Source organism: Microlunatus sp. GCM10028923 (genome assembly GCF_042666975.1).
GTDB lineage: Bacteria > Actinomycetota > Actinomycetes > Propionibacteriales > Propionibacteriaceae > Microlunatus.
Genome location: NZ_JBHTFF010000004.1, coordinates 339585 through 394431, shown reverse-complemented (window position 1 = coordinate 394431; position 54847 = coordinate 339585). Strand labels below are relative to the sequence as shown.

The 54847-nt window shown below is 70.6% G+C and carries 59 protein-coding genes and 1 pseudogene (2 of these 60 only partly in view); 29 read left to right on the top strand and 31 right to left on the bottom strand.

Features of this window, described 5'->3' with window-relative positions:
* On the top strand, positions 1-88 hold the final stretch of the coding sequence (locus tag ACFQU4_RS12095) for a hypothetical protein (protein ID WP_377491645.1). Its footprint begins 641 nt before the window's first position; only the last 88 of its 729 coding nucleotides appear in the window; its start codon lies off the left edge, out of view; it ends in the stop codon at positions 86-88.
* A gap of 97 nt (positions 89-185) precedes the next feature.
* Positions 186-794, top strand: coding sequence for a dihydrofolate reductase family protein (locus tag ACFQU4_RS12090; RefSeq protein ID WP_377491642.1), 609 nt, complete (start codon positions 186-188; stop codon positions 792-794).
* A gap of 15 nt (positions 795-809) precedes the next feature.
* Here ACFQU4_RS12090 and ACFQU4_RS12085 read toward each other — a convergent pair whose 3' ends face one another.
* On the bottom strand, positions 810-1520 hold the full coding sequence (locus tag ACFQU4_RS12085; protein ID WP_377491639.1) for a phosphotransferase: 711 nt from the start codon (positions 1518-1520) through the stop codon (positions 810-812).
* A 177-nt stretch (positions 1521-1697) separates the two neighbouring features.
* On the opposite strand from ACFQU4_RS12085, the gene ACFQU4_RS12080 reads away from it, so the two are divergent.
* Positions 1698-3194 carry a DUF222 domain-containing protein gene (locus ACFQU4_RS12080; RefSeq protein WP_377491636.1) on the top strand — a complete coding sequence of 499 codons (1497 nt, stop codon included), beginning with the start codon at positions 1698-1700 and terminating at the stop codon, positions 3192-3194.
* A gap of 21 nt (positions 3195-3215) precedes the next feature.
* Positions 3216-4100: a hypothetical protein gene (locus tag ACFQU4_RS12075; RefSeq protein ID WP_377491633.1), complete on the top strand. Its 885-nt coding sequence runs from the start codon at positions 3216-3218 to the stop codon at positions 4098-4100.
* On the opposite strand, the gene lhgO is transcribed toward ACFQU4_RS12075, so the two are convergent.
* The 3 genes from lhgO to ACFQU4_RS12060 are packed head-to-tail and all read right to left on the bottom strand — an operon-like array spanning position 4038 to position 6986.
* Complete coding sequence (lhgO, locus tag ACFQU4_RS12070; protein WP_377491630.1) at positions 4038-5231, bottom strand: L-2-hydroxyglutarate oxidase; 1194 nt, start codon at positions 5229-5231, stop codon at positions 4038-4040. The two genes, ACFQU4_RS12075 and lhgO, sit on opposite strands and share 63 nt — an antisense overlap.
* Positions 5232-5259: 28 nt before the next feature.
* Positions 5260-6066, bottom strand: coding sequence for an SDR family NAD(P)-dependent oxidoreductase (locus tag ACFQU4_RS12065; RefSeq protein ID WP_377491627.1), 807 nt, complete (start codon positions 6064-6066; stop codon positions 5260-5262).
* A gap of 2 nt (positions 6067-6068) precedes the next feature.
* Positions 6069-6986, bottom strand: coding sequence for an aldo/keto reductase (locus ACFQU4_RS12060; protein ID WP_377491624.1), 918 nt, complete (start codon positions 6984-6986; stop codon positions 6069-6071).
* Positions 6987-7104: 118 nt separating this feature from the next.
* Between ACFQU4_RS12060 and ACFQU4_RS12055 the strand changes: the two genes are divergently transcribed.
* Positions 7105-8046 carry a hypothetical protein gene (locus ACFQU4_RS12055; protein WP_377491621.1) on the top strand — a complete coding sequence of 314 codons (942 nt, stop codon included), beginning with the start codon at positions 7105-7107 and terminating at the stop codon, positions 8044-8046.
* Between the two features lie 6 nt (positions 8047-8052).
* On the opposite strand, the gene ACFQU4_RS12050 is transcribed toward ACFQU4_RS12055, so the two are convergent.
* The 6 genes from ACFQU4_RS12050 to ACFQU4_RS12025 form a co-directional block, all read right to left on the bottom strand.
* Positions 8053-9066 carry a sugar-binding transcriptional regulator gene (locus ACFQU4_RS12050; RefSeq protein WP_377491618.1) on the bottom strand — a complete coding sequence of 338 codons (1014 nt, stop codon included), beginning with the start codon at positions 9064-9066 and terminating at the stop codon, positions 8053-8055.
* Positions 9067-9106: 40 nt separating this feature from the next.
* Entirely contained in the window at positions 9107-9772 is a 666-nt protein-coding gene (locus ACFQU4_RS12045) for an aspartate/glutamate racemase family protein (protein ID WP_377491616.1), read from the bottom strand.
* 39 nt (positions 9773-9811) lie between these two features.
* The gene (locus ACFQU4_RS12040; protein ID WP_377491613.1) at positions 9812-11803 is read right to left on the bottom strand and encodes a glycoside hydrolase family 127 protein; all 1992 of its coding nucleotides are present in this window, start codon (positions 11801-11803) and stop codon (positions 9812-9814) included.
* Entirely contained in the window at positions 11797-13050 is a 1254-nt protein-coding gene (locus tag ACFQU4_RS12035) for a four-carbon acid sugar kinase family protein (RefSeq protein WP_377491610.1), read from the bottom strand. Before ACFQU4_RS12035 ends, ACFQU4_RS12040 begins: the two co-directional genes overlap by 7 nt.
* 22 nt (positions 13051-13072) lie before the next feature.
* Positions 13073-14320: a RuBisCO large subunit C-terminal-like domain-containing protein gene (locus ACFQU4_RS12030; protein ID WP_377491607.1), complete on the bottom strand. Its 1248-nt coding sequence runs from the start codon at positions 14318-14320 to the stop codon at positions 13073-13075.
* Between the two features lie 109 nt (positions 14321-14429).
* Positions 14430-15872 (bottom strand): M81 family metallopeptidase, encoded by a 1443-nt coding sequence (locus ACFQU4_RS12025; RefSeq protein ID WP_377491604.1) that lies wholly within the window; start codon positions 15870-15872, stop codon positions 14430-14432.
* 94 nt (positions 15873-15966) lie between these two features.
* Between ACFQU4_RS12025 and ACFQU4_RS12020 the strand changes: the two genes are divergently transcribed.
* Positions 15967-17247 carry an aspartate aminotransferase family protein gene (locus ACFQU4_RS12020; RefSeq protein ID WP_377491601.1) on the top strand — a complete coding sequence of 427 codons (1281 nt, stop codon included), beginning with the start codon at positions 15967-15969 and terminating at the stop codon, positions 17245-17247.
* 11 nt (positions 17248-17258) lie between these two features.
* Positions 17259-17996, top strand: coding sequence for a glycerophosphodiester phosphodiesterase (locus ACFQU4_RS12015; protein ID WP_377491598.1), 738 nt, complete (start codon positions 17259-17261; stop codon positions 17994-17996).
* Here ACFQU4_RS12015 and ACFQU4_RS12010 read toward each other — a convergent pair.
* From ACFQU4_RS12010 to ACFQU4_RS11995, 4 genes are read right to left on the bottom strand one after another with little or no spacing between them, the layout of a single operon-like run.
* Complete coding sequence (locus tag ACFQU4_RS12010; protein WP_377491595.1) at positions 17981-18736, bottom strand: class I SAM-dependent methyltransferase; 756 nt, start codon at positions 18734-18736, stop codon at positions 17981-17983. The genes ACFQU4_RS12015 and ACFQU4_RS12010 overlap by 16 nt on opposite strands.
* A 46-nt stretch (positions 18737-18782) precedes the next feature.
* Positions 18783-19544, bottom strand: coding sequence for an SDR family NAD(P)-dependent oxidoreductase (locus ACFQU4_RS12005; RefSeq protein WP_377491592.1), 762 nt, complete (start codon positions 19542-19544; stop codon positions 18783-18785).
* Positions 19541-20452: an SMP-30/gluconolactonase/LRE family protein gene (locus ACFQU4_RS12000; protein WP_377491588.1), complete on the bottom strand. Its 912-nt coding sequence runs from the start codon at positions 20450-20452 to the stop codon at positions 19541-19543. Before ACFQU4_RS12000 ends, ACFQU4_RS12005 begins: the two co-directional genes overlap by 4 nt.
* A gap of 2 nt (positions 20453-20454) precedes the next feature.
* Complete coding sequence (locus tag ACFQU4_RS11995; protein ID WP_377491585.1) at positions 20455-21228, bottom strand: 6-phosphogluconolactonase; 774 nt, start codon at positions 21226-21228, stop codon at positions 20455-20457.
* Between the two features lie 178 nt (positions 21229-21406).
* On the opposite strand from ACFQU4_RS11995, the gene ACFQU4_RS11990 reads away from it, so the two are divergent.
* The 3 genes from ACFQU4_RS11990 to ACFQU4_RS11980 all read left to right on the top strand — a co-directional run bounded on the left by ACFQU4_RS11990 (position 21407) and on the right by ACFQU4_RS11980 (position 24557).
* On the top strand, positions 21407-22651 hold the full coding sequence (locus ACFQU4_RS11990) for an AGE family epimerase/isomerase (RefSeq protein ID WP_377491582.1): 1245 nt from the start codon (positions 21407-21409) through the stop codon (positions 22649-22651).
* A gap of 122 nt (positions 22652-22773) precedes the next feature.
* Complete coding sequence (locus ACFQU4_RS11985) at positions 22774-23769, top strand: hypothetical protein (protein ID WP_377491579.1); 996 nt, start codon at positions 22774-22776, stop codon at positions 23767-23769.
* A 2-nt stretch (positions 23770-23771) separates the two neighbouring features.
* Positions 23772-24557 (top strand): hypothetical protein, encoded by a 786-nt coding sequence (locus ACFQU4_RS11980; protein WP_377491576.1) that lies wholly within the window; start codon positions 23772-23774, stop codon positions 24555-24557.
* Positions 24558-24575: 18 nt separating this feature from the next.
* Here ACFQU4_RS11980 and ACFQU4_RS11975 read toward each other — a convergent pair whose 3' ends face one another.
* Complete coding sequence (locus tag ACFQU4_RS11975) at positions 24576-25676, bottom strand: N-acetylmuramoyl-L-alanine amidase (protein ID WP_377491573.1); 1101 nt, start codon at positions 25674-25676, stop codon at positions 24576-24578.
* Between the two features lie 72 nt (positions 25677-25748).
* Here ACFQU4_RS11975 and ACFQU4_RS11970 point away from each other — a divergent pair, with 72 nt between their 5' ends.
* On the top strand, positions 25749-26600 hold the full coding sequence (locus ACFQU4_RS11970; protein ID WP_377491570.1) for an ABC transporter permease: 852 nt from the start codon (positions 25749-25751) through the stop codon (positions 26598-26600).
* A 22-nt stretch (positions 26601-26622) separates the two neighbouring features.
* Here ACFQU4_RS11970 and ACFQU4_RS11965 read toward each other — a convergent pair whose 3' ends face one another.
* From ACFQU4_RS11965 to ACFQU4_RS11935, 7 genes and pseudogenes are all read right to left on the bottom strand, one after another.
* A complete protein-coding gene (locus tag ACFQU4_RS11965) occupies positions 26623-27045 on the bottom strand; it encodes a hypothetical protein (protein WP_377491567.1) in 423 nt (140 codons plus the stop codon).
* A 7-nt stretch (positions 27046-27052) separates the two neighbouring features.
* Complete coding sequence (locus ACFQU4_RS11960; protein ID WP_377491564.1) at positions 27053-27862, bottom strand: DNA/RNA non-specific endonuclease; 810 nt, start codon at positions 27860-27862, stop codon at positions 27053-27055.
* 48 nt (positions 27863-27910) lie between these two features.
* Positions 27911-28828, bottom strand: a complete 918-nt coding sequence (locus ACFQU4_RS11955; RefSeq protein ID WP_377492254.1) for an aminoglycoside phosphotransferase family protein — start codon at positions 28826-28828, stop codon at positions 27911-27913.
* Positions 28829-28897: 69 nt separating this feature from the next.
* A pseudogene (locus tag ACFQU4_RS11950) lies at positions 28898-29050 on the bottom strand (septal ring lytic transglycosylase RlpA family protein); the annotation flags it as partial.
* A gap of 111 nt (positions 29051-29161) precedes the next feature.
* The gene (locus ACFQU4_RS11945) at positions 29162-29524 is read right to left on the bottom strand and encodes a DUF5615 family PIN-like protein (RefSeq protein ID WP_377491561.1); all 363 of its coding nucleotides are present in this window, start codon (positions 29522-29524) and stop codon (positions 29162-29164) included.
* A 29-nt stretch (positions 29525-29553) separates the two neighbouring features.
* Positions 29554-29793 carry a DUF433 domain-containing protein gene (locus ACFQU4_RS11940; RefSeq protein ID WP_377491558.1) on the bottom strand — a complete coding sequence of 80 codons (240 nt, stop codon included), beginning with the start codon at positions 29791-29793 and terminating at the stop codon, positions 29554-29556.
* 46 nt (positions 29794-29839) lie between these two features.
* Positions 29840-31030 (bottom strand): septal ring lytic transglycosylase RlpA family protein, encoded by a 1191-nt coding sequence (locus ACFQU4_RS11935; protein ID WP_377491555.1) that lies wholly within the window; start codon positions 31028-31030, stop codon positions 29840-29842.
* Positions 31031-31313: 283 nt separating this feature from the next.
* Here ACFQU4_RS11935 and ACFQU4_RS11930 point away from each other — a divergent pair, with 283 nt between their 5' ends.
* Entirely contained in the window at positions 31314-32564 is a 1251-nt protein-coding gene (locus ACFQU4_RS11930) for a S1 family peptidase (protein ID WP_377491552.1), read from the top strand.
* Here ACFQU4_RS11930 and ACFQU4_RS11925 read toward each other — a convergent pair.
* A complete protein-coding gene (locus ACFQU4_RS11925; protein ID WP_377491549.1) occupies positions 32561-32932 on the bottom strand; it encodes a GatB/YqeY domain-containing protein in 372 nt (123 codons plus the stop codon). The genes ACFQU4_RS11930 and ACFQU4_RS11925 overlap by 4 nt on opposite strands.
* Before the next feature lie 184 nt (positions 32933-33116).
* On the opposite strand from ACFQU4_RS11925, the gene rpsP reads away from it, so the two are divergent.
* Genes rpsP through hemW form a run of 6 tightly spaced genes read left to right on the top strand, consistent with a single transcriptional unit; the run spans position 33117 to position 37643 of the window.
* A complete protein-coding gene (gene rpsP, locus ACFQU4_RS11920; RefSeq protein WP_377491546.1) occupies positions 33117-33566 on the top strand; it encodes a 30S ribosomal protein S16 in 450 nt (149 codons plus the stop codon).
* Between the two features lie 2 nt (positions 33567-33568).
* The gene (locus ACFQU4_RS11915) at positions 33569-33844 is read left to right on the top strand and encodes an RNA-binding protein (RefSeq protein ID WP_377491543.1); all 276 of its coding nucleotides are present in this window, start codon (positions 33569-33571) and stop codon (positions 33842-33844) included.
* Positions 33845-33861: 17 nt separating this feature from the next.
* Positions 33862-34383, top strand: coding sequence for a ribosome maturation factor RimM (gene rimM, locus ACFQU4_RS11910; protein WP_377491540.1), 522 nt, complete (start codon positions 33862-33864; stop codon positions 34381-34383).
* Positions 34383-35555 (top strand): tRNA (guanosine(37)-N1)-methyltransferase TrmD, encoded by a 1173-nt coding sequence (gene trmD / locus ACFQU4_RS11905; protein ID WP_377491537.1) that lies wholly within the window; start codon positions 34383-34385, stop codon positions 35553-35555. Before rimM ends, trmD begins: the two co-directional genes overlap by 1 nt.
* 30 nt (positions 35556-35585) lie before the next feature.
* Positions 35586-36410 (top strand): S-methyl-5'-thioadenosine phosphorylase, encoded by an 825-nt coding sequence (locus ACFQU4_RS11900; protein ID WP_377491534.1) that lies wholly within the window; start codon positions 35586-35588, stop codon positions 36408-36410.
* Between the two features lie 15 nt (positions 36411-36425).
* A complete protein-coding gene (gene hemW, locus ACFQU4_RS11895) occupies positions 36426-37643 on the top strand; it encodes a radical SAM family heme chaperone HemW (protein ID WP_377491531.1) in 1218 nt (405 codons plus the stop codon).
* 17 nt (positions 37644-37660) lie between these two features.
* Here the strand turns inward: hemW and ACFQU4_RS11890 are convergent, their stop codons facing one another.
* Positions 37661-39079 carry an MFS transporter gene (locus ACFQU4_RS11890; protein ID WP_377491528.1) on the bottom strand — a complete coding sequence of 473 codons (1419 nt, stop codon included), beginning with the start codon at positions 39077-39079 and terminating at the stop codon, positions 37661-37663.
* Positions 39080-39208: 129 nt separating this feature from the next.
* Between ACFQU4_RS11890 and ACFQU4_RS11885 the strand changes: the two genes are divergently transcribed.
* Positions 39209-40351: a mandelate racemase/muconate lactonizing enzyme family protein gene (locus ACFQU4_RS11885; RefSeq protein ID WP_377491525.1), complete on the top strand. Its 1143-nt coding sequence runs from the start codon at positions 39209-39211 to the stop codon at positions 40349-40351.
* Positions 40352-40372: 21 nt separating this feature from the next.
* Here ACFQU4_RS11885 and ACFQU4_RS11880 read toward each other — a convergent pair whose 3' ends face one another.
* Complete coding sequence (locus ACFQU4_RS11880; protein WP_377491522.1) at positions 40373-40978, bottom strand: dihydrofolate reductase family protein; 606 nt, start codon at positions 40976-40978, stop codon at positions 40373-40375.
* Between the two features lie 128 nt (positions 40979-41106).
* On the opposite strand from ACFQU4_RS11880, the gene ACFQU4_RS11875 reads away from it, so the two are divergent.
* Positions 41107-42024: a LysR family transcriptional regulator gene (locus tag ACFQU4_RS11875; protein WP_377491520.1), complete on the top strand. Its 918-nt coding sequence runs from the start codon at positions 41107-41109 to the stop codon at positions 42022-42024.
* 4 nt (positions 42025-42028) lie between these two features.
* On the opposite strand, the gene ACFQU4_RS11870 is transcribed toward ACFQU4_RS11875, so the two are convergent.
* Together ACFQU4_RS11870 and ACFQU4_RS11865 are read right to left on the bottom strand one after the other, a co-directional pair.
* The gene (locus tag ACFQU4_RS11870; protein ID WP_377491517.1) at positions 42029-42886 is read right to left on the bottom strand and encodes a DUF3097 domain-containing protein; all 858 of its coding nucleotides are present in this window, start codon (positions 42884-42886) and stop codon (positions 42029-42031) included.
* 81 nt (positions 42887-42967) lie between these two features.
* Entirely contained in the window at positions 42968-43321 is a 354-nt protein-coding gene (locus ACFQU4_RS11865; protein WP_179756937.1) for an SHOCT domain-containing protein, read from the bottom strand.
* Positions 43322-43499: 178 nt separating this feature from the next.
* On the opposite strand from ACFQU4_RS11865, the gene ACFQU4_RS11860 reads away from it, so the two are divergent.
* The 3 genes from ACFQU4_RS11860 (at position 43500) to ACFQU4_RS11850 (ending at position 46000) form a co-directional block, all read left to right on the top strand.
* Positions 43500-44750: a sensor histidine kinase gene (locus ACFQU4_RS11860; protein ID WP_377491514.1), complete on the top strand. Its 1251-nt coding sequence runs from the start codon at positions 43500-43502 to the stop codon at positions 44748-44750.
* 18 nt (positions 44751-44768) lie between these two features.
* Complete coding sequence (locus tag ACFQU4_RS11855; protein WP_377491511.1) at positions 44769-45425, top strand: response regulator; 657 nt, start codon at positions 44769-44771, stop codon at positions 45423-45425.
* A gap of 89 nt (positions 45426-45514) precedes the next feature.
* Entirely contained in the window at positions 45515-46000 is a 486-nt protein-coding gene (locus tag ACFQU4_RS11850; RefSeq protein ID WP_377491508.1) for a universal stress protein, read from the top strand.
* Between the two features lie 2 nt (positions 46001-46002).
* Here ACFQU4_RS11850 and ACFQU4_RS11845 read toward each other — a convergent pair whose 3' ends face one another.
* Positions 46003-46695 (bottom strand): response regulator, encoded by a 693-nt coding sequence (locus tag ACFQU4_RS11845; RefSeq protein ID WP_377491505.1) that lies wholly within the window; start codon positions 46693-46695, stop codon positions 46003-46005.
* A complete protein-coding gene (locus ACFQU4_RS11840; protein ID WP_377491502.1) occupies positions 46682-47914 on the bottom strand; it encodes a sensor histidine kinase in 1233 nt (410 codons plus the stop codon). The genes ACFQU4_RS11845 and ACFQU4_RS11840 overlap by 14 nt, the downstream gene beginning before the upstream one ends.
* Before the next feature lie 114 nt (positions 47915-48028).
* Here ACFQU4_RS11840 and ACFQU4_RS11835 point away from each other — a divergent pair, with 114 nt between their 5' ends.
* Both ACFQU4_RS11835 and ACFQU4_RS11830 read left to right on the top strand, forming a co-directional pair.
* Entirely contained in the window at positions 48029-48787 is a 759-nt protein-coding gene (locus ACFQU4_RS11835; RefSeq protein WP_377491499.1) for a GAP family protein, read from the top strand.
* A 73-nt stretch (positions 48788-48860) separates the two neighbouring features.
* Positions 48861-49421: a Uma2 family endonuclease gene (locus ACFQU4_RS11830; RefSeq protein WP_377491496.1), complete on the top strand. Its 561-nt coding sequence runs from the start codon at positions 48861-48863 to the stop codon at positions 49419-49421.
* A 1-nt stretch (position 49422) separates the two neighbouring features.
* Here ACFQU4_RS11830 and ACFQU4_RS11825 read toward each other — a convergent pair whose 3' ends face one another.
* Positions 49423-50253 (bottom strand): MBL fold metallo-hydrolase, encoded by an 831-nt coding sequence (locus ACFQU4_RS11825; protein WP_377491493.1) that lies wholly within the window; start codon positions 50251-50253, stop codon positions 49423-49425.
* 60 nt (positions 50254-50313) lie between these two features.
* On the opposite strand from ACFQU4_RS11825, the gene hrcA reads away from it, so the two are divergent.
* From hrcA to tgt, 4 genes are read left to right on the top strand one after another with little or no spacing between them, the layout of a single operon-like run.
* Positions 50314-51330 (top strand): heat-inducible transcriptional repressor HrcA, encoded by a 1017-nt coding sequence (hrcA, locus tag ACFQU4_RS11820; RefSeq protein ID WP_377491490.1) that lies wholly within the window; start codon positions 50314-50316, stop codon positions 51328-51330.
* A gap of 49 nt (positions 51331-51379) precedes the next feature.
* On the top strand, positions 51380-52555 hold the full coding sequence (dnaJ, locus tag ACFQU4_RS11815; RefSeq protein WP_377491487.1) for a molecular chaperone DnaJ: 1176 nt from the start codon (positions 51380-51382) through the stop codon (positions 52553-52555).
* Positions 52552-53286, top strand: a complete 735-nt coding sequence (locus ACFQU4_RS11810; protein WP_377491484.1) for a 16S rRNA (uracil(1498)-N(3))-methyltransferase — start codon at positions 52552-52554, stop codon at positions 53284-53286. Before dnaJ ends, ACFQU4_RS11810 begins: the two co-directional genes overlap by 4 nt.
* Positions 53283-54521 carry a tRNA guanosine(34) transglycosylase Tgt gene (gene tgt / locus ACFQU4_RS11805; protein WP_377491481.1) on the top strand — a complete coding sequence of 413 codons (1239 nt, stop codon included), beginning with the start codon at positions 53283-53285 and terminating at the stop codon, positions 54519-54521. Before ACFQU4_RS11810 ends, tgt begins: the two co-directional genes overlap by 4 nt.
* Here the strand turns inward: tgt and ACFQU4_RS11800 are convergent, their stop codons facing one another.
* Positions 54522-54847, bottom strand: partial view of an ABC transporter substrate-binding protein gene (locus tag ACFQU4_RS11800; RefSeq protein WP_377491478.1) — the 3' end only. The gene runs 700 nt beyond the window's last position; only the last 326 of its 1026 coding nucleotides appear in the window; its start codon lies off the right edge, out of view; it ends in the stop codon at positions 54522-54524.

The window sequence follows — 54847 nt, the reverse complement described above, 5'->3', positions numbered from 1 at the left end:
GATCAGGATCGCGGTGACCGCCGGCGGCGCGGCCACGATCGCGACCACCGCGGACGACGGGACCGTCAGCTCCCTGATCCCGGGCTAACCGGCGAAGGCCGACCTGTCAGATCCGCAGGATGAGGGCGATGAGTTTTGGGCTCCCGGCCGGTCCAAGCTCATAGACCCTGGGAAAGGACACCGTCATGTCGGAACTCCTCGTCGACTTCATCACCTCGCTGGACGGCTACGCCTCCGGAGAGGGCTGGCCCGGCTTCTGGGGCCTCGAGGGTCCGGAGTACCTCGCCTGGCTCGGTGAGCAGCCGACGGCCACCTATCTGATGGGGGCGACCACGTACCGCCTGATGTCCGGCTTCGCCGCCGGCAACCTTCCGGGAGGCGTGGACGAGTTCCGGCCCGAGGAAGAGGAATCCGTCGACGAGCTCACCCAGGCGACCAAGGTGGTGTTCTCCTCCACGCTCGAGGCGCCACTGACCTGGGCCAACTCCACCCTCGTCCGCGACGACGCCGTCGAGGCCGTCCGCGCCATGAAGGCGAACGGCACCGGGCTGCTCAGCACGATCGGCAGCCTCAGCCTGTGCCGGTCCCTGCTGCGAGCCGGACTCGTCGACCGCTTCCGGGTCGGGATGTTCCCGGTGATCACCGGCGCCACCGGCGAAGAACGCATCTACGACGGCTACCCGGACGTCGCCCTGGAGATGATCGATCACCGCACCTTCGACGGCGGCATCCAGCTGGTCGAGTACAAGCCCCGCGTCCTCGAGCACCCGCCGCTCGCCGCGCCCCAGACCTGACACTGGCAGGGTGGGCTAGCCCGGTCGGGCGAGGCGGGCAGCGATGGCCGGGGCCATCTCGCGCAGCCAGGAGCCGGCGCGCGTCAGTACGTCACGACCGCCCTGTTCCCAGTCCTTGCGCAACCTGGGATCCAGCTCGGCGGAGGCGCGGGAATCCTCGTGATAGCGGCGCGCGAGGTCGACGGCCAGGGGCGTCAGTTCCGCTCGCTGCCGCGCCGTCATGCCGTAGGCGTCGGCGAACACCTCGATCCGGTGCACGAGGTCGGCATTCGCCAGTGCTGGTGGCCGGTCCCGGGGATGGGCCCACTTGAGGGGTGCCCAGAACCACAGCGCGTTCGCGAGGTCGTAGAGGCGGGTGGTCGGCCTGGCCAGGTCGAAGTCGATCAACGCCGTGGGCAGACCGTCGCGGAAGATCACGTTGCCGGTGGCATAGTCGCGATGGCTGACCAACTCGGAATGCCCGGCGATCGGTCCCTGACTGGCAGCCGACCCGCCCCACACCGCGCCGGCGGGCGGTACCCACCCGGCCGACGCCTCGTGCAGGGCACGGATCAGCCGAGCCAGCGCGACGAGGACATCGTCCCCCGCCACCTCCGCCGGCAGCGGGTGCCGATGCACCACACCGGGGACGTACGACAGCATCTCGCGACCCTGCTCATCGATGCCGAGCGGGAGTGGCGCGCCGGTGAATCCGGCATCGCGCAGGTGACCCAGGTAGGCCTGCACGGTCAGACTGAACGGCCGCAGGGGTCGCCGCACCGTGTCCCCGATCCGAACGATCCCTTGCGTGGCGCTCCCTCCGGTCAGAGGCTCACCTTCGCTCATACCGCAGCAACCTAGCGTCGCCGGGCCGTGGTGATCGACCGACCCGGAGTGTCAGTGGCGCGGCATAGAATCGAACACATGTTCGGGTCGGAGACTATCGAGGACGGTGCGGCAGCCGGCATCCTGAAGGGTGCCGAGGCGGCGTACCGTGCCCGGATCGCGGCCGAGAACGAGCTGCTCTGCTGGGCCGTCGCGTGGGCCGATGCCTGGCCGGCGGAGTCGATCCATGGGGATCAGCTGCGGCTGGACGGCGGGGCGCGGGGTGTGCGTCCGGGAGGCGACGGGACGCCCGAGGTCAACGATCTTGCGGTGGCCACGTTCGGGGCCAAGATCGACAAGGGCTACGTCGCGACGCTCGGCTTCTTCGGGGACGCGCTCGATCTGCGGGATCGGCTGCCTGGGCTCTGGGCCAAGATCATCAGCGGCCACCTGATCGGTTGGCAGGGCTGCAAGGTGGCGCGGATGACCCGCACGCTGACCTTCGAACAAGCCCGGGTCGTCGATGCCGAGGTTGTCGATCATGCGGGGCTGGTGCCGTGGCCGAAGCTCGAGCGGCTGGTGCAGGCGGTGATCATCCGGGTCGACGGCGAGCGGATCGAGCGGGAAGCGGCCGAGGCCCGGCGGAAGCGCGGCGTCTGGCTGTCGCAAACCGATGAGTACGGGCTGAAGGGGATCCACGGTCGGCTGACGCCGCCGGAGGCGATCAGGGTCTACGCCCGGATCCAGGAGATCGCCTCCTGCCTTCCGGTGGATACGGCGACGGCCGACGAGCGCCGCGCCGATGCGATGGCGATGCTTGCCGGCGAGTTGCAGGCCACCGAACTCGTCGCCCGGACCCGGCAGCCCGACCTGTTCGACCTCGACCTGGAGTCGGCCGTGCGGCCGGTGGCCGGCGAGGATCCCGACCGTGTCGTGGAGGAGTCCGAGATCCATCCGTCGCTCCGAGATCGGCCGGCCGGCCCCGGCCCGGAGTCTGCGATCTTCAGGGCCGCCGTCGAGCGGTTGGTCCGCAAGCTCAAGCCGGCCGACCTGCTGGCCAAGGCGACGCTGTTCGTGTACGTCGACGCCGACTCATTGGAACGAGGGACCGGCGTCTGCCGGGTGCCCGGCATCGGGCCGACCGCCCTCGGCGTGGTCAAGGACTGGCTCGGCCACTGCTGCGTGACGGTCCGGCCGGTGATCGATCTCAACGATCCGCCCCCGCCGGTCGACCGCTACGAGATCCCGCGCCGGCACCGACGGCACCTGGCACTCCGGCAACCGGCGAGCAGCTTTCCGTGGTCCACGGCCATGGCCGGGCTCGATCTTGATCATGTCCTTCCCTACCTGTCGATGAAGCGCGGTGGGCCGCCCGGTCAGACCGGCCTCGACAGGTTGACGCCGAACTCCCGCACCGAGCACCGGCTGGTGACCCACGGTGGCTGGGGGCGACGACAACCCGAGCCGGGGACGATGGTCTATCGCTCCCCGTACGGTGACGTCTACGTCACCAATCACGCCGGCACCCACAACCTCGGGTCCGGAGACTTCGCCCGGCTCATCTGGGCGGCGGGTACGGGGAGCGCCGCAGCCTGAACCGGCACTAGAGTCGGCGGCATGGCGGACGCACGCGACCTGGTTGATCATCACGTCGAACTGCTGTCGGCCCTGCCGGGCGTGCGCGCCGTCCTGCTGGGCGGCAGCCTCGCCCGGGATGCGGCCGACCGCTGGAGCGATCTCGATCTCATGATCGTCGCCGCCGACGGCGTCGCTCCGGCCGACCTCGCCGATGCCGCGCTGGCTGCCGTCACCGGGGCCGACGAACCGCTGCTGGTGATCCGCCGGGAGAGTGATCACCACTGCCTGCTCAACCTGGTGCTGCCACCGTGGACCAGGGTCGACCTCAGTGTCACCGACGATCAGCGCCCGGGCGGACCGCGAATGCCGCTCCGCCAGGTGTACGGGGAGCCGCTCGACCTCACGCCGCCACCCGGAGACACGGCCGTTGATCTTGACGGCGCAGCGGCGGTGATCACCCAGTTTGTCCGCGTCTACGGCCTGCTCCCGGTGGTGCTGGGTCGGGACGACCTGGTCACCTCGGTGCAGGGCTGCCACCTGATCTGGGGCGAGCTGGTCAAGCTGTGTCTCCTCATCGACCCCGAAACCGGCCGGATGGGCGCCTTGTCGAAGGCTCAGCGGATCCTGCCGGAACACCGCGACCTGCTCCTGGCGCTGCCGGCCATCGCACCCGACCGGCGGACGATCCTCGCCTTCCACGAGGCCGCCTGGTCCGCCCTGCTGGCGATCACGGCCTCGGGCCCGTTGGCTGAGGCGGACTGGCCGCCGGAGCGTACGCTGCAGCAACTCCGGTCCTGGCTCCAGCAGACCGTCGGCCTCACCCTCGCGCTCCCGGGCACCACCTCGGGTTCGGGCGACGCCTCAGCCGAGGGCGGTGTCGACGATCTCCCGGGCGATGGCGAGGCTGGCGGTCGCGGCCGGTGAAGGAGCGTTGCGTACGCAGACGACCCGGCCGGCCCGGCTGATCCGGAAGTCGTCGACCAGCGAGCCGTCGGCATCCATCGCCTGGGCGCGGATCCCGGGCGGCGCCGGTTCAAGATCACGCACCCGGAGTTCGGGCAGATAGCGGCGGGCGGCCCGGGCGAACAGGCGCCGGCTGGACGACCCGGCCAGTTCGCGGATCCCGGTGGCCCAGTTCCGGCGCGCGAACCGGCGGAAGCCGGGCCAGCGGACCAGGGACAGAAGTTGATCACCGGCCACGTCGCGACGCCGGTAGCCCTCCCGGGCCAGCGCCAGGACGGCGTTCGGGCCGACCAGCACCCGGCCGTCGACCCGGCGGGTCAGATGCACGCCCAGGAAGGGATAACGCGGATCGGGCACCGGGTAGATCAGGCCGTTGACCAGGTCCGCACGGTCCGCCCGCAGCACGGCGAACTCGCCGCGGAACGGCACGATCACCGGATACTCCTGATCACCGGCGAGCCGGGCCAGCCGGTCGGCCTGCAGCCCGGCGCAGTTGATCACCCGGTGGTAGCCGCCGAGCTCCTCGCCGCCGAAGACCCGGACCTCGTCGCCCACCTCGGTGAAACCGGTCACGGCGATACCGGTCCGCAGCTCGCCGCCGGCGTCGATCACCTCGCCGAGCAGGGCGCGGGTGATCGCGCCGTAGTCGGTGATCGCGGTGGTGGGGGAGTGCAGCCCGGCGATCCCGGCGGCGTGCGGTTCCAGCTCCCGCAGCCCGTCCGCGTCGACCAGCCGTACCCCGGGCACGCCGTTCGCCCGAGCCCGTTCGAAGATCGCCGACATCCGTTCCCGATCTTGGTCGGTCAGGGCGACCAGGACCTTCCCGACCTCCTGGTACGGCAGCCCATGATCATCACAGAACGTCTGCAGCAGGGCGATCCCCGACCGGACCAGCCGCGCCTTCGCCGAGCCGGGCGTGTAGTAGAGCCCGGCATGCACGACGCCGCTGTTGCGCCCGGTCTGGTGCAGGGCCGGCTCGGCCTCCTTCTCGATCACCGTCACCCGGGTCGCCGGATCGCGCAGCAGCAGTTCCCGCGCCACGGCTGCGCCGATGATGCCGGCGCCGATCACGGCCACCCGATTGCCCACCATGCCACCCAGTCTGGCGTACGGACGCGGGCTACCAGGCGGTCCAGCCGCCATCGACCACCAGGTGGGTCCCGGTGACGAAGCTCGCCGATGGCGAGGCGAGGAAGACCACCGCTCCCGCGATCTCGGCAGCCCGGCCGACCCGGCCGAGGGCGGTGCGCCGGCTCAGCCGGTCCAGGAACTCCCCGTGCGCGCCCTGGCCGGCCGGGTTGGGGAACGGGCCCGGGACCACCGCGTTCACGGTGATCCCGTCGGGGCCGAACCGGACCGCCTGGAACCGGACCAGCTGGGCGATCCCGGCCTTGGCCATGCCGTAGTCGACCGGGTTGATCGGCAGCCCGTCCGGGTAGTTCGCCGGGTCCGGGCTGACCATGCCGTACATCGAGCCGAAGAGGATGATCCGCCCGCCGCGCCCCGGGCCGCGTTCCTTCATCACCCGGGCCGCGGCCCGGCTCAGCGCGAGGGATCCGGTCAGGCTGACCCGGTACCCGGCCGCCAGGTCGTCGGCGCCGATCTCGTCATAGCTCTTGCCGCTGTGGAAGGCGGCCAGGTTGACCACGATGTCGAGTCGATCATGGTCCCGGCCGATCTCGGCGGCCTGCGCGTCCACGGCGTCCACGTCGCCGATGTCGAGGCCACGTCCGGAGGCACGAAGCCCTTCGCCGGTCAGGGTCGAGGCCAGGGCCTCCGCCCGGTCCGGCGCGGCGTCGGCGATGATCACCTCGGCGCCGTGTTCGGCCAGCGCCCGGGACACCTCGCTGCCGAGGAGCCCGGCACCGCCGACCACCCAGGCCACCTGCCCGGACAGGTCGAACCGGTGCTGTCGCGGATCGGTCATGATCATCCTTTCCAACGGGACGGATCGACGAGGTCCAGCGGCCCGGCCGGGATGGCCGAGCGGAGCCAGTCGAGCTGGACCGGAGTGAGTGGCGGGCGGGCGGCCAGCCGGGCGGTGTCGGCGACCTGCTCGGCCGAGCGGGCCCCGACCACCACGGCGCCCACCCAGGGATGCCCGAGCACGTACCCGAGGGCAAGATCACGAAGGCTCTCCCGGCCCAGCTCGCGACTGGCGGCACCCAACCGATCGGCCAGGTCGATGGCGTCCCGCCGGCTCGGCCCGGGCCAGTCCCTGGCCAGCGGATCGACCAGGATTCCCTGCAGGTACGTGGATCTGGCCGCGATCATCACCTCCGGCCGGGCGCGGATCGCCGCGACGACGTCCGGCTCGCACCAACGCCGGTCCAGCAGGTTGTACGGCAGCTGGACGTGGCCGAGCCCGTACCCGTCCAGGGCGTCCAGGAGCTCGTCCGGCGCACCGACCGAGACACCCCAGTCGATGATCACGCCGTCGCGACGCAGTGCCTCCAGCACGGCGGCGGCCCGCCCCGACCCGGCCCGCAGATCCCGGGCCCGGTGCAGCAGCACCGTGTCGATCGCGTCGGCTCGCAGCGCCGCGAAGGAGGCCGCCAGGCTCTCCCGGACCGCACGCTCCACGGCAGCCGGGTCGGATCCCTCGTCGAACTCCGCCAAGGGCCTGATCTTGGTGATCACCGCGGGGCCCGGCCGTCCGGTCCGAACGCGCCCGATCACCGCCTCGCTGTCGCCGTAGGCCCGCGCGGTGTCGATCCCGCGGGCACCGGCGGCGACCACGGCCTCGTACCAGGCCTCGGCCTCCGGTGGCGACGGCGGCTCCCGGCGCACCCCGCGTCCGTACGCCTGGCCCAGCTGGGCGGCGCCGATGATCAACCGATCCGACACCCGATGAACGTAGGGAGCGCATCTTTCCATGTCAACGACTGGTCAAGCGGCTTTGCACATTGATACCGTAGTTGCGTTCTGTGAAACTACCGCCCGTTCTGGGCGAAGGAGTTCTGAGATGCCCGAACCACTGATCTGGGCCAATCTGCTGCACCTCAGTTACAACATGTGGCTGGACACTCCGGGGGATTCACCGGTGTCGTACTCGCCGGACCTGCGCTGCGACGACGAGCTCTGGGCCGAACTGACCCAGCGGATGGCGGACGCTGGCTTCACCATGATCGTCATCGATCTCGGCGACGGCATCCAGTACGCGTCGCACCCGGAGATCGCGATCAAGGGGGCCTGGAGCCTCGGTCGGCTGGACGAGGAACTGGGCCGGCTGCGCGGGCTCGGGCTGGAGCCGATCCCGAAGCTCAACTTCAGCGCCTGCCACGACGCCTGGCTCGGCGAGTACTCGAAGATGGTGTCGACCAAGCTCTACTACGAGGTGTGCGCCGACCTGATCGACGAGGTGGCGCAGCTGTTCGACCGGCCGCGGTACTTCCACATCGGCATGGACGAGGAGGCCGCGAGCTACCAGCGGAACATGGAGCTGGCGATCATGCGCCAGCACGACCTCTGGTGGCGAGACCTGCTCCGCTTCGCCGACGCGGTGGACCGGAACGGCTGCCGGCCCTGGATCTGGTCCGATCACGCCTGGCGGCACCCGGAGCCGTACTACGAGAAGATGCCGAAGTCGATCGTGCAGAGCAACTGGTACTACAGCGCTCCGTTCGACTCCGACGAGTCCGGCCGGCCCCGTGAGGTCGAGGGGGATGATCGCTATCTGACCTATCTCGATCTCGATGATCATGGTTACGACCAGATCCCGACCGGCAGCAACTGGACCGTGCCGGAGAACTTCGGGCGGACCGTCGAGTTCTGCACCGAGCGGCTGGATCCCTCACGCCTGCTGGGATTCCTGCAGACGCCGTGGCACCCCACCCTGCCCGAGTTCCGTGATCATCAGCTGGAGGCGATCGACGTCGCCGCGAAGGCGATCAAGAGCGTCTCCTGACCGGAGCTAGGCGTCGACCAGGCGGCGCGCGGTGAAGTGGTCGGTGACCAGGACGTTGATCCAGCCGCCGGCCGCGGCCGCCCGGATCGCGTCCACCTTGCCCGGGCCGCCGGCGACGCCGATCCGGCGCGGTACCGCGCGCAGCTCGTCGGGCCCGATGCCGAGCACCCGGTCGGTGAGCCGGGCGTCGACCAGGTCGCCGGCGGCGTCGAAGAAGTTCAGGCAGACGTCGCCGACGGCGCCGAGCTTGATCAACCGATCAAGATCACGTTGCGGCAGCGCGGTGCCCCAGGCCTCCCGCAGCGGCGACGGCTTGGCCGAGCCGATGCCAACCAGCACCATGGTCAGGCCGCTCCAGGCGGCCACCGCCTCGGCGATGTACGGATCGAGCAGCAGCCCATCCCGGACCGCCTTGCTGGCCACGACTCCCGGCGCGGGCAGATAGACCGGCTCGCCGCCGGTGAGCTGGGACAGCCGGTCGGTCAACCGGGTCGCCCGGACCTGCATCGCCGGGTTGCCGACCGCGCCGAGCGTCTGCACGACGACCTCGGCGCCGCCGGTGGTCACCGGTCCGAGCGCGTCGACCATCGCGAACAGGGACGCCGACCGGGAGGTGATGCCGATCCGCTCGCCGCTGCGCAGGGTGCCCTCGAGATAGCTCGCGGCGGCCGCGCCGAGCGACGACAGCACGCCGGCCTCGCTGTCCGAGGCGGCCTCGGCGACCACGACGTCACGCAGGTCGAAGGTGGTCCGCAGCGCCTGCTCCAGTTCCGGGTAGAGCCCGGGCGGGGAGGCCACCACGGTCCGTACGATGCCGAGCCGGGCCGCCTCCTTGAGCATCCGGGACACCCGCGACTGGGTCATGTTGAGCCGCTCGGCGATCTCCGGCTGCAGCAGGCCCTCTTCGTGATACATCCGGGCGGTCTTGACCACCAGCGACAACCGGCCGACCGCGACCGGCGGCGCCGCGGCCGCCGACGAACTCATCGTCGGCCCTTCGTCCGCTGAGTTCCCGCGCATGCCGGTACGGTAACAGCGCCGGACCTGGCCTTTCGGGAGATCATGGCGTCGCCCGGTCGAGAGTTCCGACGGCCTCCGCCGCCCGCCGGACGCCCAGCTCGGGACTGGTCAGCACGTCGACCTCGACCTGGACGGCAGCGGCCGCACCGGCCATCGACGCCTGGGCCAGCACGATCACGTCGTGCCCCTCGGCCAGCTCGGTGATCGCCGCCCCGACCAGCCGGTCGTGCTCGGCCTGATCGCCCGAACTCACCGCCTGGAACGCCCCGTCGACGACCCGCTCGGTCAGGTCCACCGGCCGCCCGGCCAGCTCGGCGCGCTCCCGCAGCAGGGCGGCGGTCGGGCGGAGCGTGGTCGGCAGGGTGGCGATCACGGCGATCCGGCTCCCGCCGGCCACCGCCCGGTCGGCCATGGCCTCGTCGATCCGCAGCACCGGGACGCCGAGCCGTTGCTGCAGCTCGGCGGCGAAGCCGGAGATCGACGAGCAGGAGAAGACCACCGCGCTGGAGCCGGCGTCGACCGCGGCCCGGCCCAGCGCCTGCAGCCGGTCCGCCACGTGCGTCGCGGCCGCGTCCCGGCCGAGGTCGGCGACGATCTTGTCGTCCAGCAGGTGCTGTACCTCGACGTCCGGCAGGTGGGTCCGGGCCAGCGCGGCGAACGTCGGGATGACGACGGCGCCGGTGTGGATGAAGGCGATGCGGGTCATGATCAACTCCAGGGTCGGTGCTTGACTGCGGAGGGCGGACTACCAGGACAGGGCGTTCCAGACCGACATCTCGCCCGGGCCCCGGTTGCCCCAGAGCCCGTACGGGACCAGTCGGACCGGCAGTGGTTCCGGATCGGCCGGCACCAGCTCCCCGTACAGGGAACCGGGCTGCACCTGGTCGGGCCGGCGCAACGCCGTCGCGGCGAGCAGGACGTGCCCGGCGAAGATCCCGGTCCCGGCCTCCTCGGACCAGGCGACGGTACGGGGCAGCAGCACCGACTCGATCCCGACCGAGGGCGGCAGGTCGGCGCCCTCCAGGCAGTAGACGACCGGCCCGCGGACCACCGCGACCTGGCCGGCCGCCTCCTCGACGAAGTGGTGCGCGGTGATCATCCGGGGCCGCAGCGGGATCCGTACCGTGATCGTCGCGGCGTCCCAGACACGATCGATCACCAGATAGCCGTCGCGCGCCGGGTCCGTGACCGGAGTGCCGTCCACTTCGGCCGTCGTTCCCGGAGCCCAGCCGGGGACCCGGAGCCGGATCGCGCCGCGCACCGGACGCTCGGCCGCGACGGTGATCGTCACCGTGCCGTCGGCCGGATAGGCGGTCTGCTGGTGCAGCGTCACCGGCACCCCGTCGAGGGTCGCCGCTGCGTGGCCGGTCAGGTACTGGTGCACCCAGATCTCGTTGTCTGCTTGCGAATACGCGTAGTAGGGCAGCTCGGCGATGAACCGGGCGATGTTCGGAGGGCAGCAGAAGCAGTGGTTCATGTACTCCTGCCGGGCCCGCCGGTCGGACGGCGGGACCACGGTGCCGCCGGGGTCGCCGGCCCTCCGCAGCGGGTACGGCAGCCCGCGCACCTGGCGCAGCGGATTGGTGTAGAAGTAGCTCTTCCCGTCGGCGCCGATCATGGCCGGCAGGGCGTTGTAGATCACCCGCTCGATCTCGTCGGCGAACCGGCCCTCGCCGGTCAGCAGCAGCATCCGCCAGGCCAGCATCAGGTAGCCGAGCGAGGCGCAGGACTCGTTGTAGGCCGTCGTCTGCGGCAGTTGGTACGGACGCCCGTAGGCCTGGTGCGTCTTGGTGATCATCGGGTAGTCCTGGCCGGCGTCCGGCGAGGCCCCGTCGTAGAGCGCGCCGCAACCGCCGGTCAGGTACAGCTTGCTGGCGACCAGGTCGTCCCAGATCGCGTGCAGCGCGGTGATCAACTCCGGGTCGCCGGTCTCCAGGGCGACATCGGCCATCCCGGCGTAGAGGTAGTTGGCGCGGACCGCGTGGCCGACGGCCTTGCGCTGCTCCCGTACCGGAAGGACGTCCTGGTTGTCGTCGCCACCGTCGCGGCCCTTGCCGCCGTGCAGGTCGAGCAGCCGCTCGGCCAGCGCCAGATACTGCTCGTCCCCGGTGGTCCGGTAGAGCTCGATCACGCCCATGTAGTGCGACGGGCAGGTGTTGCAGCGGGCGATCGCGGCGGGGTCCTCGTCGCAGGTCTTCTGCAGGTAGCCGGCGACCTTGATCGCCAACCGCAGGTAGTCGTCCCGGCCGGTGACCCGGTGGTGGATGCAGGCGAGGTTGATCAGGTGGCCGGCGTTGTAGGTTTCGAAGTCCATCGTCTCGGCCAGCGGCCGCACGGCCGGGTCGGACTGTTGCGCGACCGTGGTCTTGGTCTGCAGGTAGCCGTCGGGCTGTTGCGCGGCGGCGATCGCGGCGGCGCCCAGGTCCAGCCACTTCTCCAGCCGAGGGTCGCCGGTCTCGGCCAGGATCGCGGTGGCCGCCTCCAGCCACTTGTAGAAGTCGCCGTCCATGAACGGCGGGCCCTGCCGGTCGCCGTCCGCGGTGCCGGCGGCGATCAGGAAGTTCTGGTACGCATGGGAGACCGCCGGGTCGAACATGATCGAACCCATGGTCGGGATGGTGATCTCGACCGCGCGCTCGCGCAGCCGGGCCAGCGGCGCCTCGCCCTGGAGGGAGCAGGCCGCCGGCGGCAGCGAGGTCATCAGCGCGTGCCGGCTGGTGCGGGTGTCGGTCAGCATGAGGCGTGCGGCCTTCCCTGTCGTACGTCTTCGAACACGTCGGCGGTGCCCATCTGGCCGCCCTTCAAGATCACCTCGAACGACCCGGTGCCGAGCGAGGCGCGGCAGAACGCGAGGTTGCCCCAGGGCTCCGCCTCGATGATCAACTCCCGGACGCCGAGCCGGCGCAACAGGCTGCCGGAGGTGTCGCCGCCGCAACTCAGTAGCCGGGTCTCCGGCACCGCGTCGAGGCAGGCCGCAGCCACTTCCGCCAGCCGGTCGGGGACCCGGTCCGACGCCTCGACACCGTCCCGGGACAGGGTGTGCACGACCACCGGAACGCCGGACCGGTGCAGGTCGACGGCCCGCTCGGAAACCCCGTCCTGGAACAGATCCAGCTCCCGCCAGCCGGCCGCCACCGCGACCCGGAGCTGGTCCCTGGTGCGCGGCGACGCACTCCCGCTGAGCGCGAGCGTGCGGTCGGTCGCGGGGGACACCTGGCTGGGCTTCGACTGGCTCAGCCCGCGTGCCTCCGATCCCACGGCCCGCCCGATGCCCAGGCTCAGCCCGCCGGAACCGATCATGAACCGCGGCTGCGCGGGGTCGGCCAGGACGGCGCGCGCCACCAGTTCCAGGTGATCATCGGTGAGCGCGTCGCAGATCACGGCCGCGTCGGCGCCGGAGTTGATCAAGGTGGACAGCCGGTCCGGGTCGGCGTACTCGGTCCAGGGCACCGACCCGACCGAGAGCCAGGTCTGCCGGCCGATCAGCCGGGCCAGGTCCGCCTCGGCGATCGGAGTGACCGGGTGCCGGGCCATGATCGGGTGCCGGTCCAGCCGGTGCACCCGCTCGCCGTCGGAGGCGAAGTGCTGCCCGAAGACCGTGTACCGGCCGAAGTCCGGCTGGGCGAAGATCATCGGCACCGGCCGCGGCGGGAACAACTGCCGGGCGATCTCCAGCACCCGGCCCAGGCTGCCGATCTCCGGTGAGGAGTCCGCCGTCGAACAGGCCTTGTACTGCACCACCCGCGGCCCGAGGTCCCGCAACCGGACCAACGCGGGTGCCACCTCCGTGGCGAGGTCGTCGGCGGGCAGCGAGCGGGAGATCCCGGCGATGCCGATCACGTCCCGGCCGGCCAGCCCGGCGCCGTCCGACGGGTCGCCGTCCGGGCCGGTCAGCAGGACCCCGTCCAACCCGGCCCGCCGGTACTGCAGCAGCGCGTCGACCGACCCGGTGAAGTCGTCCCCGTAGAACCCCACCTGGGTCATGGGCGCAACCTCGCGGCCGGCATCAGCGGCGTCCGAACGTCTCGAGGGCGGTGGCCAGGTCGGCGTCCCGGCCGGCCCGTTGATCAAGGTCCTCGCCGGTCAGTGCGGCGTCCCAGGCCGAGCGCATCGCCCGGACGCCGGCCCCCGGCCCGGCCGGGTGACCGTGGATGCCGCCGCCGGCGAGCACCAGCAGGTCGGCGGTCCCGACCATCCCGTACGTCGCGGGCGCCAGGCCGGGCGACTGGCCGGAGGACAGCACCGGCAGGGTCTGGTAACCGCCGAACAGCGGCGCCCGGACCGCCGCGATCGAGGTCACGACCTGATCATCGGTCTCGTAGAACTTGTTGGAGATCCCGTTGGTGTGCAGGTGATCCGCGCCGGCGAGCCGGGCCAGCTTCTGGAACGCGACGAAGTCGAGCCCGAGCTGCGGCGAGCGGGACAGCGCGCCGAACATCGCCCGGTGGCCGTGGATCGGCAACTCGCAGCGTTCCCGGAGATACTGCAGTCCGGCCAGCCCGACGGTGGTCACGCAGATCATCACGCAGCGGCCCCCGGCGTCCCGGACAAGATCATGGTTCGAGGCTAGCCGGGAGATGTCGTCGGTGATGTTGAAGGCATACATCGGCAGCCGCCCGGTCCGGTCGGCCACCCGCTGCAGCGCGTCGGTGACCACGGCGACCCGTTCGGCCAGCGGCAGGTGCGGCGGGTTGCCCTGCAGCTCGTCGTCCTTGATGAAGTCGATCCCGGCCTCGGCAAGCTCGGTCACCAGCGCGGCGAGCTCGTCGGCGCCGAGCCCGACGCTGGGCTTGACGATGGTGCCGATCATCGGCCCGTCCGGGCGGTCCATCAGCTTGCGGGTGCCGTCCACCCCGAACGCGGGGCCGGGGTAGGCCTCGGCGAAGGCGCCCGGGAGGTCGAGGTCGACCAGCCGGAGCGCGCCGACCTCGCGCAGCTCGAACAGGTTGCCGGCCACCGCCGCGAGCAGGTTGGGCAGCGACGGGCCGAAGTTCCGCAGCGGGAAGTCGATCATGACCCGGCCGCGGCGGGCCCGGGACCAGTCACCGGCCGCACCGGGCAGCGGCGGCCGGCCGCTCGGCGGCAGTTCCTCGATCGCGGCGACCGTCGCGCGGTGCCGGAGCTTCAGCTCCGCGGTCTCCCGGGCGACCGCGACGAACGTCCCGCTCGACTGCTCGCCGGCCATCACCTCGGCCGCCTGCTCGAGCGGCAGCGCCGTTTCGATCTCGTAGATCGCCCGCACCAGCTCTGTCACCTGAGTTCGACCTCCGCCGACTGTACATGCACACTCGCATTTTCATGCATAACGCTAGCAGGAAGCAAGTACCCGGACCGGAACACCGGTCCGAGCGTGACTCCAGGGCTCAGTGGCTGAGCGGGAGCCGGGAGAGGTCGGCGTCGCACGGGCCCGGCGTGGCGGCGTCGACGAAGCGAGTGGCCAAGGGTGACCAGCCGGCCCGGATCGCGGCCGCGCCCTTCAGCAGCGCGATCCGGTACGCGCTCGGGTCGAGACCCATCGAGCGGAACAGCTCCGGGTCGTTCGGCTGGATCGGGGTGGACTGCAGGACGACATCGATCGAGCCGATCCTGATCACCGCCGCGTCGCCCATCCCGACCCGGGCGCCGGTGGCCATCGGCCCGGTGTTCACGAACCGGCCGTCGGTGAGGGCGTGCACGGTCGCGGCCGTCCGGACCGGAGCCCCCGAACTCGGGCCGGCCCGGCCGCCGAGCTCCAGTTGGAGGGTTGCGCCGACGCCGGCCCGGTGCGCGGCGGCGGCCGCTTCGGGATCCCACAGGGTGCCGATCATGGGGACGTCGGGATGATCAAGGGCGATCCGGAGCAGCCAGGTGCCGTCGCCGGGCGAGCCGCCGTTGATGTTGTCGCCGGTGTCGGCGATCGCCACCAGCCCTTGGCCGGTCAGGGCGTCGGCGAAGGCCTCGGCCGGTGCCGGCAGTTTCCGGGCGAACTCGGTGATCAGCGGCTCGGCGTACGCGGCGAGGTCGGTGACCGCCGCCTCGGCCAGCTCCCGGGACCGTACGTCGGCCGTCGCGGAGAAGCCCATCCCGAGCCGGGGCACGTCCGCGTACGCGTAGCCGGCATGCACGGTGACGTCGAGCAGGCCGTACTCCGACTCCAGGGCCCGGGCCCGGTTCATGATCAGCCGCAGCGGCCGGTCGGCCGTTGCCTGGCTGGACGGGATGGCTCGGCAGGGGAGTCCGCGATGGGCCCTGGTCAGGGTGATGCCCTCGCGCAGCACCCGGCCCATGATCAACGCGGCGTCCCGGCCGCGGTCGAACGTGTCGACGTGCGGGTTGGTTCGGTAGCCGATCAGCGCGTCCAGCTCGGCCAGCCGGCCGGTCCGGACGTTGGCGTGCAGGTCGGTGACCGCGATGATCGGGCGGTCGCCGAGGCGGTTCCGGAGCAGGGTGACGATCGTCTGCTCGGCATCGGAGTAGCGGTCGGCGACCAGGGCTCCGTGGAGTTCGAGCAGCACGCCGTCGATCGCGCCGGCCCGATCGAGCTCGGTCCGGATGCCGTCGATGATCACGTCCATGGCCTCGGCGGTGACCGGGCCGGACGGCGTGGCGTACGCGCCGAAGACGCCGACCACGTCCAGTCCCGCCTCGGTGGCCCCGGCCAGGAATCCGCCGCCGACGGTACGGGTGCCGGCGAACTCCTCGACCCAGGCCGAGCCCCGCAGCAGCCCCCGGCGGCGGAACGCGGCCAGGTCGGTGGGCAGCGGCGAATAGGTGTTGGTCTCGTGGAAGACGCCGATCGCGGCGATCCGTGGGCGAGGCTGGTTCACGGTCCGTCCTTTGTTCCAGGTGCTGGTAGGGTAACACCGCCAACAGAAACCCTAATCCCACTGAATGAAATCAGTCGGCTGGACATCGAGGCGGATGATCATGAACTCGCGGAGCGAAACCAGGAGCCGGGAGCTGCGCGCCCGGGCGGTCGGCCTGACCCCCGGCGGCGTGCACTCGAACGTCCGGATGACCAGCCCCTCGATCTTCTTCGACCGCGGCAAGGGCGCCTGGCTGTGGGACGCGGACGGCAACGATTATGTCGACTACCTGCTGGGTCAGGGGCCGAACTTCCTCGGCCACGCGCACGACGAGGTGATCACCGCGGTCGAGTCGGCGATGCGTCGCGGCGGGGTGTTCGGCTCCCAGCACGTGCTCGAGAACGAGGCCGGCGAGATCTTCCTGGACAGCATCGGCTGGGCCGAGCGGGTCCGCTTCGGCGTCTCCGGTACGGAAGCCGACCAGGCCGCGCTGCGGCTGGCCCGGGCCGCGACCGGGCGGACCCGGTTCGTCCGGTTCGAGGGGCACTACCACGGCTGGCTGGACAACGTGTTGATCAAGACCGTCGACGGCGTCACCGGCCCGGCCAGCGACGGTCAGCTGGCGCACCACCTGGACGACTCGATCGTGCTCGGCTTCAACGACCCGGCCGCGCTGGCCGAGGCGTTCGACCGGCACGGCGACGAGATCGCCGCCGTGATCCTGGAACCGATGATGTGCAACAGCGGCGCGATCCCGCCCGAGGCGGGTTACCTGCAGCGGGTGCGCGAACTGTGCACCGAGCACGGCGCCGTGTTGATCTTCGACGAGGTGATCACCGGGTTCCGGTTGGCGCTCGGCGGCGCCGCGGAGCGGTTCGGGGTGACGCCGGACCTCGCCGTTTACGGCAAGGCGATGGCCGGCGGCTGGCCGGTGTCGGCGCTGGCGGGGCGGGCCGACCTGATGGACCGGTTCGCCGCCGGGGTGAACCACTCCGGCACCTTCAACTCCTCGGTGCCGGCCTGTGCCGCCGTCACCGCGGCGCTGACCGTGCTGCGCCGGGAGTCGCCGTACTCACAGATCGAGGAGCACGGCGCCCGGCTGATCGACGGCATTCGCAAGCTCGGTGTCGATCATGAGCTTCCGTTGCGGGTGCAGGGACTGCCGATGGCGTTCCATGTCGGGTTCGGCGACCCGGAGCCGGTCCGGGACGCCGCGGGCCTGGCCCGGCTGGACCTGCAGCGTTACGCGGACCTGGTGCCGGTGCTCGTCGATCATGGAATCTGGGTCGCGCCGCGCGGCATCTGGTACGTGTCGGCGGCACACGGGGACTCGGAGCTGGGTGCCGTCCTGGAACGCCTCGACGCCGCCCTCGGCGCAGCCGGAGGTGCCCGGTAGACTCGTCGACCATGATCATCGCGGGCCATCGCGGGGCGATGGCGCATCATCCCGAGAACAGCCTGGAATCCTTTGCCGCGGCCGAAGCCGCCGGGGCCGACGAGATCGAACTGGACGTCCGGCGGACCCGGGACGGCGTACTGATCGTGCTGCACGACGCGACGCTGGACCGGGTCGCGCTGGACTCGAGCGGGCACGGAATGCCGCCGGTGGCCGAGCTGACGTACGACGAGGTCAGCGCGATCATGCTCGACTCCGGGAGGCCGGTGCTCACCCTCGAGGAGGCGTACCGGGCGACCAAGATCACGCTGCAGGTGGAGCTCAAGGACCCGGGCTGTGTCGAGGCCCTGGCGGCGTTCTTCGATGATCATCCGGATCGTGCGGCGCGGACGATCTTCACCAGCTTCCACGCCGACGCGCTGGAACGGGCCAAGGAGCTGATCCCCGGGATCCCGCGCGGCATCATCGTCTTCGGCCACCCGAGCGCCGAGGAGTATCCGGAGGGGATCCCGGCGCTGCTCCGGCGCACCGGCTCCGACATCTTCCACTGCGGTTGGCCCGGGCTGACCCGCGAGGTCGTCGACGCGATGCACGCCGACGGCCACCCGGTCCGCGGCTGGCCGATGCGCGACCGGGAGGACCTGGAACGCGCGATCGCCCTCGGCATCGACGGCACCACCAGCGACGATCCGGCCCTGGCCCGCTCCTGGTACGAAGAGCTGACCGGCGTCGGTCACGGACGGCGGTAGACGCTGACGTGCAGGGTGCTGTCGGCGACGAACGGATCCCGGTTCCAGCCGGCCCAGCGCTCGCTCAGCCGTAGCCCGGCGAGCCGCGCCATCAGGTCCAGTTCGCTCGGCCAGGCCAGTCGGTAGACCCCGGTGCCCGAGGTGATCCCGGTGCCCGAGATCCGGACCAGGTTCTCCAGGAAGACCTGGGTGGACGGGTCGTAGCGGCAGACGTTGAGACCGACTCCCTCGTGCCCGATCCAGCGCGGCCGGACGTACTCGTGCTCGTCGGTCCAGGTGCTCGGGACGGTGGTCTCGATGACGAACGCGCCATCGTCGGTGAGGTGCCGGGCGGCGTTCTCGAAGCAGCGGATCTGGTCGTCCTGCGTCCGCAGGTTGAAGATCGTGTTGTAGACGACGTACACGAGCGAGTACGTGCCCGTCATCCGCACCGAGGTCATGTCCCCGAGCGCGACGTCCAGCTCTGCGCCGCCCGGCTCGGTCCGCAACCGGTCGATCGCTCCCTCGTGCAGATCGACGCCCGCAACCTCGATCCCGCGCCCGGCCAGCGGCAGGGCGATCCGGCCGTCGCCGATCCCGAACTCCAGTGCGCGGCCGCTGCCGGCCAGGTCGGCCAGGAAGTCGCAGGCGGCGTCCTCGTCGCCGCGCAGCCAGGCGTATCCGCTGTCTTCGCCTCTGATCGCCGTGTCGGCGTCGGACCGGTCGGAGCGGGGCCGGAACGTCCTCGGGTCGGATCCCATACCCGCCAAGATCCCCGCCGGCAAAGGTGAGGTCAACCGATTTGTGTCAGCGGAGGACCCAGCCGCCGTCGACGGTGATGATCTGTCCGGTGACGAAGGCACTGTCGTCGCCGGCCAGGAACAGGAAGGCGCCGGCAAGATCATCGGAGTAGCCGCGCCGCTGCAGGGCCTGGTGCGGCAGGATCCGTTCGGCGGCGACGGACTCGTCCGGCGTCCACCGGACCTCGTTCTCGGTACGGATCGCGCCGGGCATGATCGCGTTCACCCGGATCCCGTCCGGGCCGATCTCGCGGGCCAGGGTGCGGACCAGCCCGATGATCGCGGCCTTGCTGGTGGTGTAGTCCATCGCGCCGACCATGCCGAGGTCGACCATGATCGACGTCAGGGCGATGAACGAGCCGTGGCCGGAGTCGCGCAGGTACGGGTGGGCGTGCTTGGCCAGCAGGAAGGTGCCGCGGACGTTGACCGCCTGGGTGAGGTCCCACTGCTCGACGGTGATCTCCTGCCACGGCCGGTGCGTCTCGTACGCGGCGTTGGCGACGACGACGTCCAGTCCGCCCCAGCGGGCCGCCGACTCCTCGACGAGCCGCTCGACGGCGGCCGGGTCGGCAAGATCGGCAGGCAACGCAACGGCGGCGTCGCCGAGCTCGGCGGCGACGGCCTCCGCCTCGGCGGTCCGGTCCGGGTGCGGCTGGTGCGCGATGATCACCTTGGCGCCCTCGGCCGCGAAGCGCCGGGCGGTCGCCGCACCGATGCCCCGGGACGCCCCGGTGATCAGTGCGACCCGGTCGGCGAGCTTCCCGCTCATGCGCCGGATCCGGTCGCTGCGGGCAGCGTGATCATGGGACGCAGCCGGCCCGGGTACGGCGAGCGGGCGGTGAACAGGCGCCCGGCCAGCGGGTCCGCCGCCGAGTCGGCCTCGGAGAATCCCTCCCGGGCACTGGTGATCAACACGTCGCGGCCGTCCGGCCCGCCGAGCTCGACGCTGGTGGTCTGTGGAGTCGGGATCGTGATCACGACGTCGACGGTACCGTCCGGCGTGTAGCGGCGCACCTGCCCGGCCCCGTAGAGCGCGACCCAGAGCCCGCCGGCCTGGTCCGCCGCCAGCCCGTCCGGCAGCCCGTCCGCGGCCGGAATCTCGAACGCGACGGCGGACTCGCTGACCGAGCCCGATGTCGGGTCGACCCGGTGCCGCAGGATCGCGTGGCCGAACGTGTCGGCGTGGAACAGTTCGGTCCCGTCGGCCGACCACACCATGCCGTTGGACAGGGTGATCCCGCCGGCCTGCCGGCTGCTGACCCCGTCCAGGTCGACCTTGATCAACGCGCCGGCACCGGCGGTCCGGGCCGGCTCGATGCTGCCGATCCACAGGCGGCCCGCGGCGTCCGCGGTACCGTCGTTGACCAGCCACCCGTCGGGCACGTCGACCGCGCCGTACCGGTCCAGCCGCCAGCCGCGGTCATGATCACGACGGGCCGCGAACAGCGACGTGCCCTGCACCACCAGGGCTGCTCCCGCGCCGTCCGGCTGGACCAGCGAGGTGCGGCCGCCGTCCATGATCACGGGCTCGGCGGCGCCGCCCGGGCGTCGGGTCCAGACGTGCCCGGGGTCGGCGTCGACCCACCACCAGGTCGCACCGTCCCAGCGGGCGCTCTCGCCGAGCACCGTACGCGGTCCGGCCGACTCGTCCACCGGCTCGGCGGTGATCGTGGTCATGATCAGCTTCGGTCCGGCGTCAGTCTCGACGCCGCGCCCGCGTCGAGGTAGAGCGACGCCTGCCGGTGGGTGCGCAGCACGCTGGCCGGGCAGTCGGTGGTCAGCGGGCCCTCCAGCGCTGCCCGTACCGCTTCGGCCTTGTGCGCACCGATCACCGTCGCGACCATGGCCGCGGCGCCGGTCAGTGCGGGCACGGTCAGCGTGAGCGCGAACTCCGGGACGTCCTCGATGGTCTCGAAGAGTTCGTCGTCGACCTGCTGCTTGCGGGACACGTCGTCCAGCCGGATCCGCCGGACCAGCCGGGTGTCGGCGAAGTCGGTGTCGCCGGGCTCGTTGAACGCGATGTGGCCGTTCACGCCAATGCCGAGGCAGGTGACGTCGATCGGCGCCTCGGCCAGCAGGCCCGTGTAGCGGGCGATCTCGGCGTCCGGGTCGGCGGTGGCGTCGATCCGCTGCAGCCCGGGCCGTGCAGCCTCCGGCAGCCGATCGGACAGCCACTGGCCGAATCCCTGCGGGTGATCCGGGGCCAGCCCGAGGTAGTCGTCCATGTGGAACGAACGGACCGTGGTCCAGCCGATCCGGGCGTCGGCACTCAGGTGCGCCAGCATCGCCTCCTGGGACGGGGCGCTGGCGAAGATCACCCGCGCCGCGCCGGACCGCTGCTGGGCCGCGACGATCAGGTCGGCGGCCGCCGCGGCAGCCCGCCGCCCGGCCTCGTCCTCGGTCGGCTCGATCACAACGGCCCCGGCCAGCGGGCGAGAATCGGCGAGGTCCATCAGGCAGTCCCCTTTCAAAGAGAAACGCTCCTGTCCGTTCACGGAGCGGAGCGGGGCTTCAAAGGGGATCGACCCCTTGCCCAATCTATTGCAATCGGTTGCAGTAGACAGTAGCGTGTGGCCCGTTCCGGGTCAACGACGGTCCCGTCTTGTGGGGCACCAGGGGAGGGCGGAGTGGATGGCTGACGGAGCCGACGACCGGGTCGTGGAGATCAAGATCACGGCGCGGCAGCAGCTGGAACAGGTGATCCTGCCCTTCTGGCTGGACCGCGGGATCGACCACGAGTACGGCGGCTTCCACACCTGCTTCGACAACCGCGGCCGGAACCGGACCGGGACGGACAAGTTCACCTGGTCCCAGGGCCGGTTCGTCTGGCTGCTCGCGCACGCCGCCGAACGGGTCGACGCGGGGGAGCTGACCGGGTCAGTGGAGGACCTGCTCGACTGGGCCCGGCGGGGCGCCCGGTTCGTCGCCGAGCAGGCGATCCGGCCGGACGGGACCTGCTGGTACGCCACCACGCGGGACGGCCGGCCGCTCGCCGAGAGCCGCGGCGGCGGCCAGCCTGACCGCAGCGTCTACGCCGACTGCTTCGCCGTGCTCGGCCTGGCCGAGCTGGCCCGGGTGGAGCGGGACCGGTCCTGGCTCGACCTGGCCGACCCGGTGCTGCGCCGGGCCCGGGCCGACATCCTGGCCGGTACGGCACCGACGCCGCCGTACCCGATTCCGGCCGGGCACACCGCCTACGGCCCGAAGATGATCTTGGTCAACGTCCTGCTCGCCGCGGCCCAGGCCGACCTGGCCCTCGGCGGCGACGGTCCGTACCGGGGCTGGCTGGCCGAGGCGCTGGAGTTGATGATCACGCACCGGCTGCCGGACGGTACGTTCGCCGAGCTGCTGCCGGCCTCGGGCGACACGCTGCTGGGCCGGCATCGGGTGCCCGGCCACGCCATCGAGGGGACCTGGATGGCGCTGGCCGCGATGGACCTGCTCGATGATCATCGGCACCGGGATTCCTTGCTGGAAGGGATTCCGGCGCTCTGTGCGTCCGCCTGGGACCCGGAGCACGGCGGCCTGCTCCGCTATGTCGACGCGGAGGCGCCGGACCGGCCTCAGGGGACCGACGGTGGCAGCCCGTACGAGCAGGGACTGGTGAACACCTGGGACACCAAGCTCTGGTGGGTGCATTCCGAGACCGCGGCGACGACCATGATCGCCACCCGCGGGTACGGTCACGCCGAGTCCCGGGACTGGCTGCTCCGGGTCTGGGACTACCTGATCGCGACGTTCCCCGGCGGCGACGACGGCGAGGAGTGGATCCAGATCCGCGACCGGGCCGGCCGGCCGCTGGACCAGGTGGTCGCGCTGCCGGTCAAGGATCCGTTCCACGTCACCCGCAACCTGATGCAGCTGCTGACCGCCTGATTTCGGTCCCAATTAAGGGCCATCCTCTATCGGGATTCTGGACGTCCGGAGCTCTTGTGGCGGAGGTCACTGCCGCCTTACGATCACTGCATCCCAAGCCGGAATCGTGCTGGAGGTGCCGAATGATCATGCGTCCGAGCCACTACCTCCGCCGGATCGGCCGGACCTGCGGGGCACTGTTGTTGCTGGTCGTGCTCGTGGTCGCCGGCGGTCCGACGCCAGCCCAGGCCGACACCGGGCTGACCCGCCTCACCTGGTCGGCCAACCTCGGCCGGATCGCCAACGTCGGGCCCTGGGTCCGCAACGTGAACTACTCGATGACCCCGAGCACGCCGACCAGCGGCCGGGTCGCCGGGACCTTCGCCCAGTACGACCCGACCGTCGCGGGCGTGAAGACCGTGATCGGTTACGCCGGCCCGTGCAACGGGGTCGAGCGCTGCCCGATCTTCACCGCGACCGCATCCCGGTCGGGCACTTGGCAGGGCAACTACGCCTTCACCGGGACCGACAACACCGGGCGGTTGGTGATCACCTGGGACAGCGGCATGACCGAGACCTGGGACCTGACCCAGCTGCGCAGCGGGACGCTCGGCCAGATGTCCCTGGTCTCCGCGGCCTGGGACGGCAGCGACCCGAACGGCGGCATCGGCTACGGATCGAAGCAGCCGTTCAGCTACTACAAGACGATGGGCATGGTCGACTCGGTCGCCGACCTCTACTACGGCACCACCGACTACGTCGTCGAAGGCTCGACGGCCCAGTACGGCCAGGCGTGGAACCTCAACGTCGGCGCTATGAACGGGAGCACGACGTACCCCAAGGGCCTTTATCTGCTGCAGAGCCCGAACACCAGCTACCCGGCCTGCCGGGATGATCTTGAGTACATCAAGGGCACCATCTACATGATGTGGGTGACCAACGCCGGGCGCCTGATGCCGCAGAACAACTGGCGCCGTTGTCTGGTCCAGGCCGAGACCGGCGCCTACACCCAGGACCTGCACGTGGCGATGCTGAACCAGGTGATCGACGACAGCAAGAACCTGGTCGGTGTGGTCGGCGTCGAGTCGTCGGCGTCCGGCGGCTGGACCCTCGCCCGGGTGCGTGCACTAAAGTCGTGATCATGGACCCGGAAGTACGGATCGCCACCCTGCCAGCATTTCCGGACCAGCCCAACGAGGACCTCGCACTCGCGCGGGACGGCGTCGTCGTGCTGCTCGACGGCGCCGGGATCGCGAAACACCTCAGCACGGGCTGCCGGCACGGCGTCTACTGGTACGTCAGCCGGCTCGGCCCGGCCCTGCTCGACCGGGCGTCCGATCCGGCGACGCCGCTCGCGGAGGCGCTCCGGCTGGCGATCTTGGACGTCCGGCCGCAGCACGGCGGCGACTGCGATCTCGATCACCCGAACTCGCCGTCCGCGACGGTGATCGTCACCCGGCTCACCGACCGGCTGGAGTCGCTGGTGCTGGCCGACTCGACCTTGATCGTCAACACCCCGGACGGCCTGACCGCGTTCACTGACGACCGGCTGGACAAGCTGGTCACCCGGCTCTACGGCGAGGGTCACATCCCGGTGCCGGGCTGGATGAACCCCTACCGGAACCGGCCCGGCGGCTTCTGGGTCGCCGGCGCCGATCCGGCCGCCGCGGCGGAGGCGCTGGTCCGGACCTGGCCACGGGACCAGGTCAGCGCCTTCGCGCTGCTCTCCGACGGCGCGGCCCGCGGCGTCGACCTGTTCCATGATCAGGAATGGCCGGCGGTGCTCGCCACGCTCGCCGGCGAAGGGCCGGAGGCCGTGCTGAACCAGGTCCGGGAGCTCGAGGCCGCCGACGCGGACGGGTCACGCCGGCCCCGGCGGAAGGTCAACGACGACGCGACGATCGCCTACGTCGAGCTGAGCTCCTAGGCCGGCGGCACGCTCGGATCAGCGGAACGACTCCCGGACGATCCCGCCGACCAGCGCGCACCAGGTCGACGGCGACATCACGCCGTCGGCCGGCAGCCGGTGCAGCCGCTGCAGCTTGCGTACCGCGACCTCGGTGACGCTGTCGAAGGTCCCGGTCACCGTCGTCCCGAATCCCTTGGTGGCAAGCATGGTCTGGATCGCCGAGACGGCCGGGCCGGCGTCGCCGAGCCGTACCGGCACCGGCTCGGTCAGCGACCGCCAGGTGGGCGGCGTCAGTGTCGCGTCGATGTCGACCGGGAGCTGGTTGCGGGCCTGCCAGTCCTGCACCGCCGCGACCGTCTCCGGGCCGAACGCCCCGTCCGGCTTCAACGGATAGCCCTGCACGTTGAGCAGGTACTGCACGGTGATCACCGACGGGCTGTTGACGAACCGCCACAGATCCGGCCAGCGTCGCTCCTCGTCCATCGTCGACTCGCCCAGTTCGCGGGCGATCTTGCGGCGGAGCTTCGGGAAGATCCCGTAGAAGGCGATGCCGGGGCACTGCGTGTGCCGGAAGTCCCAATGACCGAAGATGTCCCAGGCGTGCAGCCCGTACTGCTCGCAGACGGCGACGCAGAGCCGGACCAGCGACTCCTGCAGCGCGTCCGGCGGCAGCTCGGTGATGTAGGTGCCTTCGTTCTCGATCCCGATCGCCCGGCCGTTCTCGCCCGGGCAGTGGGCCGAGATCACCTGGTTGCCGCCGGTGTCGAGCTGGGCGAGGCTGCCGTGCCGGCCCTCGAGCACGTACCCGCCACGGCTGATCGTGAAGTGCTGACCGGTGTCCGACCAGCCGTTGCCGTCCATGTGCAGGTTCTGGCAGTCCTTGGCCAGCTTGACCGCCTGCTCCCGCGAGTAGTCCGTGACGTTCGGGAAGGCCATGTGGTGCAGGATGATCTTGTTCGTCGCGATGGCGCTCAGCGGTAGCGCGCCGGACGGCGGCCGGGCACCCCAGCCGTCGCAGTCGATGATCCAGGGGAAGGTGGGACTGGGCGCGGCGTGGGCCGTTGCCGCGGATCCTCCGATGACGGCGGTGGCGGCGATCCCGAGTCCACCCTTCAGCACGGCACGACGAGTCCGCATGGTGCTCCCTCCGTTGGGCTGCGCCGATCGTACGACGAGCGACCGCGCTTTGTCGCCGGTTACGCTGATCATGTGGTGGCACCCAACGAGACCCGACCGGAGATCGGCGCGGCGACGGCGGCGTTGCCGCTGCGCGCCGAGTTGCGCCGGCAACTGGGTCGGCGGCGCACCATCGGCATCCTGGCCGTGCTGCTCGCGCTGCCGCTGGTGCTGATCGGCGCCTTCGCGCTCGGCGGTCCGTCCGACGGGACGGCGCCGACCTTCGTCGACCTGGCCCAGTACAGCGGCCCGAACCTGACCGTCTTCGCCCTGTACGCCGCGACCGGCTTCCTGTTGATCATCGTGGTGGCGCTGTTCTTCGGCGACGCGGTGCCCTCCGAGGCGGCCTGGGGGACGCTCCGCTACCTGCTCATCGCCCCGGTGCCGCGGGCCCGGCTGCTCGGCAGCAAGCTGATCATCGCCGGGCTGTCGGCCGTCGCGGCCATGATCATCCTGCCGGTCTGGACCCTGCTGGTCGGCGGCTTCGCGTACGGCTGGGACGCCTATCTCTCGCCGACCGGTGATCAACTCGGGCTCGGCGAGTTCCTGCTCCGGCTGCCGCTCGTCATCATCTATCTGATCCTCAACCTCGCCGTGGTCGGCGCGCTGGCGTTCGCGTTCGGGGTGCTCACCGACGCCCCGCTGGCCGCGGTCGGCGGTGCGGTCATGGTCATGATCGTCTCGGCGATCCTCGACTCGATCCCGGCCCTGGGCCCGATCGCCGACGGCCTGCCCGGCCACTTCGCGTTCGCCTGGGCCACCGCGCTCGCCCCGACCATCGACTTCTCCCGGATGGCCACCGGCGCGCTCTGGTCGATCGGCTACGCGATCATCGGCTTCGGCTTCGCCTTCTGGTGGTTCCTCCGCAAGGACATCACCAGCTGAGCCTGCCCGCGGGACGGTTTCGTCAGGCCTGCTTCGCCGGATGCCAGTCGGGAAGGTGTTCAGGGTCGCGCGGATACCGCTTCTGATCACGCATCAGGAGATCGATGATCGGCTCCGTCCCTTCGTCCTCCGGGTCGTACGGCTTGCCGTCGTAGTCGAAGTCGGAGTTGATCTGCCCGTCCGGGGTGATGGTCAGCGTCGCGCGGTACCAGGTGCCGGTGTGCTCGGCGTACATCATCGTCCGAAGGTTCTCGGCCGAGTCGACGGCGTCCCCGTCGATGCTCAGGTACCGCGGAACACCGCCGACGGTCGCCGCGCCGCTGACACTGGTCATCGGGCCGAGCCCGGTCATGGTGACCGTGATCGACTCCCAGCCCGCCGGCGGATCGGCGATGGCCGAGCGTCCGATCGCGGTCAGCAACGGCCCGATGTCATTGAGCGCCATGATCTCTTCAGACCTCCTCGTTCCTGATCTTGATGTTCGCGCCGCCGATGACAGTGCCCGCGGCGTCCCGAATCTCGTAGTGCACCCTGATGATGTCAGGTCGGTGACTGTCACCGGCATAGTCGAACCGCACCTCGACCTCGGCGCTGCCGTTGGCAGCGATGGTCCTGGACCACAGGTTCTCCAAGACCTTGTAGGCCGAGAGATTGACCTTACTGCCGTGCATCGGGATGAGATTGATGAGGTCGCCTGGACCTTTGAAGATCCGGGCGAAGATGTGTCCTGCATGGTCCCCGGGTAGCCGGCCCGGTACGTCCTTCTGGGCACCGCTGTCACGCGGATGCCCGGGGTCGCGTTCGTCGAGGGTGGCCGTGGCCTTGACGACGCGCCGGTGCTCATCGGTCTCGTACCGAAATCTTCCGTCCACGAGAAGCGTCGAGCTCGGCGGCGGGGACGCCAGCCTGTCCTTGTCCGACGGACTCCGCGTCGAGAGGTTGATCACCGGGGAGGTGGTCGGCGGCCGTGACGTTGCGGGCCCGGGCGGCGCCGAAGCTGACCCGCCGCCAGCGGCTCCGTCTGCCCAGGCGTCGCTCGCGCGTGCGACCTCGTGGAGTGCCTCCACCACCAGCGCACAGCAGCGAAGGGCCTCGTGGAAGTGTGCGGCGAGCTGAGCCTGATGGCCGCCCAGGTGGTGTTCGAGTTCGGCGACCTGACGTTCCGTCCGAACGATCCACTCCCGGAGTTGATCACTGGTCATGCGCGACATCGAAGCCACGGCTCGCATGCCGTCAGCGATCTGCTCCAGGTCTGATGCCATTCGCTCCCACTTCGTGGCCGGGCTCGAAGGTTTGTCGCGACTATTCGATCATGACTGGCGGTGGTCGGCCAGGACGTTCTCGATCACCTGGTACGGATCGTGCCGCCAGCCGGCCCGACGGGCGTCGCCGTACTCGTCGCCGCCGTTCACCCGGGCCCGGCGGATGGTGATCAGCGCCTTCCAGAGCGCCCAGCCGCGGCCGCGGGCCCAGGTCGCCTCGTCCAGCGCCAGCCTGTCCCGGAACAGCCGGGCGCTGTCGCCCTCGAAGAACGTCCAGGTGATCGCCAGGTCGCAGGACGGGTCGCCGACGGCTGAGCAGCCGAAGTCGATCACCGCGCTGAGCCTGCCGTCGACAGCCAGCAGGTTGGAACCGACGACGTCGCCGTGCAGCCAGACCGGCGCTCGGTCCCACTCCGTCGCCAGCGCGGTCTGCCACACTTCGGCCACGGCGCCGACGTCGATGCGGCCGGCGATCATGCCGGTCGCCTCCGGGATCTCCTCGTCGTCATAGGTCGAGAGCGGCCCGCCCCGGTGCCCGTAGCCCGGTTCCGGCGGCGGCCCGCCGGTGGCGTCGAGCCCGTACAACGTGCCGAGGAAATCGGCCAGGTCGAGTGCGAACGCGTTGAGGTCGGTGATCGTGGCGAGCCCCGCCGGTGTCCCCGGCAGCCAGCGGTTGACCGACCAGGGCCAGGGATAGCCACAGCCCGGCCGGCCCAGAGCGACGGGCTCCGGGACCGGCTTCGGCAACTGCGGAGCCAGGATGGGCAGCCAGCGCTGCTCCTTCGCCACCGCGGGCGCATACCCGGCGCCGCTGGGCAGCCGGATCGACAGGTCGTCGCCCAGCCGGAAGGTGGTGTTGTCCCAGCCGTTCAGGTCGACCGGCCGGACCGGAAGCCGTTCCCACTGGGGGAACTGCTCCGCGACCAGTCGACTCGCCAGTTCCGCGGTGATCTCATTCCGGTCCACGAGCCCGATTGTTCCGGCCGGGCCCCGTCGCTGACCAAGGATTATTGAGACGTCGGGCGCTCGGAGCACCGGGCCGCGGTCGTTGATCCGGACGGTGGTGCTCTTGCCGTTGTTGAGGTTGGTCACCCTGACCCGGCTGTTGAACGGCAGCGACTTGTGCGCGGCGGTGAAGTCGTTCGTGTTGAACTGCTCGCCGTTGGCGGTCATCTGGCCCTGCCAGTAGTAGGACGCCTTGCAGCTGCCCGACTCGCCGGAAGCGTCGTCGTTCTTCGGCTCGTCGTCGTTGCCCGAGTCGCCGGAGTCGTCGTTGCTCGAGTCGGAGGGCCGAGTCGCTCAGCTCGGGTCGTGGATGAAGACACCATCACGATGAAGTTCGACGTATTGGTACTCAACGATTGCCGTTGCCAGGTCGGTGTAGTAGCGATCGAACAGCGCCAGCAAGTCCGGTGTCGTGATGTTGCCGCAGGTGACGATCAGGACGCGGGCCGGCTGCTGCCTGGTCAGATGCAACACCCGAAAGTCGTCGTCCTTAGTCACAACGATTCTGTTCTCGTGATCTGCGATCGCTGCGATCTCGATGTCGCGGAGTGTGGTTCCGCCAGGGTATTGCTTGACATGGCGAGCGTCGTGACCGAGGCCCACCAGGTGCACCGCGAGCCGTGACGGCAACTGTTGGTCGATGAGGAAGGCCGACACAGCGAAAGTTGGGTGGGTAGGCCCGGCGGTCAGGCGACGAACCGCTGGATGCGAGCAGCAGAGTCAAGCGCTGCGAACTCCAGCACGGCGAGAATGTCTTCGCGCTCGAGTTCGTCGTAGTCGGCGAGGACTTCGTCGTAGGTCATCCCAGACGCGAGCAGTTCGAGCACATCCTGCACGCGAATCCGCATGCCGCGGATCGTCGGCTTCCCGTGGGAGACCTCCGGATTCACAGTGATCCGATCAAGTCGGCTCGGCATAGCGACCATGTGCACCATCATCCCACCCAGACGGCCGTCTCGGACCCGATCGAGCTCAGAGCACCTTGTACTTGACCGGGACGACGCCCGCGCCGGTGCCGCCGATGGCCTCCATCGCGGCTCGGGACAGGTCGAGGCAGCGGCCGGAGATGTACGGGCCGCGGTCGTTGATCCGGACGGTGGTGCTCTTGCCGTTGTTGAGGTTGGTCACCCTGACCCGGCTGTTGAACGGCAGCGACTTGTGCGCGGCGGTGAAGTCGTTCGTGTTGAACTGCTCGCCGTTGGCGGTCATCTGGCCCTGCCAGTAGTAGGACGCCTTGCAGCTGCCCGACTCGCCGGAAGCGTCGTCGTTCTTCGGCTCGTCGTCGTTGCCCGAGTCGCCGGAGTCATCGTTGCTGTCCGAGTCGTCGTTCTTGCTGTCGTCACTGTCGTCGGACTTCTTCGGCTCCTTGGTGCCGACCAGAACGATCTTGTCCCGCTTCTTCTTGATCACCTTCGACGAGAGCAGCTTCTTCTCGGTCTGCTTGCCGTCGACGTAGACGTACTGCCAGATCTCTTCGGTGATCCCGGTGATGCCGCTGGTGTCGGTCTTCGTCTCGCCCTTCTCGAGCGAGTCGGTCTTCTTCTCGATCGTCTTGTACTCGTGCTCGAGCTTCTTGGTCGCCTTCTTGACCTCGATGATCTTGACGACGATCTTGGCCTTGTCGACCAGCGCGGCGGACGGCTTCGGCGAGACCTGATCATCCTTGTCGTAGGCGACCTTGGCCTTCTTGAGCGCGTCGGCGATGGTCCGCCCGGTCGTGGTGATCTTGAAGGTCTTGCCACCGGCGACGACCGTCGCGGACTTGGAGGTGTCCACCTTGATGTGGATGCCGTCCCTGCTGATCTTGGCGCCACGCGAGGTGGACAGCTTGGCCGAGGCCGGGATGTTCATCTCCTGCAGGGCCTCGTCGACGCTGCGCGCCGTGGTCCAGTAGCTGTCCTTCTTGCCGTCGACCGTGATCGTCAACTGCCGGGCGAAGTTCACGGTGATCGTGGTCGGGCCGGCGACCTCCGAGGTCAGCGAGGGCTGCACGTCGTCCCGGTCGTTCACCGCGATGCCCTGGTCACGCAGCACGTCGGCCACGGTCCCGGCATGGGTGGTGAAGCGGGTCGGCTGCCCGTCGACCGAGAGGTTGACGTCGTCGGCGGCCGCGACATAGCCGCCGTAGCCGAGGCCACCAGCGGCGAGAAGGCCAGCGATCACGACTGCAGGAACAACTTTGCGCACGATTCTCCAGCGGGTCTGCGGGTGGGTGAGCACAGGTGACACACCCCTTGCGGATAACAGAATAGTAACGACAGGCTCACGGAACGCAACTCGGTGGAGGAGACCTACCGATTCGCCGGGGCGATGGTGAGCCCTTGACCTCCCCGTAGGTCGTTCGTTAGCGTCAACGACGATTTACTCAAGCGATTTTGCTCAGGGGGAGCTGGCTCTCGGTCAGGTCGGGGGTGTGCCCATCGGGGAAATCGATCGAGAGGAAGTCATGTTTGATCGGGGAACGACCCGTGCGCTCAGGCCGTTACTCGCCGTGCTGGCCGGCCTGGTGCTGATGTTCGGTACGGCCACAGCGGCGACCGCTCAACCCGACAAGGGAATCCCGGATTCCCAGCTGGAAGCGCTGGCCCGCGCACTCGGGCTGTCGACGGACGATGCCGAGAACCTGCTGTCACTGCAGGCCAGGCTGTCGGTGCTGGCCGTCGACCTCGAGGCCAAGCTGGGCCCGGACGTCAGTGCCGGGTCCTGGATCGACGCGGGCTCCGGGAAGCTCGTCGTCGCGGTGACCAGTTCCGAGGCGGCGGCCGTGGTCCGCGCGTCCGGCGCCGAGGCTCGCCAGGTCAAGCACTCGCTGTCCGAGCTGGCCGAGCAGCGCAAGGCGCTGGACGAGTTCGCGCGGTCCGCCGGGGCCGGTGACGTGCAGTCCTGGCGCGCCGACGTGCGGTCCAACAGCCTGCTGGTCCGGACCGTCGAGGGCGCCGAGGACAAGGCGACCGAGGCGTTCCTGGCCAAGGCCCGGAAGCTGGGCGTCGACGTGACCGTCGAGCAGGTGGAGGGTGCGGTGCGGCCCACCGCCGACCTGTACGGCGGGCAGCAGATCGAGATGTCCAACGGCTACGTCTGTTCGGCCGGCTTCAACGCGAAGACCACCTCGGGCGAGGCGATCCTGCTCACCGCGGGCCACTGCGGTGACGGCGAGCCGACGTTCTCCAAGGACGGTGTGGAGATCGGTGCCACCCGTTCGTTCAGCTTCCCGGAGAACGACTACGCGGCCGTGGACGTCTCCAGCGCCTGGACCCAGCAGGGTGCGGTGGACACCTACGACGGCTCGTACCAGGAAGTCACCGAGGCCGGCCTCGGCGCGGTCGGCAGTGCGGTCTGCAAGAGCGGCCGGACCACCGACTGGACCTGTGGCGAGATCGAGTCGCACGACGAGACCGTCAACTACGGCAACGGCGACATCGTCTCCGGGATGACCCAGCACACGGCCTGCGTCGAGCAGGGCGATTCCGGCGGCGCCAACGTCAGCGGAACCGTGGCCCAGGGTCTGACCAGTGGCGGCATGCTCTACCAGCAGGGCCAGGACCTGGTCTGTGGTGAGAAGGTCGGCCAGCCCAACGTCGGCTACTTCCAGCCGGTCGAGGAGGCCCTCGCGGCCTACGACGCGGAACTCGTGACGGGTTCCTCGTCCTCGAGCGGCAACGGCAACAACGGCAACGGCTGGGGCCGGGACCGCTAAGCGGGACCGCTCAGGATCCGGTCGAGCACGTCGGCCTCCCGGTGGAGTTCACCGGCGTGCTCGGACCGGCCCGACTGTTCGTACATCGTGGCGGCCCGGCGCCGCTCGGTGATCTCACGACCGACGATCGCAGCCAGGTCGTCGGCGCTCAGTTCGCGACGGGCCACCTCGGCGGCGCCGACACCCTTGACGGTGCCGGCGACCGCCGGGTCCGTCGCCGGCCCGGCCTTCGGTGCCGAGCCCGGATCGACCGCCTCGGCGTTCGCGATCGCCGCCAGCGCGGTGCGGATCGCGCGGGCCCCGACCCGGTCCCGCTCCTTCAGCGCGGAGCGCAGCGCCCGCTGCAGCCGGTCACGCAGTTCATCCATGGCCGCGAGGCTAGCGTCGTGAGTTCGCGTTGGGGGGCGTGACTCTGGCAAACTATGCGCTGGTCCTGTTCGGGCACGCCCTCTCATCGTGCCCGCAGCCGGACCCAGCCGAGGCCGCGGTTCGGAGTGCCCCACACGGGCGGTGTCCTCACCCACCAGAGATTTCCAAGGAGTTACCACTCACGTGGCTGTCAAGATTCGCCTGAAGCGGCTCGGCAAGATCCGCTCGCCGCACTACCGCATCGTCGTCGCCGACTCCCGCACCAAGCGTGACGGTCGCGCGATCGAGGAGATCGGCAAGTACCACCCGAAGAACGACCCGTCGCTGATCGAGGTCGACTCGGACCGGGCCCAGTACTGGCTGTCCGTCGGCGCCCAGCCGACCGAGGCCGTCATCGCCATCCTCAAGCGGAGCGGTGACTGGCAGAAGTTCTCCGGCGACACGTCGCCGTCGGGCATCGAGCCGCAGAAGACCCGGGCCAACAAGACCGAGGCCTTCAACGCCGCGCTGGCCGAGGCCGGCGACGAGCCGAAGAACAAGGCCATCACGTCGGAGAAGCCGGCCAAGAAGGCCGAGGCCGAGGCTGACGGCGGCGACGCCCCGGCCGACGCCGCGTCCGGCGATCAGGCCTGATCGTGCTCTCCGAGGCGCTGGAGCACCTGGTCCGCGGCATCGTGACCGTGCCCGACGACGTTCGGGTACGGGACAAGGACCTGCGGCGCGGGCGACTGCTCGAGGTGCGGGTCCATCCTGACGACATCGGCAAGGTGATCGGCCGATCGGGGCGGACCGCCACCGCGCTGCGGACGGTGATCACGGCCCTGGCCGGTCGGGAGCAGGTGCGGGTCGACTTCGTCGATGTCGACCGCAACGACCGCCGCTCCGGAGATCGCCGCCGCGGTCGTCGCTGACGCCCGGATCCACAACCGTGACGGTTGAGGTTCTGGTCGGCGTCGTCGGCCGGGCCCACGGGATCCGTGGCGATGTCGCGGTCGAACCGCGCACCGACGAGCCGGAAGTACGTTTCGCAGCCGGCCGGGCTGTCCGCATCGAGGGCAGCCCGCGCCGGCTGACGGTTGTCACGGCCCGTGATCACAGCGGCCGGCTGCTGGTCCGGTTCGACGAGGTCGACGATCGCAACGCCGCCGAGGCGCTCCGCGGGGTCCGCCTCGTCGTCGACGTCGACCCGGCGGACCGCCCGGACCGGCCCGAGGAGTACTACGACCGGCAGTTGGTCGGCCTGCGGGTCCTGGACGCCGGCGGCAGCGAGGTCGGCCGGGTGACCGGCGTGGCACATCTGCCCGCCCAGGATCTGCTGGAGATCGACACCGGAACCGGCGAGGCGCTGGTCCCGTTCGTCACCGAGCTGGTGCCCGAGGTCGATCTTGATCAAGGTCTGCTGCGGCTGGCCGACGTGCCCGGGCTGCTCTCCGACGAGGACGACGACTGATGCGGATCGACGTCGTCTCGATCTTCCCGGACTACCTGGCGCCGCTGCGGCTCTCCCTGGTCGGCAAGGCGATCGAGACCGGGCTGATCGACCTCGCGGTGCACGATCTGCGGGACTGGACCCACGACCGGCACCGGACCGTCGACGACACCCCGTACGGCGGCGGCGCCGGGATGGTGATGCGGCCGGAGCCGTGGGGCGAGGCGCTGGACGACCTGGCGCCGGCCGACACCGATGCCCGCCTGTTGATCATGTCGCCGTCCGGGCGGCCGTTCGACCAGCGGCTGGCCGCGGAGCTGGCTGCCGAGCAGCGGGTGATCATCGCCTGCGGACGCTACGAGGGCATCGACGCCCGGGTCGCCCAGCATGCCGCGACCCGGCTGCGGGTGGACGAGGTCAGCATCGGCGACTACGTCCTGAACGGGGGCGAGGCGGCCGCGCTGGTGATCATCGAGGCGTTCGCCCGGCTGATCCCGGGCGTGATCGGCAACCCCGAGTCGCTGGCCGAGGAGTCCCACTCCGCCGATCATGATCAACTCCTGGAGTACCCGGTCTACACCAAGCCGGCGGCCTGGCGTGGGCTGGAGGTGCCGGAGGTGCTGCTGTCCGGGCACCACGGCCGGATCACGGACTGGCGCCGCGAGCGGGCCGTCGAGCTGACCCGGCGACGGCGGCCGGAGCTGCTGCCGGACGCCGAACGGACCGACGAACTGGAACTGCGGCCCGCGGTACGGACCGACGCCGGCGAACTGCTCACCCTGCAGCGGGCCGCCTTCGTGGTCGAGGCACAGCGCTGCGGATCGCTGGAGATCCCGCCGCTGACCGACGGGATCGACGTGATCAACGCCGCGATCGACACCGACACCGTTCTGGTGGCCAGGCTGGGCGGCCGGCTCGCCGGCGGCGTGATCGGGGCCCGGGACGAGGCCGGCGCCTGGACCGTCGGCCGGTTGATCGTCGCCCCGGACCTGACCGGGCGCGGCGTCGGCAGCCGGCTGCTGGCCGCGATCGAGGCGGCCGCGCCGCCGGACCGTACGGTCGCCCGGCTGTTCACCGCCGTGGCCAGCAAGGAGAACATCGCCTTCTACCGGGGCCGCGGCTACCGCGTCGTCGAGCGGCGGGACACCGGGATCGGCGTACCGATCGTGATCATGGAGAAGGCGCTGCGCTGATGCGAGGCCGGGGTGACTAGAGTCGGGTCCGTGGCGGCAACGGCTGAGATCGGGATCATCGGAGGCTCGGGTTTCTACACCTTCCTGGACGAGCCGGAACGGGTCGCGGTGGAAACCCCGTTCGGGGCGCCCAGCGCGGACCTGGCGATCGGCGAGGTGGCCGGGCGACGGGTCGCCTTCCTGCCCCGGCACGGGGAGCAGCACCAGCATCCGCCGCACCGGGTGAACTACCGGGCGAACCTGTGGGCGCTCCGCTCGGTCGGGGTCCGGCAGGTGCTCGGTCCGTGCGCGGTCGGTTCGCTCCGCGAGGAGTACGGTCCGGGCACTCTGGTGCTGCCGGACCAGGTGATCGACCGGACCTGGGGCCGCGCCCACACCGTGTACGACAGCGAGGGCCCGGTGGTGCACGTCAGCCTCGCCGACCCGTACTGCCCGCGCGGCCGGCAGGTGGTGCTCGACTCGGCCGGCGCCGACACCGGGGTGCCGGTGGACGGCGGGACGCTGGTCGTGGTCAACGGGCCGCGGTTCTCCACCCGGGCCGAGTCGCACTGGCACACCGCCCTCGGCGGCACCGTGATCGGCATGACCGGGATGCCGGAGGCGTCCATCGCCCGCGAGCTCGCGCTCTGCTACACGACCGTCGCGGTGATCACAGATCACGACGCCGGGGTCGATCAGGCGACCGCGGTGAGCCATGCCGAGGTGCTCAAGATCTTCGGCGAGAACATCGACCGGCTGAAGGTGTTGCTCCGCCGGGTGATCGAGCGGCTGCCCGCCGCCGAGCCCGACGCCGACGCGACCTGCTCCTGCCGCCGTGCGCTGGACGGGCTGCCGCTGCCGTTCGAGCTGCCATGATCATGACCTGGTCCGATGCCGTCGCAGCCCCCTGACGGATCCCCGTCGCCGGCCGACGAGTCACTGCCCGACGCGGCCCGGGCCGAGGTGGGCAGCCGTCCGCTCGGGTTCTATCTGCACGTGCCGTACTGCACCACGCGCTGCGGCTACTGCGACTTCAACACCTACACGTCGGCCGAGCTCGGCTCCGAGCCCGGCACCGGTCAGGACAGCTACCTGGCGGCGATGCTGGCCGAGATCGAGCTGGCCGGCCGGGTGCTCGGCGACGCCGCTCCGCCGGTCGGCACGATCTTCGTCGGCGGCGGCACCCCGACCCTGCTGCCACCCGAGTCCTTGATCACGATGATCACCGCGATCAAGGACCGGTTCGGGCTGCTGCCGGACGCCGAGATCACCACCGAGTCCAACCCCGAGTCGATCGGCCCGGACGGCCTGGAACGGTTGCGGGACGGGGGATTCAACCGGATCTCGTTCGGCATGCAGTCGGCGGTCGAGCAGGTGCTGGCGACGCTGGACCGGGTCCATTCCCCGGGCCGGGCCGGCCGGACTGTCGCCGAGGCGCGGGCGGCCGGCTTCGACGACGTCAGTCTCGATCTGATCTTCGGCACGCCGGGGGAGAGCCTGGCCGACTGGCGGACCAGCCTCGAGACGGCCCTCGCCGCCGAACCCGATCATGTCAGCGCGTACGCCCTGATCGTCGAGACCGGCACCCGGCTGGCGACCCGGATCCGGCGCGGCGAGCTCGCCCAGCCCGACGACGATGATCTTGCCGACAAGTACCTGCTGGCCGAGGAGCTGCTGACCGGTGCCGGCCTGTCCGCGTACGAGATCAGCAACTGGGCCCGTACGCCCGCGCACCGGTGCCGGCACAACCTCGGCTACTGGCGCGGTGATCACTGGTGGGGCGTCGGGCCCGGCGCGCACAGTCACGTCGGCGGCGTCCGCTGGTGGAACGTACGGCACCCGGCGGCCTACACCGGCCGGCTGGCGGCGGGTGAGGCACCGGCCCAGGCCCGCGAGCTGCTCGATGATCATGACCGCCGGGTGGAGCGGGTCCTGCTGGAACTCCGGCTGGCCGACGGGCTCGACCCGGACACGCTGACCGCGTCCGAGTCGAGCCGGGTCGCGGACCTGGTGGACCGCGAGCTGATCGTGATCACCGACGGCCGGCTGGTGCTCACGCTGCGCGGCCGGCTGCTGGCCGACGGCGTGGTCCGGGACCTGCTCGACTGAGCCCGGGCTGGATCGACCTAGGATCCCTCGGCTCCACGACGTGGACGCAGGATGATCAAGGTCAGCACGGCACCGGCCAGGGCGATGCCGCCGGCGCCGAGGAAGGCGGCCGAGAACCCCTGGGTCAGGGCCGCGGTGTCGCCGAGCCGGTCGGCGCCGAAGGCGGTCGCCACGGCCGTCATCGCGGCCAGGCCGAGCGCGGAGCCCACCTGGTAGCTCGTGTTGACGATGCCGGAGGCCAGCCCGCCCTCCTCGGGCCGGGCCGACGAGATCGCCGTACCGAGCGACGGGATGAAGGCGAGCGACATGCCGAGGGCCGCCACCAGGGTGGCCGGCAGCACGTCGGTCCAGTAGTTGCCGTCGGCGGGTGCCAGCGACAGCCAGCCCATCCCAGCGGCGAGCAGCACCATCCCGGCGACGATCGGCGTCTTGGTGCCGAACCGCCCAATCACCCGAGGGGCGAGCGCGATCATGCCGATCATGATCACCACGGTCATCGGCAGCAGCGCGGCGCCGGACGGGAAGGCGGTGTAGTTCAGCACCTGCTGCAGGTAGAGGTTGAGGAAGAACCACATCGGGATCCAGGCCCCACCGAGCAGGACCTGGGCCAGGTTGGCCGCCCCCAGCTGGGGCGTGCGGAAGAGCGACAGCCGGACCAGCGGTTGGCGCCGGACGGCCTGGGTGATCACGAACGCCGTCAGCAGCACGGCGGCGGCGGCCAGCGCGATCAGGGTCTCGGCCGATCCCCAGCCCGCTTCCGGTGCCCGGACGATGCCGTACACGGCGGCGCCGAGTCCGAGGGTGACGGTGAGGGCACCGGGCAGGTCCACCGATCCGCGGTTCCCGGTCGTCCCGGCCGGCATCAGCAACTTGGTGCCGACCAGGGCGATCACCGCGATCGGAATGTTCAGGAAGAAGACCCAGGGCCAGGAGAGGTACTGCGTGATCACGCCGCCGAGGAAGACGCCGGCCGTGCCGCCGGCCGGAGCGGCGGCCCCGTAGAGGGCGAGCGCCTTGGTCAGTTCCTTCGGGTCGGCTCCGAAGATCATCATCAGCAGGGTGAGTGCGGACGGCGCGATCAGGGCGGCGCCGACCCCTTGGACGGCCCGGCCGGCGAGTTCCCAGCCGACGTTGCCGGCCAGCCCCGCGACGAGTGAGCCCAGCAGCAGTACGACCCAGCCGGCGGCGAACAGCCGGCGGGCCCCGAACAGGTCCGACAATCGCCCGCCGAGCAGGAGCAGACCGCCGAACGCGACGACATAGGCGTTGAAGACCCAGGAGAGGTTCTGCTGGGTGAAGCCGAGTTCGGCCTGCATCCGGGGCAGGGCGACTCCGATGATCGAGGTGTCCATGATCACCACGAACTGGGCGGCGGCGATCAGCGCGAGCGCCCACCGCCGCGTGGTGCCGAGCCGATCGCTGACTGAGGTAGACATCTGTTCTTCTCCATACCGGTAGGGGGTATATCGAAAGATACCCTAAGGGGGTAGGGGTAATTACACAAGGGTGTTCTGGCCAACGGGACCGGAGGCCCGCTTCCGGCCGGCCGGGGCTAGCGTCGATCCATGATCATCACCGAGGTTCGACCATTCCTGCTCGACCGCTACCTGATGGTCGAGATCCGTACCGACGAAGGGCTGACCGGGATCGGCGAGTCCGGCGCCTGGGGCTTCCTGGAAGCGTCCCGCGGCGCGCTGGACCACTTCGGGCGCTACCTGGTCGGGAAGTCACCGCTGCTGATCGAGCATCACTGGCAGTACCTCTACCGGTCGACCCACTTCCGCGGCGCGGCGATCATGGGGGCGCTCAGCGCGATCGACATCGCCCTCTGGGACATCGCCGGCCAGCACCACGGCGTGCCTGTGCACCAGCTGCTCGGCGGGCCGGTGCGGGACCGGGCGCGGGCGTACTGCCATGTCTACGGAACGTCACGGGCCGAACTGATCGACGGCATCGTCGCCGCCAAGGAGCAGGGGTTCACCGCGGTCGGCCACCTGACGCCGTTCCTGGACACACCGCGCGAACAGCCGTACTTCGAGACCGAGGCGCAGAAGATCGGCCGGGCGATCGAGGCCGTGCACCGGTATCGCGAGGTGGCCGGCGACGGGGTCGACCTGTGCATCGAGCTGCACCGGCGGCTGACTCCGGCCGAGGCCGTGCTGCTCGGCTCCGGCATCGAGGGCGCGCTGCCCATGTTCCTGGAGGATCCGGTGCTGCCGGACAACCTCGACGAGATGGCGTACGTCGCCGACAAGATCAACGTGCCGATCGCCACGGGGGAACGGATGACGAGCATCTGGGACTTCGAGATGCTGCTCTCCCGCAACGCGGTCCAGTACGTCCGGCCGGACGTCTGCCTGGTCGGCGGGATCTCGGGTGCCAAGAAGATCGCGGCGCTGGCAGAGGCGCGGCACGTCGGCGTCGTACCGCACAACCCGCTCGGCCCGGTGTCGACGGCGGCCTGCCTGCAGATCGCCGCCAGCGTGCCCAACTTCGCCCTGCAGGAGTTCCCGACGGTCGATCTGGCCGGCTTCCCGGCCGAGGCGATCGAGGTCGACTACGCCCATGACGGCCGGGGCTTCCTGACCGTGCCGAGCGCGCCCGGGATCGGTGCCCGGCTGGGGCCCGACGCGGAACGGATCGCGCCGCCACGGATCCCGCCGCTGACCACCCGGCTGCACCTGGACGGTTCGGTCGTCGACCAGTGACCCCGTGGTCCGGGGCGTGGCTCAGCTGAGGACGCGGTAGGTCACGTGGACGACGGTGCTCGCCGCCCGCGCGTACACCTGTTCCAGCTTCAGCGGCGGGACGCCGTCGAAGATCCGGGCCCCGCCACCGAGCGTGAGCGGGACGATGTGCAGCCGCAGCTCGTCGACGAGCCCGGCGGCCAGGTACTGGTTGATCGTCTCGGCGCCGCCCTCGATCGAGACGTCGCCGTCGCCGGCCGCCTCGCGGGCCTGGGCGAGCGCCGACTCGATCCCGTCGGTGACGAAGTGGTACGTCGTGCCACCCTCCATCGGCTGCGGGTCGCGGGCGTGGTGGGTCAGCACGAAGACCGGGCCGTGGAACGGCGGATCGTCACCCCACCAGCCGTTCCACGGCCGGTCCCACGCTCCGCGTACCGGGCCGAACATGTTGCGGCCCATGATGTAGGCCGCCGCCTTCCCCTGGTCGATCTCGGCCCGGTTCTCGTCCGCGTTGTCGAACATCCAGCTGTGCAACGTGTTGCCCCAGCCATCGCCGCCGTCGTCACCGAACGGCCGCTCCTCGGTCTGGTGGAGACCCGCGGCGTAGCCGTCCGCTGAGATCGTCTGGTGGCAGGTGACCTTGGCCATCTGGCCCTCCCGTTTCGTCGTGCTTCGCTGTTGCATCGGTCGCCCTCACTATCCCAACGCCGACCCTGAAGATCAGCAGCGAACTGTGCCACAATCGATAAGCCGTGCTTATGAATGGGAGGTGGGGGTTGGAAGGGCAGGAGATCGAGGCCTTCGTCGCCGTCGGGGAGGAGCTCCACTTCGGCCGAGCCGCGGAACGGCTCGGGCTCTCCCAGGCCCGGGTCAGCCAGTTGATCAAGAAGCTGGAACGCCGGGTGGGCGCGCCCCTGTTCGAACGCACCACCCGCCGGGTCGGCCTGACCGCGATCGGCCGGCAGCTCCTGGATGATCTTCGTCCCGCCCACCAGGCCGTCCTGGACGGCATTGCCCGAGCCCGGGCCGCCGCGCGCGGGATCACCGGCGTGCTCGAGGTCGGCTTCCTGGGTCCGCTCGCCGGCCGGGTCCTGCTGGACGTGATCGAGGAACTCCGGACCAGCCTTCCGGAGTTGGAGATCCGGCTGCACAACACCGAGGTCGCCGACCCCTGCCGGCCGCTGCGGGACGGCGAAGTCGATCTTGTCCTCACTCAGCAGCCGGTCACCGAACCTCAGCTGACCAACGGCCCGGCCGTGATCATCGAGCCCCGCGTGCTCGCCGTGTCGACCCGGCACCCGCTCGCCGGTCGAGCCGCGGTCTCGTTGGAGGACCTGGCCTCGGACCGGATGCTGCTGCCCGGCGGAACGCCGCCCCAGGCGTGGGTACGGTCAGCCCAGCCATGGACCACACCCAGTGGCCGACCCATCGAACGCGGAGCGGGCGTCGGCACCTTCCAGGAGATGATGACGTTGATCGCTGCCGGGCAAGGATTCTGTACGGTCGCCGCGCACAACGTCCGCTACCACCCGCGAACCGACGTCGTCTACCTGCCGTTCACCGACGCGCCGCCGTTCACGTTTGGGCTGGTCTGGCGGACAGCCGACGAGACCGGCCGGATCCGGGCCTTCGCCGACGCCACCAGCCGGCTGGTCGAGCGTTGGGGCGGGCCGCAGGCTCTCGCCTCCCGGTGAGTCCTCAGCCGATCGCGTGATCGGTGGTGACGAAGTCGATCAACTGCTCGACCACCGTCAGCAGCGGCCGCTCCAGATCGTCCCAGCTGGTCACCCGGCCCAAGATCATCCGCCAGGCGGCGGCGACGTCGGCCTGGCTCTCGTGCGGCCAGCCGAGGGCGGCGCAGATGCCGGACTTCCAGTCGGTGCCGTGCGGGATCTTCGGCCAGGCCGACAGCCCGAGCCGGTCCGGCTTGACCGCCTCCCAGATGTCGATGAACGGATGGCCGAGTACGGACACGTACTCGCCGTGCCGTCCGGCGGTCACCGCATCGGCGATCCGGGTCTCCTTGCTGCCCGGCACCAGATGGTCGACGAGCACGCCGAGCCGCCGCCCGCGGGCCGGGGCGAAGTCGTCCACGATCGCCGGCAGATCGTCGATGCCGCCGAGGAACTCGACGACCACGCCGACGTGCCGAAGATCATCGCCCCAGACCTTCTCGACGAGCTCGGCGTCGTGCCGACCCTCGACGTAGATCCGGCTGGGCAGGGCGACCTTGGCCTTCTCGTGCGGGGTGGCGACCGAGCCGGAAGCGGTCCGGGCCGGTTCCTTGGCGGAGGCGCGGACCGGCGGGGTCAGCTCGACCGGCTTGCCGTCGATCAGGAATCCTGCGCCCAAAGGGAAACTGCGTCGCTTCTCGCGACGGTCCTCCAGGACGACGATGCCGTTCTCGTAGCGGACGATGGCGCCACAGAAGCCGGTGCTGGCGTCCTCGACGACGAGGCCGCGCTGCACCGGGACGGGACGGCTGGTGATCTTGGTTGCTTGCTGCCAGCCAGGAGCGAGAACGTCGCTCCCGTAACGATCATGCGGGGAAGGCACCCGAGAACCTTAAGTCACGACACCGCCCGCCCGGGGAGATTTCCCCGGACGGGCGGTTGGTGTGTCGGCCACCAGCGATGATCAGCGGCGCTTCTTGCCGCCGTCGTCAGTCGGCCACTGGTCGGAGCCCGGCGTCCAGTTCAGCACGCTGGCCCGCTCCAGGAACTCGTCGGTCGAGATGTCGCCGCGGGCGAACCGCTCGGCCAGGACCTTGCGCGCCTCGAACTCGGGCGCCCGGTTCGCGGCGTTGACCCACGGCGGCGGGCCGATCTTGCCGCGCCGGGCCAGGAAGAAGGCGCCGCCGATCAGCAGCGCGAGAAACAGCAGGCACATGATTCCTCCAATAATGGGAAAGGGAAAGAAGGGCGGCGGACCATCGGCCCAGCGATGGGGACCGAACCCGGTGTCCAACGGCACCAACAGTGAACTGATCATGGCTTCAACTCTGGCTCGGCGAACGGCTCCGGACATCGCCCCTCGAGCGGCTTTCCGGCTACGCTCCCTGACGTAGCCGCGGTACGCGCGGCGGTCGATGTGGGCGGCGGATCCCGACATTACGATCGTGGGTCAGATCCAGAACACGACCGAGCGCACCAGCCGAAAGGGGCAGCCGATGGCACGGGCGACGCCGGCCATCCGGCCGGAACCGAGGCAGTTGCTCCTCGACGTGCCGTTGGGCCTGCTGATCGGGATGGCGACCCTGTGGAGCGTGCTGATCAGCGGCTGGATGGGGCACGGTGGCCGGCCGCCCTGGGCGGACGGCGAGGGTCCGTACGGGCCGAACCGGCCGCCCGACCCCGGGTTCGGCGGGCCCGACCGGATCGACCTGACCTGGCCCATCGTGGTCGGCATCCTGCTGCTCACCGCCGGCCTGATCCTGCGCCGGCTGCAGCCGTGGATCGGGTACGGCCTGGTGGTCGTCGGGGTCGCGGTCGGCCTGTTCGCCGGCATCCCGGGCGGCCCGGTCTTCCTGGCGCCGATGCTCGCGATCGCCACTCTGGCCCGGCTGTTCGAGCCGCGGCACTGGCTGCCCTGGTCGGCCGCCCTGATCCCGATGGTCGCGGCCGGGCTGTGGCCGCCGGACGGCCGCGGCTTCGGCGACCCGAACCGGCTCGCCGGCGCGACCTTCGTCCTGGTGCTGTTCGGCCTGGCCGCCATGATCGGCATGATCCGGCGGACCCGGCGGGAGGTCGTCCGAAGGGAGCGGGACGACGACCTGCGCCGTTCCGCGTACGAGGAGCGGCTGCGGATCGCCCGCGAGGTGCACGACCTGATCGGGCACTCGCTGTCGGTGATCAACATGCAGGCCGGGGTCGCGCTGCACGTCCTGCCGAAGAAGCCGGAACAGGCCGAGGAGTCGCTCCGGGCGATCCGGCAGACCAGCAAGGACGCCCTCTCCGAACTGCGGTCCACCCTGGCCGTCTTCCGGGACCCGGACCGGGCCGAGCCGACGGCGCCCGAACCGGGCCTGGCCCGGCTGGAGCATCTCGTCACGGCGATGCGGCAGGCCGGCCGGACGATCGAGCTGACCGTCGAGGGTGAGGTCGGGGACCTGCCGCCGACCGTCGATCACACCGCCTACCGGATCGTCCAGGAAGCGCTGACCAACGTGGTCCGGCACGCCGGCGACGCCCCCGCATCGGTGACCATCGCGCGCCAGAACGGCCGGCTGCTGATCACGGTCGTCGACCAGGGCCCGCCGGTCCGCTCCGACCGGTTGGTCGAGGGACACGGGATCTCCGGAATGCGGGAACGCGCCCGGGCCGTCGGCGGTACGTTGACCGTACAACCCCAACCGGGCGGCGGGGTGGCGGTGCGAGCCCAGCTGCCGATCCGGAACCAGCTGTCGAATCGACCCGAGTAGCGACCGAGAGGTGCAGTGATGACGATCAAGGTGGCGATCGCCGATGATCAACAGCTGGTCCGGATGGGCCTCCGCGTGCTGGTCGACGCCGAGGACGACCTCGAACTGGCCGGCGAGGCGGAGGACGGCCGGCAGGCGCTGGACCTGGTCCGGCGGGCCCGTCCCGACGTGATCTTGATGGACATCCGGATGCCGATCATGGACGGGATCGAGACCCTGAAGGCGATCGCCGCGGACGAGAAGCTGAGCGAGACCCGGGTGGTCATGCTGACCACGTTCGAGAACGACGACTACGTGTTCGAGGCGCTGCACGGTGGTGCGGCCGGGTTCCTGATCAAGGACAGCGAGCCGGAGGACATGGTGCGGGCGATCCGGCTGGCCGCCGCGGGGGAGTCGCTGCTGTCGCCGTCGGTGGCCCGCCGGGTGATCGAATCGCTGCGGTCGCGGGCACCGGCGCGGGCCCGGGTGCATCCGCAGCTGACCACGCTGACCGACCGGGAACGCGAGGTGCTCGGCCTGATCGGGGAGGGCTTGAACAACGACGAGATCGCGGGCCGGCTGTTCGTCAGCCCGGCCACGGCGCGAACCCATGTCAGCCGGGCGATGATCAAGCTCGGAGCCCGCGACCGGGCCCAGCTGGTGGTGATCGCCTACCAGTCCGGCCTGGTCCGCTGAGCCTCAGAAGCCACCCGACCGTAAACCGTGTCCCGGTTGTCTCCGGGCCGGCGGCGGAGGAGAGTGGAAGGCATCCGAGAGGAGTGATCATGGAGTCGACGAGGACACCATGCGAGCCCGAGGTCGTGGTCGGCTTCGACGACTCGCCCTCGGCCCGGGCCGCGCTCGCCTGGGCCGCGCGCTACGCACGGGCCGCCGGACTACGGGTGCGCGCGGTGCATGTGCTGGGCCAGGTGCCCGATCCGATGGCCTGGGTGTCCAGCTACGACGCGGCCGGCTACCTCGGCGAATCGCCCACCCCGGAGGATGTGGAGGCCCGGGTCAAGGACGTCGTCCGGCAGTCCTTCGAGGCCCTGAAACCGGAGCCCGACTGGCGGCTCGACTTCGTCGGCGGCTCGCCCGGCAAGACTTTGATCAAGGAATCCCGGCGGTCCCAGCTGCTGGTGATCGGCACCCGGGAGCACACCGGGATCGAACGGCTGATCAGCGGTTCGGTGAGCCACTACTGCCTCGGCCACTCGCTGCGCCCGATCGTCGCCGTGCCCGCGCCGGACGACCCGGACTACACGGCCTAGGGCTAGGGCGAGACCAGGCCGGCGGAGCGGGCGACGATCGCGGCCTGGGTCCGCGAGGCCAGGTTGAGCTTGGCCAGGACCCGGGAGACGTGCGTCTTCGCGGTCGCCTCGGAGATCACCAGCTCGCCGGCGAGCTGGGCGTTGGACAGGCCGCGGCCGAGGGCGGCGAGCACCTCCCGTTCCCGGTCGGTGAGCTCGGCCAGCCCGGGCACCTCCTCGGCCACCTCGGCCGGCCGGGCCCGGGTGAACTCGGTCAGGATCCGGCGGGTCACCTCGGGGGCCAGGATGCCGTCGCCGGCGGCGACCCGGCGGACCGCGTCGATCAGCGCCGCCGGTTCGACCGACTTGAGCAGGAAGCCGGCGGCGCCGGCTCGCAGCGCGCCGAACACGTACTCGTCCAGATCGAACGTCGTCAGCACCATCACCTGGGCCAGCCGCTCGGACACGATCGCCCGGGTCGCGGCGATGCCGTCGGTGCCGGGCATCCGGATGTCCATCAAGATCACGTCCGGCCGGTACGCCCGCGCCTGCCGGACCGCGGCGTCGCCGTCGGCGGCCTCGCCGACCACCTCGATGTCACCGGCACCGGCCAGGATCAGGCCGAGCCCGGTCCGGATCGCACCATGATCATCGGCGACGACGACCCGGATCGGCCCACCTCGTTGATCACTGCTCTGATGATCATGATCGGACACGGTCGCCTCCGGGGATGATGGCCTCGATCAGCCAGGTGCCGTGATCGGTCGGCCCGGCGGACAGCCTGCCACCCAGGGCGGCGGTCCGGTCACGCAGGGCGTCCAGACCGTGCCCGGCGGACAGCGCGGGATGGATCGCCGCGCCCGAGCCGGCGGTGTTCTCGACCCGTACCACCAGCGGGTCCGCGCCGTCGATGGTCAGCTCGACCGTGGAGCCGGGGGCGTGCTTCGCGGCGTTCACCAGGGCCTCGGCGATGATCCGGTACGCGGTCTGGTCGACCGCCGCCGGCACCGTCGCCGCGTCGCCGCCGAACCGGATCCGCAGCCCGTTGTCCTGGGCCTGCTTGACCAGTTCCGAGACCCGGTCCAGCCGCGGCGGCGCCGCGACCGGCTCACTGTCCGGATCGAGCTCGTTGCGCAGCAGCATGATCATGGACCGCATCTCGGCCAGCCCGGCCAGACTCGACTCGCGGACCGACTCCAGGGCCTTGCGGTCGCCGTCGGCGTCGGCGGGCCGGGCGAGCGCCGCACCCGCCTGCAGGGCGGTGGCCGAGAGGTGAGAGGCGATCACGTCGTGCAGGTCGCGGGCCATCGCCGCCCGCTCCGCCTGCACCGCGCGCTGCCGGTCCAGTTCGCCGACCCGGATCAGGTCGTCGGCCCGCTGCCGTTCCAGTTCGACCCGTTCGGCCGCGAGGCGGGCCAGTTCCTCCTTCATCCGCAGGTCCCTGGCCCACCACAGCGGAACGACGAAGAACAGGGTCAGCTGCAGGGCGATGGCGATCCCGGTCCGCAGTTCCATCAGCGACCAGAACAGGATGCCGACCCCGAAGATCGTCAGTGCGACCAGGACGCTGATCACCCGCCGCGCGCGCGGACGGCCGTACCGGAAGGCCGTGAACAGCAGGTCGAAGATCACCAGCAGGACGCCGAGGCTGCCGCCGATGGCGAAGTCGGCCAGCATGGTGACCGTACCGACGGACAAGGCGATCATGGGATGGCGACGGCTGACGGCGATGGCCAGGCAGCCGACGGTGAGCGGGACGGCGTGCCACCACGGATCGATCTTCACCCAGCCGACCGAGGTCCAGACGTTGGACAGGCCGACGCCGATCAAGCCGAGTCCGGCCAGCCACAGGACGAGCGGCGTCCAGCGGGGGTCGCCGTCCGGCGACATCCACCGCTCCAGCGCGCGCCGCATCGCGGCCACCGTCCCTGTCACGCACCCATCTCAGCACAGGGCCGCCCGGATCCCCATCACCCGAAGGATGTATCCGCCGACGCGGCAAGTGACCTCCTTCGGGCGATGTCGGGTAGGCCGCGGGCGGGCAGGCTGATGATCATGACGCTCTGGCTCGCCGGTTCCCTCGCCGTGCTCGCACTGATCGACTCCACCAGCTTCGGCACCCTGCTGATCCCGATCTGGCTGCTGCTCGGCTCCGAACGGCCGCGGGTGGGCCGGATGTTGATCTATCTCGGCACGGTGACCGGGTTCTACTTCGCGCTGGGCATGATCATCTCGTTCGGCGCGTACGCGTTCATGGACCAGATCCAGGCCGCGCTGGCCACCCAGACCGCCTCGGTCGTCCAGCTGTTGCTCGGTGTCGGGCTGATCCTGCTCAGCTTCGCGCTCGATCCGAAGCGCCGGGCCAACCGCGGGGACGGCGAGCCGGGCAAGATCGCGCGGTGGCGGCAGCGGGCGATGGGCGACGCCTCCGGTGGCGGCTCGATCCCTGCCCTGATGGGCCTTGCGCTCGGCGCCGCCGCGATCGAGGCCGCCAGCATGCTGCCGTACCTCGGCGCGATCGGTCTGATCACGACGTCCGGACTTGATCTTGCCGGCCGGGGTCTGTCCATCGCCGGCTACTGCGTGATCATGATTCTGCCGGCCCTGATCTTCCTGGTGCTCCGGGTGGTCGCGCACCGGCAGGTCGAGCCGCTGCTGCAGAAGATCAACGGCTGGCTGACCAAGAACGCCGCCGGCGCCACCTCCTGGATCGTCGCCATCGTGGGCTTCCTGGTCGCCCGGGACGCGCTCGGGCGGCTGGGCGGGATCGACTGGCTGGTCGACCAGGTCGGCCGGATCACCGGCTGAGCCCGGACTGTCAGCGGTCGGCCGTAGTTTCCGGCCATGGAACTGTGGAGACGGGAGGCCTAGCATGACAGCTATGACGGCGCCGGCGACCCCGATCGGACTGCCCTACGGGCGCGCTCTGACGCGGGACGATCTGGCGGCGATGCCCGATGACGGCCACCGCTACGAACTCATCGACGGGACGCTGATCGTGACCCCGGCGCCGAATTTCGGGCACCAGAGCACGTCCGGGGCGCTCTATCTCGTACTGAGGATGGCGTGTCCGACGGAGTATCAGGTTCTCTATGCACCGTTCGACGTCGCGATCTCGGAGAAGACCGTGCTCCAGCCGGACCTCCTGGTCGCCCGCCGGTCGGACTTCTCGGCTCGTGACCTGCCGAAGGCTCCGCTGCTGGCGGTGGAGATCCTCAGCCCGAGCACCCGGCACATCGACCTCGGCCTCAAGCGTTCGCGGTACGAGGCGGCCGGCTGCCCGTCCTACTGGGTGATCGACCCGGCGGTCCCGTCGATCATGGCCTGGGAACTCACCGACGGACGGTACGAACTCGCCGGCGAGGCCAAGGGCGAGGAGCCGCTGCGGCTGTCCAGCCCGTACCCGGTCGAGATCGTCCCGGCCCGTCTGCTCGACGGCTGACTCAGGCCAGCGGCAGCTGACGCCGCCCGATCTCCGGATGCTCGGCAGCGAGCTGCGCATAGCCCGGCGCGATCCCGCCCGCGACCTGCTCTTTCGGGTAGGCCCACTCGCCACGTTCCAGCGCCTCCGCCTGCGGCACGCCCGACGAGGCCAGCCGCTGCAGCTCCCCGGCCACCGCGGCGACCCGGCCGCGCTGCTCGAACACGTACGCGCGGTCGACCGGCTCGCCGTGCCCCGGCACGGCCCGGCTGGTCTCGGTCATCAGCCCGACCAGGCCGTCCAGGGTGGCCGGCCACTCGTGCGGAAAGCTGTCCGAGCCCCAGGACGGCGGCGCGGCGGACTCGATCAGGTCGCCGGCGAAGACGAGTTCGGCGTCCGGCACGACGACCAGCAGGTCGCCGGCCGTGTGCCCACGACCCAGGTGGGCGATCTCGACCCGGCGCCCGCCCAGGTCGATCCCGGCGGCGACGGCCAGCTCGCGGCTCGCCGCCGGCACGCCGGCCGGCAGCGCGTCGCTGACCGATTCGTGGGCGATCGTCGTCACGTCCGCGAAGGCGGCGAGGCCATGCGCGTGGTCGTAGTGCGCGTGGGTGACCACGACGGTGGTCAGCGGCACCGAGGTCACCGCGGCGATCGACTCCCGGATCAGCCGGCCGTGCTCGGCGTTGCTGCCGCAGTCGACCAGCAGACAGCCGTCGTCGCCGGCGATCAGGCCGAGATTCGCGCTCTCCGGCTCGGCCACCGCGATCCAGATCCGCGGCGCGAACTCCCGCCAGGTCCCGATCCCGATCGTCCCAACCCCGCTCGTGCCGTCCGGCTCAGCCACGCTCACCGGGCTAGACTGGCACTCCCCAGCCGTGAGTGCCAAACTGCGGCCAGCAGCGAAGGAGGCGTGATGGACGACCGCAAGCTCGACGTGTTGCGTGCGATCGTGACCGACTACGTCTCCAGCCAGGAGCCGGTCGGTTCGAAGGCCCTGGTGGAACGGCACAACCTGCGGGTCTCGCCGGCGACGGTCCGCAACGACATGGCCTCGCTGGAGGAAGAGGGCTACATCACCCAGCCGCACACCAGCGCCGGCCGGATCCCGACCGACAAGGGCTACCGGCTGTTCGTCGACCGGCTGGGCACGGTCAAGCCGCTGTCGGTGGCCGAGCGGCGCGCCATCCACACCTTCCTGTCCGGCGCGCTCGACCTCGACGATGTGATCTTGCGCACCGTGCGGCTGCTGGCCCAGGTGACCCAGCAGGTCGCGATCGTGCAGTACCCGACGATGAGCAGCGCCACCGTCCGGCACATCGAGGCGGTGTCGCTGAATCCGGGCCGGATCCTGCTGATCCTGATCACCTCGACCGGCCGCGTCGAGCAGCGCTCCTTCGAGGTCCCCGCGTACGACGAGGACACCCTGGCCGACCTGCGCGCGCACCTCAACGCGGCCGCCGACGGCCAGCCCACCGCGACCGCCGCGACCCGGCTGAGCGAACTGGCCGGGCGATTGCCGGCCGAGCTGGACCCGATCGCGCCGTCGGCGATCGCGGCCCTGCTCGAAATGCTGGGTACGGAGACGAGCACCCGCCTGGTCGTCGGCGGGGTGCCGAACCTGACCCGTTTCGGGGACGACTTCGAGACGACGGTGAAGCCGGTGCTGGAGGCGCTGGAGGAGCAGGTGGTGCTGCTCAAGCTGCTCGGCGAGGCGACCACGGCCGACGCCGTCACGGTCCGGATCGGGCAGGAGAATCCGTACAAGGAACTGCGGACCACGTCGGTGGTCTCTTCCGGGTACGGTGGAACGGACGATCCCTGGGCCGCGCTCGGGATCGTCGGCCCGACCCGAATGGACTATCCCTCGACGATGGCTTCGGTGCGTGCCGTGGCCCGTTATGTCGGCCGTTTTCTCTCCGAAGGATGACTCCGATTCCGTTGCAGACTGATGCCTTGAAGGGACGGCAGTGCCCAAGATGACTGAGGATTACTACGAGATCCTCGGCGTCCCCCGCGACGCCACCCCCGATCAGATCAAGAAGGCCTACCGGCAACTGGCCCGCAAGCTGCATCCCGATGTGGCGCAGGAGCCGGACGCCTCCGACCGGTTCAAGAAGGTCGCCGAGGCGTACGAAGTGCTGCGGGACGAGCAGAAGCGCGATCTGTACGACCGCGGCGGCGACCCGCTCGGCGGCGGGATGGGCGGCTTCAACGGGTTCGGCGGCTTCAACGGCGGCGCGCAGGGCTTCGACTTCACCAACCTGGTCGACGCGATGTTCGGCGGCCAGCAGTCGCGCGGCCCGCGGTCCCGGGTACGGCGCGGCCAGGACGCCGTGGTGCGGCTCGACCTCGACCTGGCCGAGGCGGCGTTCGGCGCCACCAAACCGGTCCGCGTCGACACCGCCGTGCTGTGTCCGCGGTGCAACGGCAGCGGCGCCTCGGAGGGCTCCCAGCCGGTGCGCTGCTCGACCTGTCACGGTCAGGGCGACGTCACCCATGTGCAGCGGTCCTTCCTCGGCGACATCCGGACCACCCAGCCGTGCCCGACCTGCCGCGGCTACGGCACGGTCATCCCGAACCCCTGCGTCGAGTGCAACGGCGAGGGCCGGGTCCGGCACAGCCGCACGATCGAGGTGAAGGTGCCGCCCGGCGTCGACACCGGGATCCGGGTCAAGCTGTCCTCGCAGGGCGAGGTCGGCCCCGGCGGCGGCCCGGCCGGCGACCTGTACGTGGCGCTCAACGTGCAGCCGCACGAAGTCTTCAAGCGGGTCAACGACGACCTCGAGGTGGTCCTGAAGATCCCGATGACGGCGGCCGCGCTGGGCACCGAGGTCGAGGTGACGACGCTCGAGGCCGACCTGCCCGACGCGGACCCGGCCGACACCAAGGTCGCCATCTCGGTACCGGCCGGGACCCAGTCCGGCACCCGGATCACGGTCGAGGGCAAGGGCGCGCCGCGGCTCCGCGGCAACGGCCGCGGCGAACTCGGCGTCACGCTGCTGGTGCAGACCCCGAGCAAGCTCGACGACAGCCAACGTGAGTTGCTGCGCCAGCTGGCCGAGGCCCGCAACGAATCGCGGCCCGAGGTCACCGTGCAGCGGCACAGCAAGGGCGTCTTCGGCCGGATCCGCGACGCCTTCGTCGGTCAGTGACCGATCCGATCTTCTGGTTGGAGGATCTCGCCGACCCGCTGCCGCCGTCCGGCACCCTGCTCGCGCTGACCGGGCCGGAGGGCCACCACGCGGCGGTGGTCCGCCGGATCCGGAGCGGCGAGACGGTCCGGCTCGGCGACGGGCGTGGCCGCGCCGTCGCCGGGGTGGTGGTCGCGGCGAACAAGCAGGGACTCCAGGTCGAGGTCACCGAGGCCCTTCCGGTACGGACTCCGGGCCCGCTGCACTACGTCGCCGCCCAGGCGCCGGCCAAGGGGGACCGCTCCGAACTGGCCGTCGAACTGCTGACCGAGGCCGGGATCGACGAGATCGTGCCCTGGCAGGCCGCCCGGGCCGTGGTCCGCTGGTCCGCCGAGCGTGCGGTGAAGGCGCGGTCCCGCTGGGCGGGTACGGCGAGCGAGGCGGCGAAGCAGTCCCGCCGCCTGACCGTGCCCGAGGTGACCGAACCCGTGTCCACCGCCGGGTTGGTCGAGTTGATCAAGGAATCGGCCCTGACGCTGGTGCTGCACGAGGAAGCGATGACGCCGCTGGCCGAGGTGGCCCTGCCGGCGACGGGCCGGGTGATGATCATCGTCGGACCGGAGGGCGGGATCGCGCCGGACGAACTGGAGACGTTCGCGGCGGCCGGCGCCCGGCCGGTGCTGCTCGGCGAGAACGTCCTGCGGGCCTCGACGGCGGGCGTCGTCGCCCTGGCCGGACTGAGGTTGCGATGACCGGATTCGATTTTGAGATCACGTCCGAGCTGTCGGGGACCCGCGGCCGGACCGGCGTGATCACCACCCCGCACGGGACGATCCAGACGCCGGCGTTCATCGCCGTCGGCACCAAGGCCACCGTGAAGGCGGTGCTGCCCGAGTCGATGGCCGAGCTGGGCGCGCAGGCCCTGCTGGCGAATGCGTACCACCTCTATCTGCAGCCGGGCCCGGACATCATCGACGCGGCCGGCGGACTGGGCCGGTTCATGAACTGGCCCGGGCCGACGTTCACCGACAGCGGCGGCTTCCAGGTGATGAGCCTGGGCGTCGGGTTCAAGAAGGTGCTGGCGATGGACACCGCCGGGCTGGGCGACGACGACGTGATCGCCGCGGGCAAGACCCGGCTGGCCCACGTCGACGAGGACGGGGTGACGTTCACGTCGCACCTGAACGGCTCCCGGCACCGGTTCACCCCCGAGGTGTCGATGGGGATCCAGCACCAGCTGGGCGCCGACATCATCTTCGCGTTCGACGAGCTGACCACGTTGATGAACACGAGGGAGTACCAGGAACGGTCGGTGGACCGGACCCAGCGCTGGGCGGAACGTTGCCTGGTCGAGCATCTCCGGCTGACCGCCGAGCGTGCGGACCATCCGTACCAGGCGTTGTTCGGGGTCGTCCAGGGCGCCCAGTACGAGGACCTGCGGCGCCAGGCGGCTCGTGATCTTGCCGCCCTGCGGCGACCGGACCAGGCCGGAAACGATCATGGTTTCGACGGGTACGGCATCGGCGGCGCGCTGGAGAAGGAGCGGCTCGGCGAGATCGTCGGCTGGGTGACCGACGAGCTGCCCGAGGACAAGCCGCGGCACCTGCTCGGGATCGCCGAGCCGGACGACTTCTTCGTCGCGATCGAGAACGGCGCCGACACGTTCGACTGCGTGAACCCGTCCCGGGTGGCCCGCAACGCGGCCGTCTACTCCTACGACGGCCGGTTCAACGTCAACACCGCGCGGAACCGGCGGGCGTTCGCGCCGATCGACGACGAGTGCGACTGCTACACCTGCGCGCACTACACCCGGGCCTATCTGCACCACCTGTTCAAGGCGGGGGAGATGCTGGCGTCGACCCTGTGCACGATCCACAACGAACGCTTCATCGTGTCGCTGGTGGACCGGATCCGGACCAGCATCGCCGACGGCAGCTACGCCGAGTTCAAGATCAGCTTCCTGAAGCGCTACTACGCGACGGCGTGATCAGGAACCCGGCCGGCCGCAGCAGCCCTTCGGCTCCCGGGTCAACTTGCCGGTCGGCGCCAGCTCGTCGGCCAGCGTATTCAAGATCACCGACTGCAGCTTGTAGCTCGGCGGCGACACGTAGTCCCAACGCACCAGCTGGCCCGCCTCGACCGACGGCAGCTTGGCGAACGACGGCTTGTCCTTGGTGATCTGGTCCGGTTTGGCCGCCTGCGACCGGGTGTCCCACATGATCACGTCGAGGGCGTACTTGTCGGCGTTCTCCCAGCTCAGGTACTCCCAGAACTCACCGTTGTTGGGGTTCTCCGGCGCCACCAGGCCGAGCC

What these genes read in the sequence shown, in the direction of transcription:
- ACFQU4_RS12090 (WP_377491642.1), top strand. Translation starts at nt 186, where the DNA reads ATGTCGGAACTCCTCGTCGACTTCATCACCTCGCTGGACGGCTACGCC.
- ACFQU4_RS12080 (WP_377491636.1), top strand. Translation starts at nt 1,698, where the DNA reads ATGTTCGGGTCGGAGACTATCGAGGACGGTGCGGCAGCCGGCATCCTG.
- ACFQU4_RS12075 (WP_377491633.1), top strand. Translation starts at nt 3,216, where the DNA reads ATGGCGGACGCACGCGACCTGGTTGATCATCACGTCGAACTGCTGTCG.
- lhgO (WP_377491630.1), bottom strand. Translation starts at nt 5,231, where the DNA reads ATGGTGGGCAATCGGGTGGCCGTGATCGGCGCCGGCATCATCGGCGCA.
- ACFQU4_RS12065 (WP_377491627.1), bottom strand. Translation starts at nt 6,066, where the DNA reads ATGACCGATCCGCGACAGCACCGGTTCGACCTGTCCGGGCAGGTGGCC.
- ACFQU4_RS12055 (WP_377491621.1), top strand. Translation starts at nt 7,105, where the DNA reads ATGCCCGAACCACTGATCTGGGCCAATCTGCTGCACCTCAGTTACAAC.
- ACFQU4_RS12050 (WP_377491618.1), bottom strand. Translation starts at nt 9,066, where the DNA reads ATGCGCGGGAACTCAGCGGACGAAGGGCCGACGATGAGTTCGTCGGCG.
- ACFQU4_RS12045 (WP_377491616.1), bottom strand. Translation starts at nt 9,772, where the DNA reads ATGACCCGCATCGCCTTCATCCACACCGGCGCCGTCGTCATCCCGACG.
- ACFQU4_RS12040 (WP_377491613.1), bottom strand. Translation starts at nt 11,803, where the DNA reads ATGCTGACCGACACCCGCACCAGCCGGCACGCGCTGATGACCTCGCTG.
- ACFQU4_RS12035 (WP_377491610.1), bottom strand. Translation starts at nt 13,050, where the DNA reads ATGACCCAGGTGGGGTTCTACGGGGACGACTTCACCGGGTCGGTCGAC.
- ACFQU4_RS12020 (WP_377491601.1), top strand. Translation starts at nt 15,967, where the DNA reads ATGATCATGAACTCGCGGAGCGAAACCAGGAGCCGGGAGCTGCGCGCC.
- ACFQU4_RS12015 (WP_377491598.1), top strand. Translation starts at nt 17,259, where the DNA reads ATGATCATCGCGGGCCATCGCGGGGCGATGGCGCATCATCCCGAGAAC.
- ACFQU4_RS12010 (WP_377491595.1), bottom strand. Translation starts at nt 18,736, where the DNA reads ATGGGATCCGACCCGAGGACGTTCCGGCCCCGCTCCGACCGGTCCGAC.
- ACFQU4_RS12005 (WP_377491592.1), bottom strand. Translation starts at nt 19,544, where the DNA reads ATGAGCGGGAAGCTCGCCGACCGGGTCGCACTGATCACCGGGGCGTCC.
- ACFQU4_RS12000 (WP_377491588.1), bottom strand. Translation starts at nt 20,452, where the DNA reads ATGACCACGATCACCGCCGAGCCGGTGGACGAGTCGGCCGGACCGCGT.
- ACFQU4_RS11995 (WP_377491585.1), bottom strand. Translation starts at nt 21,228, where the DNA reads ATGGACCTCGCCGATTCTCGCCCGCTGGCCGGGGCCGTTGTGATCGAG.
- ACFQU4_RS11990 (WP_377491582.1), top strand. Translation starts at nt 21,407, where the DNA reads ATGGCTGACGGAGCCGACGACCGGGTCGTGGAGATCAAGATCACGGCG.
- ACFQU4_RS11985 (WP_377491579.1), top strand. Translation starts at nt 22,774, where the DNA reads ATGATCATGCGTCCGAGCCACTACCTCCGCCGGATCGGCCGGACCTGC.
- ACFQU4_RS11980 (WP_377491576.1), top strand. Translation starts at nt 23,772, where the DNA reads ATGGACCCGGAAGTACGGATCGCCACCCTGCCAGCATTTCCGGACCAG.
- ACFQU4_RS11975 (WP_377491573.1), bottom strand. Translation starts at nt 25,676, where the DNA reads ATGCGGACTCGTCGTGCCGTGCTGAAGGGTGGACTCGGGATCGCCGCC.
- ACFQU4_RS11965 (WP_377491567.1), bottom strand. Translation starts at nt 27,045, where the DNA reads ATGGCGCTCAATGACATCGGGCCGTTGCTGACCGCGATCGGACGCTCG.
- ACFQU4_RS11960 (WP_377491564.1), bottom strand. Translation starts at nt 27,862, where the DNA reads ATGGCATCAGACCTGGAGCAGATCGCTGACGGCATGCGAGCCGTGGCT.
- ACFQU4_RS11940 (WP_377491558.1), bottom strand. Translation starts at nt 29,793, where the DNA reads ATGGTCGCTATGCCGAGCCGACTTGATCGGATCACTGTGAATCCGGAG.
- ACFQU4_RS11930 (WP_377491552.1), top strand. Translation starts at nt 31,314, where the DNA reads ATGTTTGATCGGGGAACGACCCGTGCGCTCAGGCCGTTACTCGCCGTG.
- ACFQU4_RS11925 (WP_377491549.1), bottom strand. Translation starts at nt 32,932, where the DNA reads ATGGATGAACTGCGTGACCGGCTGCAGCGGGCGCTGCGCTCCGCGCTG.
- trmD (WP_377491537.1), top strand. Translation starts at nt 34,383, where the DNA reads ATGCGGATCGACGTCGTCTCGATCTTCCCGGACTACCTGGCGCCGCTG.
- hemW (WP_377491531.1), top strand. Translation starts at nt 36,426, where the DNA reads ATGCCGTCGCAGCCCCCTGACGGATCCCCGTCGCCGGCCGACGAGTCA.
- ACFQU4_RS11890 (WP_377491528.1), bottom strand. Translation starts at nt 39,079, where the DNA reads ATGTCTACCTCAGTCAGCGATCGGCTCGGCACCACGCGGCGGTGGGCG.
- ACFQU4_RS11885 (WP_377491525.1), top strand. Translation starts at nt 39,209, where the DNA reads ATGATCATCACCGAGGTTCGACCATTCCTGCTCGACCGCTACCTGATG.
- ACFQU4_RS11880 (WP_377491522.1), bottom strand. Translation starts at nt 40,978, where the DNA reads ATGGCCAAGGTCACCTGCCACCAGACGATCTCAGCGGACGGCTACGCC.
- ACFQU4_RS11865 (WP_179756937.1), bottom strand. Translation starts at nt 43,321, where the DNA reads ATGATCAGTTCACTGTTGGTGCCGTTGGACACCGGGTTCGGTCCCCAT.
- ACFQU4_RS11860 (WP_377491514.1), top strand. Translation starts at nt 43,500, where the DNA reads ATGGCACGGGCGACGCCGGCCATCCGGCCGGAACCGAGGCAGTTGCTC.
- ACFQU4_RS11855 (WP_377491511.1), top strand. Translation starts at nt 44,769, where the DNA reads ATGACGATCAAGGTGGCGATCGCCGATGATCAACAGCTGGTCCGGATG.
- ACFQU4_RS11850 (WP_377491508.1), top strand. Translation starts at nt 45,515, where the DNA reads ATGGAGTCGACGAGGACACCATGCGAGCCCGAGGTCGTGGTCGGCTTC.
- ACFQU4_RS11835 (WP_377491499.1), top strand. Translation starts at nt 48,029, where the DNA reads ATGATCATGACGCTCTGGCTCGCCGGTTCCCTCGCCGTGCTCGCACTG.
- ACFQU4_RS11830 (WP_377491496.1), top strand. Translation starts at nt 48,861, where the DNA reads ATGACGGCGCCGGCGACCCCGATCGGACTGCCCTACGGGCGCGCTCTG.
- dnaJ (WP_377491487.1), top strand. Translation starts at nt 51,380, where the DNA reads ATGACTGAGGATTACTACGAGATCCTCGGCGTCCCCCGCGACGCCACC.
- tgt (WP_377491481.1), top strand. Translation starts at nt 53,283, where the DNA reads ATGACCGGATTCGATTTTGAGATCACGTCCGAGCTGTCGGGGACCCGC.